The following is a 57,671-nucleotide window of genomic DNA, read 5'->3' on the forward strand; positions in this document are numbered from 1 at the left end:
CCGGTCGGACAGCGCCGCCACGGTGGCCACCCGGGCGAGCGTCACCAGGACCGCTCCGACGAGCAGGCCGAACGCGAGCCGATAGCGCCGGAGGGCCGCCGTGACACCGGCCGCGAGCCAGGAGGCGACACCCAGCAGCGCTACGGCGTAGTCGAAAAGGATCCAGTGGAGCGTACTCATGATACCGATCGCGCCGAGCCAGCAGCCGTGGTGGCGGGCGTCGTCGCCTTACGGCCTCCCACCTTCTGCAGGATCGTGTGGAGCACGGCCATCATGATCAGCCCGTTGACCGCGTGCAGGCCGAACACGAGCTGTCCGGCGGTCGTAGTGCTTCCCGAGTCCCCGAATGCCTTCGAGATGACCACGATCACGGGCTGCAGGATGGCGAGGCCGGCGACCAGGGCGGTGAGGCCGATGATCTGGCCGGGCATCCGTCCCACCGCGGCGACCACCGCCAACACCACGGCGAGGAAAACCGTGCCCATGCCCAGCAAGCGGTGGGGCCGGAATGCCTCGTCATTGGGCGCGCTGTTGAACGCACCGTTGCCGGCCAGGAAGAACAGCACGAAAATCGCGAACATTAACAACGCCGCCAGCCCGACGAACGCTTTACGCATGGGAGTCCCTTCAGGTGGGTTGAGCCGCAGGGGTGTTCGGGTCTGTGTTGCCGGTCAGGCGGTGCGGCGGGAGCGGGCGACAGCCGGCACGCCGACGACCAAACCGGCCAACCCCATCGAGGATCCCTTCGGCTGCCGAACAGAGGTACCTGCGTCAGCGTAGGCACCGAAGGGGTCACTGGTCGTCATGCGGAAGGAGCGAATTGATCTACTGCCGGGGCGGTACGCACCCGGCGCACTGCTGCATTCGCAGCAGCCACATACCACCGTCGCAGCATCGCGACCCGACTTGCATTCGGCCTCCCGACCGGTCAGCGGTGCAGGGGACTCACCAGGCCGGATTCGTAGGCGAAGACCACGAGCTGGGCGCGGTCGCGAGCCCGGAGCTTCGTCATGGCCCGATTGACATGGGTCTTCGCGGTCAGTGGGCTGATCACCATGTGGTCGGCGATCTCATCGTTGGACAGGCCCCGCGCCGCCAGGACGACGGCCTCGCGTTCGCGGTTGGTCAGCTCCTCCATCCCCGGGCTGACCTCCGCGCCGGGCGGCTGTGCGACGTACCGGCCGATCAGCATTCTGGTGATCGACGGTGCGAGCAGGGCGTCACCCCGCGCGGCGACGCGAACGGCGTGCAGGAGGTCGTCCGGCACGATGTCCTTGACCAGGAACCCGGCGGCACCGCTGCGCAGCGCATTGAAGACGTATTCATCCGAGCCGTAGTTGGTCAGAATGACCACTCGCACCCCGGCCAGGTCCGGGTCCGCGACGATCTGCTTGGTCGCCTCGATGCCGTCCATGACCGGCATCTGGATGTCGATCAGGGCGAGGTCGGGCAGGTACTCCCTGGCGAGGGCCAGCCCCTCCCTGCCGTTGGCGCCCTCGGCCACCACCTCGATGTCGTCTTCGGCGTCGAGAAGCGCGCGGAAGCCGCTGCGAAGGAGCGGCTGGTCGTCGACCAACAGGACACGGATCATGAAATTCGCGCCACCGGCAGTTCAGCCTGGACGGTGAATCCGCCCTCGGTACGCGGTTCCGCGCGCAGGCTGCCACCCAGGGCAGTGACGCGTTCGCGCATCCCCAGCAGCCCGACTCCGTGCACCGGGGCAGAGCTGGGCTTGGCCGTTCCGTCGTCATCGATCCGGATGGCGATGGCGTCTGGAAGGTAGTCGATCCGGATCGACGCGTTTGCAGCGGCGGCGTGGCGGGCGGTGTTGGTGAGCGACTCCTGGACGATCCGGTAGACGGTCCGGTCCACCGCGTCCGGCACGTCCTGCCGTTCTCCTTCGATCGTCAGCGTCGTGCTCAGGCCGATCCCATGGGCCCCCGCCAGCAGTTCCGGAAGGTGGTCGAGACCATGTGACGGCGACTTACTGACGTCGCGCAGCGTCTCCAGGGTCGCCCGCAGCTCCCGGGTAGCCTCACGGCCGGCCTCCTGGATGGCCAGCAGGGACTCCGATACCTGTTCGCCACGCTTGCGGGCCAGGTGGACCGCGACTTCGGCCTGCACCTTGATGATCGAGATCTGGTGGGTGAGCGAATCGTGCAGCTCCCGTGCGATGTGCAGCCGTTCCTGGGTCGCGCGCAGCCGCGCGGTTTCCTCGCGGGTGTGCTCGGCCTCGTCTGCCCGCCGCTCGGCCTGCCGCAGCGCCTCACCCGCGGCAGCCGCAGCGATCAGCCAGGCCAATTCGAGGACACCGCGGGCCTGTGCGATCGGTTCCTTCGCAGCACCCTCGGGGGAGGTCATGATCGCGAGCGGAAGAACGGTCATCACCACCACGCTCACCACCAGCGTGTCGATCCGGTGCCCAGACCGTACGGCGGCGTACACCGCGATCAGGTACGCGACGGCGGGCACCGCGAAACCGATTGCGTTGTAGCCCACCACGCACAGCCCCGTGAAAATCAGGACGGGAATCGGAGCCCGGTTGATGGCCGCCAGCGCCAGGCCGCTCGTCACCACGAGCGCGTAGCCGAGCAGTTTGAGGCCCGTGGTGGAGTGTTCCCCCGCCAACGCGGTGATCAGCAGCGCTGCCGCCACGCCAACCGCGATGATCCAACTCTTGATCCGGTTCCAGACATCGGAGAGTCCAGTCCTCATGAGCGCACTGTAGCCGAGCACGCCGGCTTCGCGTCGCCGCAAACCGCGCCGCTGCCGCCGGGCGGCAAGTGACGTGTCCATCGTGGACGGGCGCAGGCCTGTTGCCGCCGCCGACCGTCGCGTGTGGTTGTGGTCCGTACGACGATCAGCCGCCGCGTGACGACTGGCCGCACGGGTCGCGCCGCCCTACGGGGCATCGATCCCCTGGTCAGGTGGCGCCTCCGTCCGGGCCGGCACGCGCGATGACCCCGGTCCTCGCGGTCCACGGTCCTCCGGCGCCGCCGCGGGCACCCCGCTCATCCCGCTGTGGTGGCTTCGCGGGTCCACCACGAAGAGCGGGATCAGCTGGCACAGGACTCTCGACAATCCTATTTTCCCTGATCAGAACGCATTTCCTCGTTTCGGTCCACTCCTTGGACAGCCCCGTGACGAAGGGCCGAGACCAGACGGCGTGGACGACTCCGAAGTCGATGCCGCGGCCTTCCACGAAGCGGCGTTCGTGGACATCCGAGAGCAGAGTCCCGATGGGATGGTCCGTCTTCGGGTGAGGCCATTTGACAATGCAAGGCAAAGGGATCTCGGCCATCCGGAAGGGACCTGAATCCGCAGTCGAGCTATCCCCGGTGGCGTGACGCGATCACCCCCTTCATCCCAATCTCACACTAATTCCTTGAGAACGCGTCAGTTCAAGCGCGGAAACTCTGACCTATTCCGTTCCGGACGCGCGCATCGACCCGAAGGCAATGCGATTTCGCGACCAGCGCATCCGCGGTCTGCACGGCTCAACGTCGAGTCGGCATCGCCTGACAGTAATCTCGCCGCGTCGTCCTGCACACTACTCACGCGAGTAGTGCACGCTGATACACGTCTTTGCGCCGTCCCACCGCAAATCCCGTATAACTGGGTTAGCTCTTCCGACATCAGGTGCCTCGACTGTCCGGTCGGACAGTCGAGGCACCGCGATGACGGCCATGCCCCGGACACGCGTCGGACGATTCTCCAGAGAGACACGGAGCGGTAAGCATGAGTTCACTGGTAGGGCGTGAGCACGCACTGTCCTCGTTGGGTAGCCGTCTGGACGCCACCCTGCGGGGGTCGAGCAGTTGCGTCATCGTCGACGGGCCGTTCGGTGTCGGCAAGACCCACCTGCTGAAGGCCACGGCCCTGGAGGCGGCCGAGCGCGGCCTGACCGTGGTCGCCGGCCGAGTGAGCGTCACCGATCAGCCGATCCCCGTACATCTGCTCATCAACTTCCTGCGTCACGTGATACCGGGTGAAGTCGACTTCGATGAGCTGGCCCGCCCGGACCGGAACCCCTTCTGGTTGATGGATCGTGTCGGCGAACTGGTCAAGAGCGCCGCGCGCAGAAATCCCGTGGCAATCGTCCTGGACGATGCCCAGCGGCTCGACGACGTCAGCGCCCTGGCCCTGCGGGGGCTCGTGCAGTCGCTGGCCTCGTCACCGGTGCTGTGGCTGCTCGCACGCCGACCGGTTCCCATCCGGTCCCTCGCCCAGCACGCCGTCGATTGGCTGGTCGAGCACGTCGCGGTGCGGCTTCACCTGGGGCCGCTCGACGGCGCGGCGGTAACCGAGTTCTGCACCGGCATCCTCGGCGCCAAACCGGACGCATCCATGCTCAGCTGGGCGGCCCGCTGCGGAGGCAACCCGTGGCTGATGGAGAACGTCTTCAGCGCGCTCACCAAAGCGGGACAGATGATCATCGCGGACGGCGCGGCTTCGGTGGTGTCCGACCGTCTGCCCAGAGGCGTTTTCACCGCTGTCGCCAGCCTGCTGGACGAGATGTCGCCCGAGGTTCGGCGACTGCTGGTCAACGGCCGGAGGATCGGCCAGACGTTTACGGTCGAGGAGGTGGCGACCTTGCTCGGCGAGCCGGCTCACGAGCTGTCCTGCGGCGCCGACGAGGCCGTACAGGTCGGCCTGATGCGACGCGACGGCACAAAGCTGACGTTCGCGCAGCAGGTGATCGGAGAGGCGCTGCAGTACGCCCCGTTCCAGGAACGGGAGCCCGGCACCGTGTCCACTCCCGCGGCCACCCCTGCCCCACCCAACGTTGCGAAAGCCCGTTCCGTGTGGCTGGTGCCGCTCCCCCCGGTCGTGACGCCGTCCGCTCTTCCGCTGCCACGGGAGCGAGGACGTGGCGACGACATGGCGGCTCGGGCCATCGCCCAGTTGGAGCGAACGTTTGTCGAAGCGCCACGAACGCTGGCACGTGCCCTGCGCCTGCTTGCCACGGCGGGAGAGTGCGCCGAAGCCTGCCGTCTCGCGGACGTGGCCCTTCGCCCTGGTATCGAGGCGGCGACCGAAGCGCACCTCGTACTCGAGCTGGGGCAGGGACTGCGGGACGCCGCCAGCCACGGTATGACTGTCGAGCTTCTTCAGCGAACCCTGGCCCGACAGGACGTCTGTGAGCTGGATCGCGCCAAATTGAATCGGGCGCTCGAGGACACCACGAACCGCATGAGCGACGTGCCCGGCGGTGTCACAGCACCGTGGCGCACCCAGCCCCCGGCCCCGTACTCCCGCGAGACCACTGAGCGCCCGCTCTGGACGTGGCTGGTCCGGGCCCTCCTCGCGGCCGATCAGTTCGAAGAGGCGACATCCGTCCTCGCCACCGTCGAGCAGGACGCGGACAATCTCGGAGCGGCCTGGTCGGAGTCCCTGTGGCACGGCCACCGCGCCGAACTCCTGGTTGCGGCAGGTCGACTCGAGGAAGCGCGGCTCGAGGCCGAGGCCGCGCTTCGTCCGGCCGAGCGGTCGGCGTCGGCAGACTCCGTACCCGCGCGCCTCGTGCTGGCCCACATCAGCATGCATCAGGGTGATCTCGCCACCGCCAGTACCCAGCTGCGCATGACCGAACGGTTGATGACCGGTGACGCGACAGCCGACAAGGCTCGGCTGAACTGGGCGCTCGCGCAGTTCCACGCGGTCAGTGGGCGTCCAGCGATGACAGTTCAGATCCTGAGCAACAGCGAGGGGCACGTCGTACCCGACCCCCTGCTCTTCATCGAAGCTCCGACGGCTGCGGCGACGCTCGTCGTTCAGGCCAAGCGGGCGGGCCTCGGCTCGGAGGCCGAACGGGCGGCCGAGTTCGCCCGGCGGATCGCCCAGCGCAATCCGGTGGTGCAGTCGCTGGCGGGGGGCGCCGAGCACGCCGAGGGCGTCCTGCGCAACGACCCGGTCGCTCTGCACCGCGCCGCGGATATTCACCGATTAGCCGGACGTCCGCTGGCGGCGGCGACCGCGCTCGAGCACGCGGCGCGGGTGGAGCAGAGCCTGCGGAACAAGGCCCGAGCGGCCCGGCTACTCACCTCCGCCGTAGATCTCTATCTGGAATGCGGTGCGCAGGGTGACGTGGACCGGGTGCGGGAGAAACTGCGTCATCTCGACGCGCACAATGTCCGTCGGCTGGATGCCGAGCGGCCCAAGTCGGGCTGGGAAAGCCTGACGAGCGCAGAGCTTCGCGTCATCCGGGCGATCATCGACGGCCGGACCAACCGGGAGGCGGCGAGCGCACTGTTCCTGTCACCGCACACCGTCGACAGCCATCTCCGGCGGGTGTTCTCGAAGCTAAAGATCAACAGCCGCGTCGAACTGACCAGGCATTTCATCGCCCACGAGGCAGTCCCACCCAGGGTCTCGGCACAGCGATCAGGTGGTACCCGGTAGGGCCAGTCCGCCGGCTGATCAGATCAGCCGGCGGAGCCGACAAATGGTCCTCTGCGATTCTTCCGACTATCAGCCGGCCCGACCGTCGGCGCGGCCGGAGCCCCATTTCTCCTCGTCCATCGAATAGATTGCCGCTCTGCTCGAGTACATCGCGGCCGCGTTCGCCAACTCGACACGGGTGTTGATGTCCAACTTCTTGTAGACCTTGCGGAGGTGGTAGTTCACCGTGTGCGCCGACAGATGCACCTGTTTGGCGATCTGCCGATTCGTCAAGCCCACGCTCACCAGATAGGCGATGCGTTGCTCCATGTCGGAAAGAGCGGACCAGCGGGTGGCAAGCCGCGAAGTGCCCTCTTCGGAGTGGGTCGACGCGACCGCCCGTGCCCCCGCCGGCGCTTTGGCCGCATAGAGCTTGGCGAGTTCCTCGGTCGCCAGGGCCACTGAGATCGGATCCGGCGACTGCACGATGATGAGCGCGAGCGCGGCCGGGGCACTGTTCGCCAATGCGTTTGCATGCATGGCGGTCAATCCAATGATCGGGAAATCCGGATTGTCCTCGGCCAGACCGTCGACCGTCCGGAGAACGCTGTACTCAAGGTCGCTGTCGCCCACGTCTCGCGCGAGAAGCACCAGGAAGGCAGCGGCACTCGGAACCTCGATGTACAGGCTCCGCTGCGTCGGCAGATGGCTGTACTTGCCGGACAGTAGCTGGGCCCCCTCCCAGGGTCCTTCCTTCTTGACCGCGATGAGCATCTCGGCCCAGGCATACTGCACGGAGTCGAGCACCACCTGGTTCGCCGCGGCGGTATGCGCCCGCTGCAGGTACTCGATGGCTGCGGGCAGGTCCTCCATGTAGAACGAGGCGGTACTGAGCACCGAGTAGGCAAGGGGTCCGAGCATGGGAACGGCGTCCCGCTCCTCCGCGGCGATCGCCAGCGCCGCCTCCCGACGCGCGTCTCCGATACGCCCGGACTGGAGGAACAGCCGGGCCCGCATGGCCGCACACGCTGCCGTCCAGACCGGTACGGGCAGTCCGCGCAGCCCGGCCTCGGCGTCATCGATCAGCGTCTCGGCCGCGTCGAACTCGCGAAGGCTCACAAGTTTCCCGGCCAGAGCGAGTTGAGAATGAAGACACCAGACCGGATGAGCATGCTCGCTGAGGCGAACCGCGTTGCGACCAAGCTTGAGGCCCTCGGCCAACCGCCCCGTACGCCACAGCACATTGGATCGTGCCGTCAGCGCCATCGCCGCGGCGATATCGCCCGGCCCGGCCCCTCGCTCCCGCAGGATCCGCTCGGAGGCGATCTCGGCTTCTGCCCTGCCGAGCAGGTGGTAACCCAGAATAAGAGACGCCTCCGCGTCGAGCCGAGCGGCCAAAGAGATGCCCGGACTGGCGAGAACACGCTCCGCCGCACGGACTCCGGCTGCCGCGTCCCCGTTCATAATCAGGCTGTGCGCCCGGGAGCACGCCCCGCCGGCTTCGTCCTTGACCGTGCCGGACGATTCGCTCGGCCGCTCGGCCAGCCATAGCCGCTGACCGTACGCCGGGGTACGTCTCCTGGAAAGACTCATCGCCTCCCGCCGCAGGGCGTCACGTGCGGGGGCGGGGATGGACTCGATGATCGCCTGCAGAACAAAATCGCTCTGAAACGCAAGTTGGTGCTCGGCGGCGACGACGAATCCTGATGCCATTGCCTCATCCAAGGGAGAGAGCAATGTTCCTGAAGATCTGTCCAGCAATCCTGCCACATCCTCCAGCCTGAAGGATTTCCCCAATACCGCTGCCACCTTCAGGAACTGCTGACAGTTCGCACTCAGGTCATTCAGTCGGCACACCACAAATTCCAGGACGCGACGGGGAGTCCGCCGCGAAACCAGTTTCAACGTGCCATTAACTCCCCGACCGCCACTGACTTCCCGAACAAGCCCCTCCTCGGCAAGCCCGAGCGCCAGCTCGGCGAGTAGCTGGGGATTCCCTCCCGCACCGGCGGCGAAGTCGATCAACTCATGGTCCAAGGCGGCCCCGAGGATGTACCGCAAGACCCGCTCGTCGGCATCCTCGCCCGGCGGCCTCGGCACCAACCCGTTGGTGACACACACGGCGGCCAGAACCGCGTCTGACCTCTGGTTCTTTAGTTTCGGTCCCGTTGTCATAATCCCCCCGAGATTATGCGCACGCACCTGAATGAAGACCTTTAAATCGATAGGTCACGATCACGCTACCACAAACAATGGCGCTCATGGATCATGTTTGGGCCGCACCCCCGACCACCAGGCATCAGGGGTAAGTCGTGGCCATTCGGGCAGCCGCGACCAATATCGGACCAAACTGAGCAGTAACGTCAACGGCATTACTCCCCGCTACTCTTTCGCTCACCTTCAGCCGGGGCATCGCTCGCCCGTCCCGACCTGACTTACTACCCCTTGTCGTGCAGGTGATGGAGGCGTGTCGCCGAGTCGGGCGGAGCTGGTGGACCGCTGACAGGGACACGGCGACCCCCTCGCGGGTAGGTCTACGTTGCCGCCGGCACTCTGGCGCCGTAGATCAGCGGCGGGGCTGTCCACCGAGGTGTGCGGGCGACCAAGGCCGTTGCGGCTGCGCACCAGCGGGGGGTGCAGCCCGTCCCCGCCGGCCTCGCCTACCGCGCATCGCCCCAGGTGTTCCTGATCGAACGCACAGTCACCGTGGGCCGCCGCACCACACCTACCAGACGCAGCGCCCGTCGACCGGATCGAGCGACTGCCGGGTCGGAATGGTCACCATGGCTCGTCCAATCGAAGCACCCGACGCGCGGAATTCGTGCGCTACCGGAGGGTAGCGGTCGAGCATCGACACACCTCGTGCGTCGTACAAAATTGCGCGATCGCGCAAGCGCTGCGCCGTATGCCGCCTCAGGTCGCGGTGAATCGGCGCGAGATTGACGATCGCCCGAGCCGTCTACCAGGACACCTGAGCATCACGACATCGATGCGGAGACAACAGACACTCCGATCGCCGGACCGGTCCGGTATTTCCGAGCGGTCCGGCGCGTCAATATCCTGAAATTGCGGCTCAGTTAATACGCATTGACCGATTTTGACGACAGTTGCAGCCAGTTGAAAGCCCTCGCCGGATCACCACCAGCGGTAATGCTCAAAGCATCGAATGCGACATAGAGCCGCAAATGCGTCGACTGTCGGAATCTGTCCCCTCCCGACGACGGCGAATGCCGACGAGCTGTACTGCGGATGGAGTACCGCGCCCGTGGTAGCGCGGCCCGAAAAGTGCCTTCATCTGCATCTCGACGCGGGCACCCCCGAACACGAGTATTGCACTGCAAGCTAAATAACTATGAGGAGAAGCTGATGCCTACCGAGAGTCCACGTACTGATGGAGCTCTGGCGGGACTGGCCCGGTTCTGTTATCGGCGTCGTCGACTGGTGCTCCTGAGCTGGATCGTCGGCGTCGTCGCCGTGGCGTTCCTCGGCTTCAGCTACGGCGCTCCCTCCGACAATTCGTTCTCCGGCGGGGACTCCCACTCCGCCCAGGCCCAGGCCCTGATCGAGAAGCACTTCCCCGACCAGCAGGGCGACACGCTCACGCTCGCGATCAAGGCGGACAAGGGGATCGACGACCCCGCCGCTCGGCAGAAGATCGAGAAGGTCCTCGCCGACCTGGCCGCCTCGCCCATCACCGGGCCGGTGATCTCGCCGTACGAGGACCAGAACCTCGTGACGGCGGATCGTCGTATCGCCAGGACGACCATTCCGCTGACCAATGTGGACGTATCGATGTCCGAGGTCAAGCCTCTGGTGGACACCGTCAAGGACGCATCCGCCGACGGGGTGACGCTGGGGCTGGGCGGCGAGAAGGCCGAGGAGGCGGAGACGCCCCCGCAAGGCACGGCCGAAGCGGTGGGCATCCTGGCGGCAGCGGTGATCCTGTTCATCGCCTTCGGGTCGCTGGTGGCGATGGGCCTGCCCCTCATAACCGCACTGCTGGCGGTAATCGGCGGCATAGCCCTGATGCAGCTCGCGGGGCACCTGATCCCCTCGCCCGACTTCACGGTGATCGTGGCCGTCCTGATCGGACTCGGCGTCGGAATCGACTACGCACTGTTTATCCTGACCCGATACAAGGACAGCCTGCAGGAGGGCGACGATCCCGAGAGCGCCACGGTCAAGGCCATCACCACCGCGGGTCACGCGGTTCTTTTCGCCGGCACGACCGTGGTGATCGCGCTGCTGGGCCTGGTCGCCATGGGCCAGAAGATGATGATCGGCGTGGCGATCGGCGCGTCGACGACCGTGCTGGTGACGATGAGCGCCGCGGTCACCCTGCTGCCGGCGCTCCTGGGCTTCACCGGACTCAAGATCAACTCGCTGAGCCTCCCCCGTCGGACGGCCCGCCGGACGGCGGCAACCGGCATGCCGGCGCGGGAGCGCTCCACGCCCGCCGAGCGCTGGGCCGGCGTGGTGCAGCGCAAGCCACTCATCGCCGCGGTCCTGGCCACCGCGATCCTCCTGGTGCTGGCCGCACCCGCGCTGTCGATGCGGCTGAGCCTGCCCGACGCCAGCGTCCAGCCCCGTGACCGGAGCAGCTACACCTCGTACGAGATCCTCTCGGAGGGCTTCGGCCCCGGATACGGCGCACCCTTCATCTTCGCCGCTGCGGTCGACTCCCGCGACGCCGACCTGAGCCCCGTCGTCGAGGCGGTCCGGAACACCGACGGCATCGCCTACTCGACTCCACCACGGATCAGCGAGGACGGGCAGGCCGCCATCTTCATGGCGTTCCCCAAGACCGGGTACCAGGACGAGGCGACCGCGGACCTGGTGCACAAGCTGCGCGACGACGTGCTGCCCGCGACGCCAGGCGGCGAAGACGTCTACCTCGGCGGCCCGAACGCCGGCGCGATCGACTACGCGGAAGACACCAGCTCACGACTGCCCCTGATGATCGGGGTCGTCATCGTGCTGTCCCTGGTGCTGCTGCTCCTGCTGGTCCGGTCGGTCACGATCGCGCTGCAGGCCGCGGTGATGAACCTGCTGTCGATCGGCGCGGCCTATGGCGTGCTGGTCGCGGTCGTGCAGTGGGGATGGCTCGGCTCGGTCCTCGGGTTCCCCACCGAGATGCCGATCACGACTTGGGTGCCGATGATGATGTTCCCGCTCCTGTTCGGCCTGTCGATGGACTACGAGGTCTTCCTGATCTCGCGGATCCGGGAGGAGTACGAGGCCACCGGCGACACCCGCAGGGCCGTCACGCGCGGCTTGGCACGGACCGCCAAGGTCATCACCGCCGCCGCCGCCATCATGATCGCCGTCTTCACGACCGCCCTGCTCGGCCCCGACGTCTCGGTCAAGCAGATCGGTCTCGGCATGGCTGTCGCCGTGCTCGTCGACGCCACGATCATCCGGATGATCCTCGTCCCAGCGGTGATGGAACTGTGCGGCAACGCCAACTGGTGGATGCCCGGACGTCGGGCACCAAAGACCACCTCGGCACCCCCGGCCGAGGTTGAGGAAGCGGCCAGAGTCTGACCCTTCCTCGGGAGGAGTGCGGGGAACCCCTGAACACATTCCCCGCACTCCTTCCCCAAGCCCCCACCGCAATAGGGTCCGACATACGGCGACTCACTCGGCCCGATCGTGGTCGCGCCGATCGCCGGTCCTCCCGCCGGTCACAGCTCGCAGAGTTTTCGGTGGGAACTGATGTCGTCGAGTGTCTGGTGAAGTTCGGCAATACGTCTGTGGGCTTCGGCGGTCAGTTCCGTGTGGAGCCGCTTCCAGTCATCGATCGTCGGACTCGGGCCAAGGGTCCCCAGCAGGGTCGCGATCTCGTTGATGCTGAGCCCGATCCGCTGGGCGACCTGAGCAACTCTCACCCGGCAGGCGGCGTGGTCATCGAACCGGCGCTGGTTGCCGCTGGTACGGATGGCGGTGATCAGGCCACGAGCCTCGTAGAACCGGACCGCCGAACTGCTTACACCGCTGTCCCGGGCGACGTCTCCGACGGTGAACGATGCCATCAGTCCATCTCGCCTTCCGGTTGACTTCAACCAATGTTGAAGTTCTAACGTCGCCAACAGAAATTGTCAACGGCGGTCCGGCACCGGCGGGCCAGACGGATCAGGGGCAAACACATGCGTGCGATTCAGGTAACCAGGTACGGCGGTCCGGCGGTACTGGCGCCGGTAGACCTGCCCGACCCGCAAGCAGGGACCGGCGAGGTTGTCGTACGGGCCGAGGCTATCGACACCATCTATCTCGAAACCCAGATCCGGGGTGGTTGGGGCGAGGTGTTCGGTGTCACTCTGCCGTATGTACCCGGCGGCGCAGCAGCGGGAACGGTGGTCTCCACCGGTTCGGGCGTCCCCGAATCCTGGCTAGGCCGACGAGTCGTTGCCGGCCCCGGAACGCGGGGATCCTATGCCGAGCTGATCCGCACCGGCACGGACCGGCTGGTGCCGGTCCCCGACGGTCTGGACCTGCGGGCCGCGGCTGCTCTTGCGCACGACGGCGTCACCGCTACCGGCATCATCGACGGAGTTGGAGTCAAGCCGGGCGACCGGGTGCTGATCCTGGGAGCCGCGGGCGGCATGGGAACGCTGCTGGTCCAGCTTGTGCACCAGCTTGGTGCACAGGTCGTCGGGGCTGCCCGTGGCGCGGTCAAGCTCGCGCTGGTGCGGCGGCTCGGCGCCGACGCTGTCGTCGACTACACCGAGGACAACTGGACCGACGCGGTACGCGACGCGTTCGGCGGCCTACCGGTCGACGTGCTGCTGGACGGCGTCGGGGGCGCTCTAGGCACGCAGGCATTCCATCTGGTGGCCGACGGCGGACGCGTGTCGTCGCATGGGGCGGCGAGCGGTGACTTCGCCACAACGGACCAACAGAGCACCGGCTCCCGCGGCGTTGTGGTGCGTGGTATCGCGGACGTTCAGTTCGAGGCGCCGGACATGGTGCGGCTCGCAGGCAAGGCTCTGACCGACGCCGCGGCGGGACGGGTACGTCCGGTCATCGCACAGGAATATCCGCTGTCCATGGCAGCCGACGCTCACCGTGCGATGGAGGCTCGGTCGATCCCGGGTAAGGCGCTGCTCATTCCGTGATGGGCCGGTCGGCCACTCCCAATCGCCTGTGGTTTTCGGCGTTCATCAGCACCAGGTAGGTGCGCGTCCGGGTCTGGACGAGCCGTATGGCGGGCCCGACCAGCTCATCACCGTGCTCCGTTAGGGCCCGGCCGGTCGCCGAGCACCCCGTCCACCAAGTGGCCCGCCGCGCCGAGATACCGGGTCGGATCGCCGATCCGAGCCAGGTCTTCGGCGGTGTAACGGTCCCGCAGTTCCGGTGTTTCCGCCAGAACGTCGAACAGGCTACGCAGGGTGGCCTCCGCTTCCGCGGAGGCCCGGGTCAGCACCTCCTTGATCCGGTCCCGGCCGACCGTACGGGAGAGCTGGGCGGCAATCCGCTCGGAGGTGAGCTGGCCGCGAGTGATCGTGAGGTTGGCAGCCATCCGGTCCGGGTGGACGACCAGCCCTCGTGCCAGTGTCACGGCCGTCTCGGCGGCACCGCCGGTCAGCCGCAGGCACTCGCGCAGCAACAACCACTCGGCGTGCCACACCCCGGCGGACCGCTCGTCCTCACTGACCAGCGCCTGGGTGAGTCCGGCCGCCATCGGCGCCACCTGGAGAGCGGCGCTGCGGATCAGCGTGGCGAAGACCGGATTCCGCTTGTGCGGCATTGCCGAGGAGGCACCTCGACCGCTGGCCGCAGGCTCCGCCACCTCTCCCACCTCGCTGCGGGCGAGCGAGAGCACGTCGACCGCGATCTTGCCCAGAGCGCCGGCCACGAAGGCGAGCACCGCGGCGAGGTCCGCCAACGGAGTACGCAGCGTGTGCCACGGCAGCGCCGGCCGGCTCAGCCCAGTCTCCTCCGCGAACGCCACCACCAGGCCGTCCACGTACTCGGGACCGGGCTCGGTGACGCCGTCCAGCGCCGCGTACTCGAGATAGCCGGCCAAGGTACCGGCCGCCCCGCCCAGCGACACGGGCAGGCCCTCGTCACGTACCCGACGCAGGCGGACACGCGCGTCCACCAGCAACTGGTGCCAGCCCGCCGCCTTCAGCCCGAATGTCGTGGGCGCGGCGTGCAGGGCCAGCGTGCGCCCGGCCATCGGCACGTCGCGGTGAACGAGGGCCAGCTCGGCGAAGGCGTCGGCGGCCTCGCCGAGATGGCCGTCCACCACGCCCAGTGCGTGGTGTGCGACCATCATCGCCGCAGTGTCCAAGATGTCCTGGCTGGTGGAGCCCCGATGAACGTACTCGGCGGATGCGGGGTCGAGCTCCGCGACGGCTCGGGTGAGTCGGCTGACGAGGGCCACCACCGGATTCGCGGTGTCCCGGGCGGCCAGCGCGATCTCCCGGAGGTCAAAGAGCTCGGCCCGGGCAGTACGGGTGATCACCGCGGCGGCCTGCAGCGGCATGGTGCCCAACCGGGCCTGCGCCCGGGCCAGCGCCGCCTCGGCGTCCAGCATGGCCTGCAGCCAGGCCCGGTCCCCGACGACCTGCTCGACCCTCGTGCCGGCGCGCACCGGCGACAGCAGCCCGCTGTCTACTGCCACGTCCACGTTGCCCATCACACGATCACCCCGTGGATGCCGGCGACCCCCGAGGCGTCACGGTCGGTCACCGTGGGCCCCACTGGCGGCAGTGACCTGAGTTCCGACGCGATCGCGTCGGCATCGGCCAGGATCACCGAGTCGACGCCGGGCCGGACGCCGGCCGCGGTGACCCAGTGCACCGACTCGGTGGGCACACCGAACGCGAACCGGCGAGGGTGGGCCTGGTCCTGGGCGTCGATGACCCGGTAGGGACGTTCGGTCACGGCCAGTCCTCCTGTTTCATGTCTGCCTCCGTTGCCGTACGGGATCCGGTACGGCCGGCATTGCTCGGTGTCGAGCATGTGGCGCAGCAACGGCTCGGCGGTGCCGGACAGATCCGCCTCGGGTAGTCGCGCCTCGATGAGAACTCCGGCACGCACCGGCGGCCCGGGCACCACCCGCGACGTCGCGACGAACGCCGGCGTCTGCGTGTCGATGACGATCTGGGTACCGGGCCCGGTCAGCTCCAGGACACCCGCCTCGATCAGCGCGACCATCTCCTCGACGCGCCGAGCCGGTGGACCGATCGACAGGAACGCGTTGAGCGGCGTGTACCACCCGGTCAGCTCGTCGCGGTAGGAGTCGCCGTCGATGCCGCCGTGATCGACCGCCAGGCGGATTTCGTTGCGCAGATCACGAAGAACGTCCAGAGCGGCCTTCAGCGGCCCATGAACATTGCCCGCGTGCGCCTCGGCCACGTCGCGAGCCAGGTACTCGATGAGCCAGGCCCGGAAATCATCCCGATTGCCGAAGGTGCGATCACGGTACGGATGGGCCAGCCGATCCCAGTCCCAGCGGTCCACCGTCGGTACCTGGCACTCGTCGAGCAGAGCCGCGTGCCGCCCTCGCGGCGCGGCCAGGTAGCGCTCCACGAAGGAATCGGCCTGGTCGACCGACCCCGCCCGGCGCAGCCACGTCGCGTAGTAGACGCTCTCCACCTCAGTGGCGATCAGTGGCCACAGGTCCCGCCGGAACCGGATCGACTCGCCGCGCGCACGACGCGCTCGCAACTGCGCCACCGCCTCCGCGGTCAGCAGCCGGGGCAGGTACCGGCCGGACACCCCCTTCTGGTTGTCGCCGCGGGCGTGCGCCGGCACTCCGCGCCGCGAACTGGCGTACAGCATCGGCTCGGCCCCGCTCGGTCGGTACCGCAGGCGCCGGTCGGCCCGGTCGAACGTTCCCCCCCGACCCACCGTCAGCAGGATCATAAAATCGAAGAAGGTCAGCCCGAGCCCCCGCAACAGCACCGGCTCACCCGCGACGATGTGATCCAGATCGACGTCGGCCGGACTGGCTGGGGGCAGGTAGGTCAGCCCGTGGATCCGGGACAAGCTCGCGGCGCGGGCCTGCCGGGGATCCAGCCGGGAGGCCACGTGACCCAGGGTGAGCACGACGGCGTCCAGGTGGTGCAGCCGGGTGCCGTCGGCCATGCGTACGCCCTGCGGGCCGCCGGTGACGCCCGAGGTGTCGGCGATCGCCACCGCCCGGGAACGGTGAGAGCGAACCGACATGTGCGGCGGCGCGTTCGCGACGACCCGACGGAAACTGTCCCGCAGGTAATGGCCGTAGAACGCCCGGCTGGGATAGTCGTCGGGGCCGAGTTCCCGGGCCTCGTCGAGGATGGCCTGGTCGTGCCCGCCGAGCGGGCCGAGCAGCGCCACGCTCTTCGCCCACTCGTAGAGGCTGGGTCCAGGCTCGATCGGGCCGCCCAGCCGAGAACTCGGGTCGGTGTAGACGGTGATCTGCGAGGCGACCGTATTGGTGAGCAGCAGCCGTGACTGGTCCGTGCGCCACACCGCGCCGGAACCAGGGACGGCGGGATCCACCACGTGCACGGTGATGCTGGCGCAGGCCCGATCGTGGCGTTCCTGGGCACAGAGTCGTTCCAGGACGGACAGGCCGCGCGGTCCGGCGCCGACGACACAGATCTCCAGATGACCGGTACGGGTCATTGCATGGCTTCACTCGGTCGTCGGGCGGCTACCCGAGCCCCGTGCATCCAGGCCACCGTGTCGTGCAGCTGTTCCGGCGCCATGGCGGCGAGTGCGCGGTTGCGGGCCGACGCGGCGTCGCCGGCAGCGTGCCAGAGCCGGATGCTGTCGCGGGAGATGCCCTGTACCGCCGAGGTTCGCTCCCGTCGCGCAGCGGCGTACTGGAGGAGCACCCGGCTCACCGGCTCGACGCCGTGGCCGAGCAGGTCGCCGAGTACCACCGCGTCCTCCAGGGCCTGGCAGGCCCCCTGCGCGGCGTAGTGCAGCATGGGGTGCGCGGCGTCGCCGAGCAGGGCGACCCGGCCGTCGGTCCAGCCGTCGATCGGTGGCCGGTCGACCAGCACCCAGGCACGCCAGTCGTCGCTCAGGCTCAGCAGGTCGCGGACCGCAGGGAGCTGGGACATCGCGGCCCGCACCAGGGCGCCCTCGGTCGGACGGCCGGCGATCAGCGTCGACGCGCCGTTGAAGTGGCTGGCCGCCATGTTGAGGTAGGCGCCGCCGCTGATCGGGTAGTGCACGAAGTGGCAGTCCGGGCCGGCCCACCAGGTGACGGCGTCCCGGCGTACCCGGGCGGGAACCCGGTCCATGGGGACGATGGCGCGGTATGCGGTGATGCCGGAGTTACGCGGCTCGCCGTCGTCGATCATCTGACGGCGGATCCGGGAGTGGATGCCGTCGGCTCCGATGATCACGTCGGCCGGCAGCTGTTCGCGGGAATCCAGATGGACGGTGGCGCCGGCCGCGGACTGTGTGTACCTGGCGACCGACGCGTTGGGGCGCAGGGTTATCCGGGGCCGCCCTCGGCAGGCGTCGAGCAGCTGGCGGTGCAGCTCTGCGCGATGGACCACCACGTACGGGCTGCCGAATCGACGCTCGTACTCCTCGGTCAGCGGCATGCTGGTGACGTGCTCGCCACTCACTCCGTCCATGAACCGCAGCTCGGACATCGCGACGGCGCTCGCCCGGACCTGCGGGCCCAGGCCCAGCACGTCCAGCGCGTACAGGCCGTTGGGCGCCAGCTGGATACCCGCGCCCAGCTCGGTGAACTCCGGCTGGCGTTCCAGGACCGTCACGTGATGTCCGTGTGCCGCCACCGCGAGGGCGACGGCGAGCCCGCCGATGCCGCCTCCGGCGACCAGGACACGTACGGGCGCTCGCGTGCTCATTTCGCCGCGCTGCCCCGGTCGAGCAGCTGTCGGGCCAGCTCCAGCCGCTTGATCTTGGTGGTGGCGGTCTCCGGGAGGTCCTGCAGACGCCACTGCACGGGCGGTGCCATGGCAGGCAGGGTGGCGACCGCGGCGGCCCAGCGGGCGATGTCGAGCGGGCGGTCCCCGTCAGTGCAGATCACCGGGACCGGTGGCCCTTGCGGAGCCGGCAGGATGATCACTTCGACGAGTTCGTCGAGTTGGGTGAAGAGGGTGTCCTCGACCGCGAGCGTGCTGCCGAACCCGTCGATCTCGTCCACCTCACGGTCCAGCAGGTGCAGGCAACCCCACCGGGTCCGGTAGCCCAGGTCGCCCATCCGCCACCACGATCCGTGACGCTGACCCTCGTACCGCTCCTGCTCGCCGAGGTAGGTCACGATGCGCCCGTCGGTACGCACCTCGATGTAGCCGGGATTCTCGGAGGTGGGGCGGCGCCCGTCCCGGCTCACCACCCGCACGTCGGTCATGCCGGGGAACGGCATGCCGACGCAGCGCCCGTCGGCGCCCTCCGGCCGCTTGCGGGTGAAGGCGCGGGCAGCCACCGGACCGACCTCGCTTTGCCCGTACAACTGACCGAAGACCGGATTCGGATACGCGGACGCCGCGAGCATCCGCCGCACGGTCCGTGGATGGATGGCATCGAACGTGCTGCTGAAGTAGCGCACCGCGGCGAGCGGCCGACGAGGGTCGTCCGCCAACCGCTCCCAGCGCAGGAACGAGTTGGGATGGGTCTCCAGCACGCCCGGCCGGTGGGCCGCGAACAGATCCGCGGCGCGGTCCGGGTCGTTGTCGGCCAGCACGATCAGCGGAAACCCCCGCAACAGGGTGATCGCCAGCGCGGTGAACAGCCGGGAGTGCACGAAGGAGACGTGAATGGCCACCGGGCAGCGGCGCCGGACCAGCGCGGCGATCGACGCCTGCGGTCGGTAGCGCGCCTGGAGCGTCCGGCTGGTGTGGACGGCGAGCTTCGGTATGCCGGTGGTGCCCGAGGTGTGGGTGATCAGGGTGGGCTGGTCCGGCGCCATGATGATCGGAGCGACCTCCGGCACGCCGGTGAGCGCCCGCAGGGCGGTGGTACGGGGATGCTCGCCGGCTGCGAGCAGCACCCCGGCGGTCTCGGTGAAGACCGGCTCCGGCAGCTCGTGCTCGAGCTTGGCGCGGTCGGTCAGCAGGTATGGCCGGCCGGCGCGACGGATCAGCTGAAGGACCGTGGCGCCGTCGAGCTGGGGAGAGAGCAGCACCGGCACGGCGCCGATCCGGGCCAGCGCGCATGCGGTCAGCGTGATGTCGAAATTGTGAGACTTGTACACCACCACGCGGTCCGTGGGCCGCACCCCCGCGGCGTGCAGCCGGGAGGCGAGGTCGGCGATCAGGTCGGCGATGGCACCGACGGTGATCCGCCGCCCCAGCTCCGGCGCCACGTCGAGGTCGTGGTCGAGGGTGATGTCGGTGCCCGGGTGGGCGGCCGCGGCTCGCTCGAAGAGCGTGCCCAATTGGATGCCTCGGTTGGCGATTCTCTGTAGAAACATGTCAGGACTCCTACCGCTCGCTCTCGACGATCGCCCTGATGCGGCGCAGCGTCTCGTGCAGGTCGGCGCCGACCTTGGCGCCCCATTCGGTGATGAACCGCCGGCGCTCGTCGTCGCCCATGTCCTGGGTGATCTTCCGGATTCCCTCGGTGGGCGTATCCATCCGGAAGTGGTGCACGAGCCGGCAGCCGTTCGGCTCCCGGATCATCCGGAAGGCCCACACGCTCGTCTGGGCACGGCCCTGGCTGTCTCGCATCGCCCAGCTGAACTCCGTGCCGGGGACGGCCGTGTGGATCTCCGCCTCGGTGGTCCAGGTGCCGCGAACGACCGGCGCCCAGGAGACGACGTCCTCGCCGCGCAGGTTGTGCCCGCGGAACACCGCGCCGGGCGTACCGGGGGTGCCGCTGATCCACTCGCCTCCGGTGCACTCGGGACTCCACTCCCGGCTGCGGGGAAGGTCGCTGACGAGCGCGTACACCTCGGTCGGGGTGGCTTCGACGATGAGTTCCGCCTGTGCTTCGAACAGTGGCGTGGTGGTCTCGGTTTGGGCCATGGGGAGAATCGTCGGTAACGACTTCCGGGGGGGTCAAAGCGTTCGAAGCTGATCCATCAGGTCGCCACCGTCGCTCGCGCCGACCGGCGAATTACTTGATTCACGCCATATTCTTCGCGCCGTCCGACGCTCTAGCCTGGATCTCGGGTAGCGATCCAAGTGCGCGGCGTGACGATGGGTGATGTGACATGCACACCCGCTCGGCATCGTCGGGAGGTGCCGCGCGCCAACGCCCGGGACGCGACTATGGACACGGGGAGAGTCATGTCTACGAAGATCGACCAAGGCACCACCGTGCTTGCAGAACCGCTGCTGTCGGCCCACCCACGTTACGGATTCGTACACGTCGCTGAGCCGGACGGAGTTGCCGACCAGGTGCAGGGCCTCGTCCCACCGCAGGACGAGGGAACCCTGCTCCAGGACATCGCCCGTCAGGGGCGGCGGCTGCTCGACGCACCTGTCGCATTCGTCGCCGTCGTGTCCGAGGAGGGGCCCGCGATCACCGTACGCGCGGTGGACGGCTCCGGCATGGGCAGCGAACTGCGCCTGCCGGGGAACCACCCGTCCGCTGCGGCGCTGCTCGACGGCTTGTCTCTCTGGTGTCTCTCGGACGATGCCCGGGGGGCCGCCGGACAGCCCTTGGTCGGCCCGCGCGATCCCCGCGAGGAACCGTTGCACCCGGTGATCGCCGTACGACTCGGCCGCGTTCATGGATCCGCCCCCCGCCGTTCGGTCACCGCGCTGTACCTCAGCGACCGGCGGCCCCGGGCGATCATCGTCAGCGAGCGCATCCAGCTGACCTCGTTCGCCCGGCTGGCCGGCGCGGCGATGGAAAAGACGCAACTGCTCGACCTCGCGATCGCCCGGCTCTATGGGCTCGAGCAGCAGTCCGCCCGCGCGGCCGCCGACCTGGACCGGCTACAGGCTCTGCGCTCGGTGCACTACGGCTTCATCGACCTGGCCGTCGCTAGGGGTGACGCGCAGGCTTTCGTCGACGAGGCGGACCGGCGGATCGGCGGATCGGTGCGTCTGTGCACCGCCGACGGCCTCGTGGTTGCCGCGAGCCGCCCCACGGCGGGACGCGGCGACCGCACCGAGGCGCTCCCTGGTCCGGCCACCTCCGGCCGGGATCCGATCACCCACGACGTGCGTTCCTGGGTGGTCCCGGTACTGGCCGGTGACCGGCGAATGGGAAGCCTGCTCGTCGAGATCGACAAAGCGCCGGGCGAGCCCGATCACCAGCTACTGCTCCTGATCGGCCAGGCGGCGGCGGTCATCCTGCGGCAACTCGACGACAGCATGGAGAGTCAGGCCCGGCGGGCACTGCTCAATGAAATGATCACCTCGCCGAAGCCCGCCGACACACTCGTGGAACAGGCCCGCAGGCTCGACGTCCACCTGGACCGGCCGTACGTCGTGGTGGTCCTGCGTCCGGACGGCGTCAGCCCGCACTGGGCGTCGGTGTGGAGCGCGGCATTCGCCGCCCGTAGCGGTGGGCTGTCCGCCATGCACGACGGCGACATCGTGCTGCTCCTGCCGGGAGACACCGACCCGGCCGAGGTCGCCCGAACGGCCGCCGACGAGTCGCGATCGCTCTTCGGCCGGCCGGTGACGGCAGCCGCCTCCAACCCCAGTTCCGGCCCCGTAGGCGTGGCCGCACGGTACCGGCAGGCCCTGCGCTGCCTGGAAATCATGATCCTGATGGACCTGGGCGGCCGTGGCGTATCCGTGCAGGAGCTCGGTTTCCTGCCCATGCTGCTGGCCGGACGGGAGGGCATCGACCAGTTCATCGACACCACGCTCCAGCCGATCCTGGACTACGACCGGCACCGCAACGGCGACCTGGGCCGAACGCTCGACGCGTACTTCCAGTCCGGGCGCAGCCCGACCAACGCGGCGAAACTGCTGCACATGCACCCGAACACCGTCACCCGGCGGCTGGAGCGGGTGACACGGCTGCTCGGCTCGACCTGGCAGCGCCCCTCACGGGCACTGGAGATACAGCTCGCGCTCCGCCTCCACCGCCTGCTCACCGAGCTGTGACACCCGCCGGGTCAGCCGGGTACGACGAGTGCCCGGCGCCCGCGCATCTCTCCGTCCTCCACCATCTGGTGCACCTTCGCCATCTCGGACAACGGGAAGCGGACCACCTCCCGTGGGTTCAGCCGGCCCGCGGCCAGCAGCCGGTTGACGGCGCCGGCAGCCTCCGCGAGTTCGGCGGTCGTCGCGTGCGAGATGACGAAGCCGACGATCGACCGATCCATCATGTAAAGGTCACCGACGGGCAGTACCGGCCTGGTTCGGGCACCGGCGAGCAACACGATCCGGCCGCGGGCCGCGAGCCGCCCGACCACCAGATCCAGATCGTTGGTGCCGGAGGTGTCCAGGTAGATGCCGATGCCCTCCGGGCAGGCCGCCGACAACCGTTCCCCGAGATCGGGCGCCGCGTAGTCGATGACCTCCGCAGCGCCCGCGGACCGGCAGAACGTCTCGTCCCGGGGCGCGGCGGTCGCCACCACGCGACCTCCCAGGGCCACCGCCAGCGTGATCAACGCCGTGCCGACGTTGCCGCCGCCCCCGCCGACCACTACCGTCTCGCCGGGACGCAGGCGTCCGTGCACGGCCAACGCCAGGTACGCGGTCGCGGCCGGATGCAGCACGGTTACCGCCTCCGCCGACGCCTCCGCAGGCAGGTGATAGAGCCGGTCCGCGGGCACCACGACCCGCTGCGCCGCGGCGCCCTGGCGGCCTCCGTGGCCGAGGCTGTTGCACCAGACCCGGTCCCCGGCGTGGAACTCGGCGACACCATCACCGGAGCGTGCGACCACACCGACCAGGTCGCGGCCCACGACGAACGGCAGCGGGACGTGCGTCCGGAACGCGCCCGAGCGGACAAACGTGTCGACATGATTGACCGTCGTGGCCACGACGTCGACAAGCACGTCGGTCGGTCCGGGATGCGGCGTGGGTAGGTCGCCGTACCGGATCGCGGCGGCCGGCCCGAGCCGGTCGATGTACGCGGCACGCACGGTCGTCACCGCAGCACCAGGCTCTTAAGGCCGTCGTCACTCTGGAAGAAGGACATGCGCATGGAATCGTCGGCGTACGGACCCGGCGCCGGGGGCTCGTCCATGGTGATCCCGAACCAACGCTGGTACGCCTCGAGCACGGCGGCGTCGCCGACCAGGATCTCGGTGGTCTGCCGGCCGTCGGCGAGGACGGTCAGCTTGTTGCCCTGCAGGGTGACGCGGCCATTCTCCAGGGGCAGGGAGCAGAACATGTTCTGCAGGAACGGTGACGCCGGATGGGTGCGGTACCACCACAGGTTCTGCCGGAAGTCTGGCAACTCGGCCGGCTCGTCATAGAAGCGGTACTGCAGCAGATCGTTGCGGTACACGTCGGTGGTGTCCGGCTCCGGGCGTCGTGTGCTGAACCGGCCGTGCGGATCCACATGCGGCTCGGTCGTGCCGAGCCGCATCGGAAAACGACTGCTCTTGCCGAAGCCGACGTCGGACATCCAGCGTGAGCCGGTGTCCGGAAAGTGGACGGTCATCATCACGTGATTGTGCGGGGCGGTGAACCGCCCGGAGATCCAGACCCGGCACTGGTGCAGCGTCACCGGGAAGTTCAGTGCCTGCAACAGCAGGTAGAAAGCGGTGTTGATCTCGTAGCAGCCGCCGCCCCGCCGCCGGTACACCACCTTGTCCACGATCCGCTCGTCCATGTAGATCTCGTGACCGAGGTGATAGTCGATGCTCTCAAACGGCACCGTGAGGGTGTGCCGCTCCTGCAGGTCACGCAGTGCGGCGAGGTCCGGGCGCTCGGGCCGGTCGGCGCCGATCCGGACCAGGTAGTCCTGCACATGCTGCTCGGTCAGCACGGTTCAGTCCTGTTCGTACGACATACGCATTGACTTGTTGGCGTGCGGGCTCGGCACCGGCGGCTTGTCGAGCGTGATGCCGAAGTACTTGTCGTACGCCGCCAGCAGATCCTCGTCGTTGGTGATCCGTTCGATCCGCCGCTGATCCCCGTCGATCACCACGAGCTTGTTCTCGCGCAGGATGACCCGCCCGTTCTCCGTCGGCAGCGTGGTGGACAGGTTCTTCAGGAACGGCGAGTCGGGCGAGGTGCGGTACCACCACACGACCTGCATGCCGTCGCTGGCCACGATCGGCTCGTCGTAGAAGCGGAACTGCAACACGTCGGCCCGGTAGACGTCGGTGGCGTTGTCGGCGACCCGCTTGGTCGAGAAGGTGCCGTGCGGGTCGTCCTGCGGCTGCGGCGACTCCAGCAACAGCGGATAGCGACTACTGCGGCCCAGCCCCACATCGACCAGCCACCGATCGTCACCGAACCGCACGGTGCTCACGGAGTGGTTGTACGGGGGCGTGAATTCCTGCCCGAGCCAGACCCGGCCCTGGTGCATGGTGATGTCGAAGCCCAGCGATTCAAGCAGATAGTGGAACGAGGTGTTGATCTCCCCGCAGCCGCCGCCCCGGCGCTGGTACACGATCTTCTCGACCACGCGCTCGTCGACGAAGATCTCCTTGCCGAGGTGGTAGTCGATGGTCTCGAACGGCACCGTCAGCGAGTGTCGCGCGTGCAGCAGCCGCAGCGCGTCGGCGTCGAGACGCTCCGGCCGCGAGGTGCCGATCCGGTCCAGGTAAGCGGCGACCGTCGTGTCGTCGAGCATGTCTTCACCTCTCTGTGGATGGGAAGCTCTCCGTGGGGCGGAAGCGGGGAAAGAGCCTCTCCGCGTTGGCGCGATTGACCGCGGCCCATTCCGGCGGGTCGAACTGCGCGAGGCGAGCCACTCCCGCACCGTTCGAGGCGCCAAAGCTCTCCGGCATGAACGGGTAGTCGGAGCCGACCAAGATTCGTTCGACGTTGGCGAAGAGCCGGAGTGAGGCGAGCGAGTGCCGGCCACCACACATCGCCACGTCGAAATACAACCGTCGGAGCACGGCGATCGGATCGTCGGGGAGGCGGGCGGCGAGCTCGCCGTTGATGATCGAGCCATAGGTGAGCCGGTCGGCGTAGTAGCTGATCCCACCACCGCCATGCGGCAGGATCATCGGCAGGTCAGGGAATCTTTCCAGGGTGCCGTTGTAGAGAAGCTGGGCGGCCAGCCGCACCGACTCGAACGGGAACTCGTAGAGGGAGAGCGGCAGGCCGAAGGTGGGCTGGCCGACCGAGGGCGGAACTCCCGGGTGGATGAAGATCGGTGTACGCCGCCGCTCGGCCTCGGCCAGCAGCGGATCGAGCCGACGGTCCCCGACGTAGATCCCGTCGTAGTTGGTCAGCAGCCCGAGCCCGTCGAGGCCGAGCACGTCGATCGCGTACACGAACTCCTCGACGCAGTCGTCGAGGTGCGGGAACGGCAGGACCGCGAACGCGCCGAAACGGCCAGCGCCGTCGGCCACGAATTCGGCGAGATACTCGTTCAGTCGGCGCGCGAAAGCGCGGGATCGGGAACGCTCCAGCATCGGCACGCCCGGCCACAGGTTGACCACGGCCGCGCGTATTCCCTGCCGATCCATCATGGCGAGACTGCTGGCGACGCTCCAGGACGGCCGATCGACACCGGAAAGCACAGCGACGCCGCCCATATCGCGGACCGCTGCGCTGTAAAAGTCGGGAATGATGTGGTGGTGCACGTCGATGGCATCCATCCACGGCGATCCGGCCGGCTCGTTGTCGGGGTTGACGTCCACATTCGAATCCTTGCGATCGCACATGTCCCTGCCAAGGACGCCGGGGCTAATGTGTCATCTCTCTTTCGACTGTTGCTCGGGCGGTCCGGGTGCCATACATTAAGCGACAAAATCCGTGCCCGTCCGTATCGCTTTCGTCGACGGGCTCCGGCGAAGGAATGGATTTGGTGAATGCTCACATTTCCACGAGGCGAACGGCCGGTCGGCGTGCTCGGCACCGGCTCGTACCTGCCGGGCAGGGTGGTGACCAACGCCGAGGCGGCCGAGCACGCCGGCGTGACCGGCGACTGGGTGTTCGAGAAGACGGCGATCCGGGAACGGCGATGGGCCAAGGCCGACGAGGCGACCTCTGACCTCGCGATCAGCGCCGCGCGAATGGCCCTCGCGGATGCCGGCATCGACGCCGCGGACCTGGCGCTCGTCATCGTGGCCACCTCGACCCCGGATTCCCCGCAACCCCCCACCGCCAGCATCGTCGCGAGCGAGATCGGCGCTGGCCGCGGCGCGGTCGCGTTTGATGTCAACGCGGTGTGCAGCGGCTTCAGCTATGGCCTGGCCGTCGCCGAGCGGCTGGTGGCCGCGAATGGCGACCGCCCGGCGCTGGTGATCGGCGCCGACGTCTACTCGCGCATCCTGTCTCCGCGCGATCGCCGCACGACGGTCCTCTTCGGTGACGGGGCCGGAGCCGCGGTGATCGGCGTCGGCGCGACGCACAGCATCCTTGCCACCCGGCTGGTCAGCTTCAGCGAGGCGCACGGCCTGGTCGGGGTGGCGGCCGGCGGCAGCCGCTTGCCGGCCTCGGAGCAAACCATGCGTGACGGCTCGCACTACTTCACCATGGACGGGCGCGGTGTACGCGACTTCATCGACGACCACGTGACCCCCGGCATCGCCGGGTTCCTGTCCGAGCACGGGATACGGCCGCAGGAGATCAGCCACCTGGTGTCACACCAGGCCAACGGACGGATCCTCGCCACCATGGCGGATCGGCTCGGAGTGTCGTTCGAGCGGTTCGCCACCACGTTGGGCGTCTACGGCAACACCGGGGCGGCGTCGGTACCGATCACCTACGACCAGCTGCGCCGCTCGGGTGCGGTCCGCCCCGGTGACCTGCTACTCCTCGCCGCGTTTGGTGGCGGGATGACCATGGGGATAACTCTTCTGCAGGTGGCCCGGTAGAAGGAACTCGGGTACGGCGGGCGCCGCCGCGGTGAGCGCGGCGCCCGCCCACCGCTCAGGACGTACGCCGGAGGGCCGGTTCCGCGCAGTCCCGCGCCGCGAGGACGGTGTGCGCCGCCGAGGCCAGCGTGACGTGTCGATGCCAGCCCCGGTACGAGCGACCGGTGAAGGCGCGCAGACCCACCCGGTCACCGGTCATCTCCAGATCGTGTCCCACCCGTGGGACCAACGACGTCAGGCGGACCAGGTCAGCGAGGCCGACATCGCCGCGGCTGGTCAGCCACAACTGGCCGGGACCGGACCCGCCGGGCGCGCTGAGCTCGACCATGAGCAGTGGGTCGTGTGCCCGGGTGCTGGGCAACCGAACCGCGACGGTGCCGGCCAGCACCGGCGGATTCGCCGTCAGGCCAAAGACCGGCCGCCGGCTGTGCCGTGCCGCCGCCGCCAGGTCACCGGCGCACTCGGCGGCCGATCGCCCGGAGGCGACTAGGCGCAGACCGGCTGGGATGCGGATCAGCACCGGCGCGCCACTGGCGCGGAGCCGACGGACCACCATCCCGGCCTCCATCTCCCGTGCGTCGACCAGCACGAGGTCGTCCGCCGCAACCCCCAGTTCGAGATAGGTCTCCACGGTGCAGGCGCCCAGGGACTGCGCGACCATGTCGTCCGGGATGGCCGCGCGCCGCCGGCGGTGCTCGTCGGCCAGCCAGTCCTCGTTGAGGTGCAGACGCCAGTTGACCGGGGCGACGAAGTCGGGCGTGGCGGCCCAGAGGCCCACGGCGTGCTGCGCGTTGAGCGACTGTCCCAGGCCTGGCGAGTACTTCCGGCCTACCCCCACCGAGTGCGTCCCGGCCTTGCGGATCAACGTCGGGTGCAGCACCCAGGCCGACACGTTGGCAACCCGGGTGACATGGCGGGTGAGTGCCTGGCGGACCGGCATCCAGTCCCAGGTGGAATCGCTTACGAAATGGTGCAACGCCTGCTCTGCCGCGGGTTCTGCCGATATGGCGGCAATGTTGCGAATGGATTTGCGCCCACGGGTCAGGAGGAGCCCTCGGATGTATTCCATGCCACGCCTGCGTTGGTCACTTCGCGGTAGTCCGGCCAAGATGTCCGTACACAAGTCCGTGACGTCGTCGTGCAGACGCATCCTGCCTCCTCGGGGCATCCAGCGGCGAACACAATGAGCTTGTAATGCGCAGCGGGGATGGTCGAGGTGCTGACAGCACCGCCTTTGAGGCAGCGGTGGTTGCCGGAGGCGCATCTCACGCGATGACGCCGGAGAGAGCGACTCGGACGGCGCTGAACCTGACATAATCGATTGCCGGCAAATGTTGAGGCCCGCCGGGGTCGTCCACGACGGGCCTTGGTAGATCGGTCTCTCCTGGTGGAATCCACGTGATGCCCTGGTGACCGCAGCCGGCTGATCGTGCGGCGTCCACGCCGGTACAGGCGACCTGATGACCGCGGTCGACCTCCCCGCCCGGACCATCTCCCGGCTGATGGGCCTGGCTGGGCAGCCGACCGTCGCCCCGGCCGCTGCTGTCGCGGCAGCCGGGGCGATGCCGTTCACTTGCCGATGTGAAGCGCTTCCCGGACGAACATCTGGGCGAACGTCGGGGCGCCGGTGGTCGTGACCACGTCGATGAACTGACCGAGGTGATTGTCTCCGGTCGCCTCGCGAATCAGCAGGTCAGCAAGATCGATGCGGGACGTGAACCGGCCGGGCAGCCGGCGCGGCTCGGCGCGGTAGTCGGTGACGACGTCGCCGTCGAACAGACCGGCGGGACGGATCACCGTCCAGTCCAGGCCGCTCGCCTCGACCAGCTTCTCCATCCGGGCCATGTCGTCGTAGACGGTGCGGCCCATCCGGAGCAGGATCGGCGCGATGATCTTCTTGAAGGTGAACGTCTCACCCTCGGCGTGCTCGCCGGTGGTGCCGGTCGACGTCACGCAGACCAGTCGGCGCAGGCCGTGGTCCTTCATCGCGGCGATGATGTTGGCCGCCCCCTGCGAGTAGACCCGCACCGTCTCCTTCGTGTACGGGACGCCGAGACTGGAAATGACCGCCTGCTGCCCCGCGATCACGGCGTCCACCGCGGCCGCGTTCAGCACATCCGTGCCGACCACCCGCAGCCCCGCTCCACTGAGCGGGAAGGACTCCGGGCGGCGGGTCACCGCCGTGACGAGGTGTCCCCGAGCCAGTGCCATCTCCGTGGTCAGCCGGCCGGTCGGGCCGTTCGCGCCGAACACCACGAGTTTCATCGAACCTCACCTCTTCTTGACTACGTTCCTTGCGATCGATGGTCCGGCCGGCCGATCGTCCAGGCCACGACGGCCGCGCCGAGCACGACGCCGGCCGCGACGATCAGCGCCGTCGCGTAGCCGGTCACCGTCGCCTCATTCCGCGTCGGGGCGTCGGTGCCCGAGCCGATCAGCAGCCCCGCGGTGGTGCTCGTGGCGACGGTGTTGAACAGAGCGGTGCCCACCGCCGCCCCGACCTGCTGCACGGCGTTGTAGAGGCCCGACGCGACACCGCTGCCGGCGGAGTCGGTGCCTGCGGTCACCTCGCTGGTCAGCGGGGTGAGCACAGAGCCAAGCCCCATCCCGGCGAGGATCTGTGCCGGCAGCAGGTACAGCAGGAAGACATCGGGGGTGTCCGCCCGTGCCCGGGACAGGATCAGGATGCCGGCGCCGAGGGCCAGCAGACCCGGCACGGTGATCACCCGGGTCGACACCCGGCCGTGTAACAGTCCGGCGACCACCGCGCCGGCCACCGCGCCCACGCTCGTCACCACCAGGACCAGACCGGCCCGGACGGGGGAATACCCCAGCACCGTCTGGGTGAAGTAGGTCATGAACAGGTAGCAGCCGAACAGCGCCAGCTGTAGCAGGAAGACGGTGAGAAGGGCGCCGCCGCGCCGACGGTGAGCGACGATGCGCGGGGGCACCAGCGGGTCGCGGGACCGCCGTTCCACCACGACGAAGGCCGCGAGCAGTGCCCCGCCGGCCAGCAGCAGGATGAGCGTGTACGGGTCCGCCCAGCCGTGTGACGCCCCCGCGCTGAACCCGGCCACCACCGTGACCACCGACGCCACGCTCAGCAGGACCTCGGTGGCTGCTGGGAAACGGCCGCCGGTGAGGCGCTCGCCCCGCGGCAGCGCACGAGCGCCGAACAGGCCGATCGGCACGATCACCAGGTTGATGAACAGGCACCAGCGCCAGCCCGCGTACTCGGTGAGCAGGCCGCCCGCGATCAGGCCGATGGCCGAGCCGGCCGCGCTCACCGCCGCGAACGCGCCGAAGGCCCGACCCCGCTCCCGCCCCTCGGCGAATATCGTGGAGAGCAACGCGAGCGCGGCCGGCGCGAGCAGGGCCGCGCAGCATCCCTGTAGTGCCCGCCCGGCGATGAGCGCTGGCGCGTTCGGCGCGGAACCGGCCAGGGTCGAGGCCACGGCGAAGCCGGCCAGCCCCCAGACCAGTGCCCTGGGGTGCCCGACGATGCCGCTGATCCGACCGCCGGCCAGGAGCAGCGCGCCGAACGGCAGGGCGTAGGCCGTAATCACCCACTGCCGGGCCCCGTCCGACATCTGGAGAGCGTCCTGCACGGACGGCAACGCGATGCTCACGATGGTCGAATCGAGCACGATCATCAGTTGCGTCAGGCAGATCGTCGCCAGGATCCATCGCGAGCGGGTCGCAGCCGGTGCCGCCGTGGTCACGTCGTTCACCTTTGTCGCACTCGCCCCCCTGGCCGGGCTCGCGCACGAGCCAGTGGAACGCCGGTCGGGCACCAGAACGTTGTTCCGGTGCCCGACCAATGTACTACGCTCACCTTCACAACGACCAAACGAGGGCTCGGAAGGCAGGTGACGCCATGGCCGGTCAGGCACGTCCCGGCAAGGGTGTGTGGCTCAGGACCACCTCTCCACGTCACCACAACCCGCCACTGAGCCTCACGCGCATCGCGACCGCCGCCGTCGAGCTACTCGATCGGGACGGCGTCGGTCAGCTCACCATGCGCCGGCTCGCCGAGCATCTGGGCGTCGGCACGACGACCCTGTACTGGCACCTCGACACCAAGGACGACGTGCTCGACCTGGCGGTCGACACGGTGTTCGCCGAGTCGGCACCGGAGCAACACAGCGACGACTGGCGGGCGGACATCACCGCCCAGCTCACCGACTGGCGCGAGACACTGCTGCGACACCCCTGGTCGGCGGCGCTCCCCCTGCGGCAGCGTCCCGCCGTCGGCCCCGGCTTTTTGTCCTGGATGGAATTTCTCCAAGCCGCCCTGACCCGGGCCGGATTCAGCCACCGCGACGTCGCCGCGGCGAGCTGGGTCCTGTACAGCCATGTCCAGGGGTCCGCAGGCAGCCAGACCGCGCTGCGCTGGTCGGCCGAGGAACGTCAGGAGGGTCAGCGGTTACTGGACGACCAGCGTGACCTCTACCCGACCCTGGTCGCGCAACAGCACCTGCTCGACGACGACTGGGCCGGAAACTTCCAGCTCGGGCTGGCGTACGTGCTGGACGGCCTCGCCGCCCGCCTCCGCCCGCCCGGCAACCAGGCCCGATAAACGCCGGACCGGCCCGCACCATGTGCGGGCCGGTCCAGAACGGGAATCAGAGGAATCAGAGGTCGTACTTCTTCAGCACGTCGGGACCCACGTACTGGATCGCCGAGGTGGTCTGCTCCCGCCCGATCTTGAATGCGGTGGCCACCTCGACCAGACGCAGCGCCTGGTACTCGATCGCCGCGAGGTTGTCCTCGTGGACGTTGCTCGCCTCGTGCCGGGAAACGCTGCACGTGCCGTACGGGGCGCCGTTGTTCGGCAGCCCCAGCACCGCGACGCTGGAACCGTTGGGCACGATCAGCGAACCCCAGTGGCAGATGACGTTGTGCAGAGCCAGGATGGCCGTCTGCGCGCCAGCGTGCGGCATCGAGGCGGACGCGAAAACGCTCACCACCTTGTTGGCCAGGTCGCCCGGAATGGCAACCGGGCCGGAGTGGTCGATGAAGTCGATAATCTGCGGAGCCGGCAGGCCGAAGTGCACCGGCGTGCCAATCATGATGGCGTCAGCCGCCACCAGATCCGCCATGGTCGCCACCGGCACGTCCGCCGTCTCGGCGTTGAGCTCGGCGTACACCTTGCGGTCCAACACGATGGGATTGGGCAGGTCAGGAACCCTGTAGAGCTGCGCTTCGGCGCCAGCCTTCACCGCCGCGGCGGCCGCGGCCACGGCGAGCTGGTGGGTATTCCCGCTGCGGGAGTGGAAGAGGATTGCCACCTTGATCACAGAACGCTCCTCACGGGTCGATGCGCCTGGGCATCGCACGGACCATCTACGGGCATCCTGTCGACCGCGACCGCGCCGACAAACGGCACGAACCTTAGTTAGTCACCTCCGGGCCGTTTCCGCCACCGACCTGACACAACCGGGCCGCCACCGTTGACCGGCGCGTCCCGGTCCCGATGTGCTGCGACCCATGTCGAACGCACCCGAGAAGCCGCTCACCGCACCGGCCGATCCCGAGGAACTCGTGCCGCTGTTCGAGCACGCCTTCAACACCCGCAACCTCGACCTGCTCGAGGAACTCTTCGAGCCCGACGCGCTGCTGGTCCTGGCCCCCGGCGAGGTCCTGGCCGGCGACGAACGGCGCGCACGCAACCAGGAGAAGCTCCCGCACTTCCTGCCTATCAAGGTCGCCATCCGCCACCAGTACATCACCGGGGACATCGCCCTGCTGATCAACGACTACGTGCACGAGGGAACCACCCCGGATGGCAAGCACCTGCGCATCGAAGGCACCGCCGTCGATGTGCTCCGGCGCGGCGCCGATGGCGCCTGGCGCTGCCTTATCAGCAACCCGGCAGGCATCAAGACCGCGGGCGAACTCCCGCACTGACGACGCGGGTGGACCCTGCGGTGCCCAGCCCGGCCACCTGGCGGCGGCCTCTTACGCGGTCCTTCGCCGGCAACTGCGCCGGTCCCGCGCCGCGCCGGCCCGCTGTCTTCCGGTGAACGGGCCCGCATCCGCACCGGCGAGTAGATCCGCCCGGCGCGCGGTCCTCAGGCCGCCGCCGGGCCCTACGGATACGGAGAACAGGTATGACGAAGCTCCTGGTCGTCGTCGGCAGCATCCGCCCCGTCCGGGCTGCCGACCTGGTCCTGCCCTGGCTGGCGTCGCGGGTCAGCGCGCACGGTGGCTTCGAGGTCGAGATCGCCGATCTGCGGGACTGGGCGTTGCCGATGTTCGCCGAACACCTGGGTACGGTCGGCGACATCGACGACCCCACCTGCTCCGACCCGGTCCTGCGAGCCTGGAACACGAAGGTGCAGGAGGCCGACGCCTTCATCGTCATCACCCCGGAGTACCACCACAGTCTGCCCGGCAGCCTGAAGAACGCCATCGACAGCGTGTGGCCCGCATTCGGCTTCCGCAACAAGCCGGTGGCAGCCGTCGGCTACAGCGCTGGCATCGGGGGTGGCAGCCGGGCCGTCCAGCATCTGGCGCAGATCGTCATCGCGGCCGATGCCGTGCCGCTGCGCAGTACCGTCTTGCTGCCCTTCGTACAGACGGCCTTCACCGCAGCCGGGGAGCCGGTCGACCGCGCGACGGACGTCGGTCTGCGAATCATGCTCGACGACCTCGCCTGGTGGGCGACCGCGCTGAACAAGGCCCGCGCGGAAGGCGAACTCGCGCCTGGCCAGGCGCGCATGATGTCAGCGCTGACGTCGGCCTAGTGTCGTACGCTGGGGCGACTGCGGATTCGGCGGCTCCGTCTCGCATCCGCTGTCGGCGATGCGTGACGCTGTTCGCTCGGCTGTCCGGGACAGTCCCGGACCGGCTACGGCTGGTTCAGCGATACCATCAGCTCGGAACCCCCACTGGACATCACCTGGCACAACGGTGGTAGCGGCGGGTTCCGATCATTTGTGGGTTTCGATCGCACAGCTGGGCGCCGAGCCGTCGTCCTCGGCAACACCGACCGGTCGGTAACCGAATTGGGTTAAGGGCTGCTCGTGGGACGAGCCTTACCGGATCGGGGTCCTGCCGGGCCGGGTTCGCTGGCCATCGCGGTCACCGTACTCCTCAGCCTCGGCGGGGTCTGGTCCTTCTCCTCTCAACGGTGCGACACCCCGAACGGCTGAAGCTCGTCGTGAGCGGGATCTGGGCCGTGGCCGGACCCGCACTGGCGTACCCGGTCGGCGCCTGGCAGGTGGTGCCGGCGCTGGTGTGGGCCGTCGGTGCTGGCCTGTCGGCAGCGGCACTGATCCTCGCGGGCACACGCTGGAATTCGGCCCGGACATGCCATGGCCGCCGCTGGGCGTGGCCACGCCGACTGAGCGCCGGCCTGTGCGAGGTCTCCGTGCAGATGTTCTTCTTCGTCGACGAAACATCCACCGGAGACCTCGCTACATCCGGATCACCAGTACACCCTCAAAACACCAGCGCAGCGGCAACGATCAACGCCTCCGGTGTCACCGACTGTGGTCATAGTCAGCCGGTCCGCTCGATCGCCGCCGCGATCCGCGCGCGAAGTTCGGATGCCGGTATGACCGCATCGACCGAGCCGACCCGCACCGCGCGTTCGATGCTGTGCACCCGGTCGAATTCTGCAGCCAGGGCGGACAGGTGCTCAGCTCGCACAGCGGTGCGTAGGTCAGCGAGTTCAGTCACCAGGTCGGCGCGTTTCTCCGCAACATCAGTGGCGGCGATGCGCTGCTCGAGCCCGCGAATGCGTGGATCGTCGGTGGTGCGGGCGTCGACGGTACGGGCGAAAACGACCGCGGCGGCGGGGGCGCCGCCGATGACCGAGGCGAACGAGCCCTCGACGGCGAGCACGGTCATGTTCGGATTGAGCGCCTTGGAGAACACCACAAACGCACCGCCGTGGTAGCGGGAAATGACACAAAACACCACTTTGCCATCGAAGTTGACGATGGCGCGGCCGATCTCGGCGCCGTACTCAAGTTGCAGCCGCCGCAGAGACTCCGGTGATCCATCGAACCCGGACAGGTTCGCCAGCATTACCACCGGACGGTTGCCGCTGGCGGTGTTGATCGCTCGCGCCACCTTCTTCGACGACAACGGGAAGAGCGTTCCGGCGGTGAAGGATTCGGGTCCGTCCGCAGGCGGGAAGCCATGCCGTGCGACCGGCCCGGACTCGATGCCGATCAGGCATACCGGCCAACCGTCGATGCGGGCGTCGGCCACGACCGCGGTCTCAGCCTCGGCCATGTCTGCCCAGCGTTCCACCAATGGGTGGTCCTGGTCCGAGACCGCCTGCAGCACCGCGCGAATCGCGAACGGCTTCTTGCGGTCCGGATTCGCGGTCGCGGAAAAGATGTCGCCGACGGTGATGAAGTCACTGTCGGGGTGGTGGTGCGGGGACGCGGTGACGTCTCGGGTGACCGGGTCGATGGTCGACGCGCGGCGTGGTCCCCGCTCGCCCTGGGTCACGTACGTGTGCGCGTAGTGGCTCAGCAGAATTTCCTGCGCCGCAGCCAGGGTCGGGACGAAGTACTGGGCCTGCCCGTTGGGTCCCATCACCCGGGCGTAGCCGCCGATGCCGAAGTTGTCCTCCGCCGAGACACCGCCGGAGAAATCGAGCGACTGCTTGCCGGTCAGCACCATCGCACCGGCGGGCGTCATCACCAGAATTCCCTTGGTGTGCATCAGCATCGTCGCCTCGGCGTTCCAGTACGGCTGAGCGCCGACGTTGATTCCGGCGACCACGATGTTGATCTCGCCGCCGTCCTGGGTGAACTGCACTATCCGGCGCAGCGCCCGGGCCACCCAGTCCATGTTCTCGGTGCCGGAGTCCATCGAGATCCGTGCGCCCGCCGATATCGCATACCACTCCACCGGCATGCGTTCCCGCTCAGCGAGGTCCAGTGCCGCGACAATCCGGGCACACTCGGGTTCGGCCAGCGCGCCCAGCGCCCGGTGGGGATCCCCGAACAGCGCGACGCGGCGTACTCCCTCGGGATACAGCTCGGTTGGCGTGGACACCAACCCGACCACGATGCCCGCGCGGTTGCGCCCGCGCGGCCGGTCCACCTCGACGAGAGACTCCCCTTCGAGGTCGAATTCGGTGAACTCGCCTCCGGGGCCGCGCACAAGGTCGATCAGCTCGTAGGGATACACCGCACCGCGCCGGCGCACCCGCAGCACCTTCTGGTCGTAGTCGTTCAGTGGCGCGAGCGGTTCCGTCGGCGCGGACTCGACCGACACTTCGGTGCCACCGCTGAGGTCATAGCAGAACCGGGTGACCTGGAATTCGTACGAGTCGTTTGGCTGGCGCACCCGCCCGTGCACCACCACGTCCTGGATGCCGGCCCGCACGATCTGCGGCGCGGTGGCGTGTAGCCAGTCCGCCAACTGCGCCGTGTCGACGTCGATGAACGGGCGAATGTCGAGCCAGACGTGGTTCAGATCCAGCCGGCCCCCTGCCGGGTCCAACTCACGGCGCGCCTTGGCGACCGCCTCGGCGCAGACGCTGAGGACGGTCTCCGCACCACGTACGGCGATGATCGCCCCGTCGGAGTCGCGAACCGGTTCGAAGCGCCGCAACTGCGCCATGGCGACCAGTCGCTGATCGGTCGGATTGTCCTTGGCTACGGCGTGATACAGCAGCATGTCCGGCGGTGCGGGAAGCTGGGTCAGGTGGAAGTCGCGCAGCCGCCAGAGATGCAGCCGCCGCCCGATCAGCGGATGCACACCACGGATCACCGTGTCCTCCACCAGGCCCGCCGCGCGCCGCCGGAACGTGAAGTGTTCCAACGGCCCGCCGTCGGGAGGTGGCAACGCGACGCTGATACGGCGCGCATGCCCCGCCAGCCCGGTATGCCGCAGCGCGGCCAGCAGTTCGGCCGCCCGCTCCTCGACCGAGGCGGGCGCGTCCGGCCAGGCCAGCAGGAGGTCCGCCACCCGCACATGGTTGGCCGGTGCGGCGTCGAGCAGATCACGTAGCGTGCTCACCAATGTGCCGGACGCGCCGTCGCGCAGGTCCGTCATCCGGCCTACGGTCGCGGCGCAGATGGTAGGCACGACGTGGCGCGGGCGCAACTCAAGCCGGTAGTCGCAGACCACGAACGCCCGACCGGCCACAGTGAGGGTGCGTACCGCGCCCAGCCGTTGCTCGCCGTAACGGCGGCGGCACAGCACCTCCAGCAATGGATCCACCGGGGCATAGGTGTCCTGGAACAGCCTCGCTACCACGATGCGATCCAGTGATTCCGGAATATCGGCGATGGCCGCGATTCGCCGGGAGCGCTCGGGGGAATCCGGCATGTCGGCGAGCGCACGAAGCTCGTCGGGTACCCCGGCCAGCATCGCCGCCCGGGCGCCCTCCGCCTCCGGGTGCAGATACCAGCGGAACACCACGCTACGAGCCAGATCGGCCAGCAGGGGCGAGCGGCCGGCGACGACTCTGATCAGCCGATCCAACGCGGGGCGGATACCGTCCTCGACCGGGCGCGGCTCACCAAGCCACACCTTCAACAGCTCCTGCACTACCCGGGAGCTGTCATTGAAGCGCTTGCAGGCCAGCACGATGCGATACACCGCCTGCTCCAGCTCAGGCGCGCGATCGACTTCCGTGACTCCGTAGCGGGCCAGGATGCTGTCCAGCGTGTGCCGGAAGCCCGGTGACAGTGCGCCTCGGTTCACGTCCAGGCTTTGCAGGTAGGTGTGCAGCTGTTCGTGGCGGCTGCGGTGCGACGACTCCTCCGGCTCCGGGGTGGACAGTTCGACGATGTCGCAGAACGACTCGATCAGGGCGGCTTCGCCGGCCAAAGGCGCGCCGTATTCGGCCACCAGGCCACTACGGTCGCGCAGGTAGCGCGACAGCGCCGGATGCGGATCGTCCGCTCGATCGAAACCCAGCACCGCGCTGGACAGTTCATTCAGCGTCAGCTGCGCGCGAAGGGCCGCGGAGTCGTCGGCAGACAATAGCGGCAGCATCAGGTCGACCGGCTCGTGTCGCACCGGGTCGGCGTCTTCCCCTACTGGATCCAGTTGTGCCAGTAGCGTTCCCGTGTCTACCTGGCTGCCGACTGAAACCAGCAGCTTGCGCACCCGGGCGCCGAACGGCGCGGGTAGCACGGTCTCCATCTTCATGCTTTCCAGCACGAGCACCGGAGCCCCGGCGGCGATCTCGGCGCCTTCTGCAACCGGTGTGGCCACGACCAGCGCGGGTGCGGGTGCCCGCACCGCACCGCCCTCGTCCCGGCTGACCCGGTGCGCGACGCCATCGACCTCGACGACGTGCACGGTGCCGTGAGTCGCGGTGATGATCCGGTAGCTACGGTCGCCGACCGTCAGCCGGCTCGAGTACCGGTCTTGCCGTTCGATATCGGCGTCGAACGAGATGTCGTCGATGCCGATCCGGTAGCGGTGCGCACCGATGCGGGCAGCCGTCACCGGATAGCCGCGGCCTGCCAGTTTCACCTCGACGGCCCGGGCGGGTTCATCCAGAGTCTGCGGCCGTCCGCCGCGGCCGGTTTCCCATAGGCGGGTCCTGCGCGCGTGCTCCTCCTCGTCGTAGCTGGCGATGGCGGCGGCGGCCAGGGCGATGCCGATCTGCTGGATGGCAGCCAGTCCGCCCGCTGCCCGGACTCGATCCACCCAGCGGGTGTCGGCGGTGGCGTCGATGACCTCGGGGGCGTCCAGCAGCGACATCAGCAAGCTCTTGTTGGTGGCGCCGCCCTCGATGACGACGGTGGTCTCGGCGACCGCGCGGCGTAGCCGGGCCAGTGCCTCGTCACGATCGCGACCGTAGGCAATGATCTTCGCGATCATCGAGTCGAAATCCGATGGTATCTCGTCGCCTTCGACGATACCGGTGTCGATGCGCACGCCTGGTCCCCCAGGCCAGCGCAGCAGCTCGATACGGCCCGGCGCGGGCGCGAAGTCGCGGTCGGCGTCCTCGGCGTTGAGCCGCGCCTCGACGGCGTGCCCACGTTCGACCGGACGATCGCCGCGCAACGGCAGCCCGGCTGCCACCTCGATCTGTGCCTTGACCAGATCGATGCCGGTGGTCAGTTCGGTGACCGGGTGCTCGACCTGCAGTCGGGTGTTCACCTCGAGGAAGGCGAAGAGTTGCTCCTGCGGCTGGTACAGGAATTCGACCGTGCACGCGCCGCGGTAGCCGACGGCCAGAGCGAGCCGTTCGGCCGAATCCTTCACCGTCGCGATTTGGTCCCGGTTCAGCAGCGGTGAGGCTGATTCCTCGATGATCTTCTGGTTGCGCCGCTGCACGGTGCAGTCACGCACCCCCAGGGCCCAGGCGGTGCCGTGCGCGTCGGCAATCACCTGCACCTCGACGTGGCGGGCACCGGTGACCAGCCGCTCGAGGAACACCACCCCGTTGCCAAAGGCTCGCGTCGCCTCCTCGCTGGTGCGGGCGTAGGCATCGCGCAGTTCGTCGGGCGATCCGACGATGCGGATGCCACGGCCACCGCCACCGGCGGTTGCCTTGAGCATCATCGGATATCCGATCTCGGCCGCCTGCGCCAGGGCGGCGTCAAGCGACTGGACGGGTCCCCGGCTCCACGCCGCGACCGGGATGCCGACCTGCTCGGCCAGCAGCTTGGCACCGATCTTGTCGCCCAGTGCCCGCATCGCTTCCGCACTCGGGCCGATGAAGGTAACCCCGAGCCGGTCGCACAGTTCCACAAATGCGGGATCCTCGGCGACAAACCCCCAACCAGCCCAGGCGGCGTCGGCCCCGGTATCGGTCAGCGCCCGCTCCAGCACCGCCAGGTCCAGGTACGGACGTGCCGAGGCGGGACCAAGGCAGTATCGCTGGTCGGCCTCGCGCACGAAACCGGCGTGCCGTTCACCATCGGTGTACAGCGCAATGGTCTGGATCGGTTCGCGGTCGCGGTGTTCGGCATTGCACTCGCGGACCGCGTGGATCAGGCGGCGAGCCGCCTCACCACGGTTGACGATGGCGATACGGGTGAACACGCCAGTCACTCCTCAGCGGAAATCTTCGACAAGACGGGTTCGATCCGGCTATCGACGCAGCAGAGCCGCGCCGAGACTTACCAACCCGACGGTCAGCGTGGAAATCATGATCAACGACAGCAGTCCGGCGACGCGACGGGTCGACTAGGACAATGCCGGCGCCTGTACGAACGGGGGCCTGGTTGCAGTCTCGACGGAGATGAGGCTGCGTCTTTCTACGGATGGGCAATGAGATCGGTGCGAGCTTTGGAGCGGGACCGCTGAATGGCGTAGACGGCGCGCAGCGCGACCTTGTCGCGCACCACCCGCAGCGGAGCGGCCTCGAGCAAGCTCATCCGACTCACCATCCGCGAGATTTTGACGAACTCGTTGGCGCGGCCCGTGCGGCGCTGCTCGTACTCGCGAAGCGCCGCGACGGGATCGGCCGCCGCCTTGAGGACGCGGGCCAGACAGACCGCGTCCTCGACAGCCTGCCCCGCGCCCTGCGCCATGTCGGGCGTCATCGGGTGCGCGGCGTCACCGAGCAGACTGGCGCGTTCGAATCCCCAGTGCCGCAGGGGATCCCGGTCGACGACGTCGCTGCGCAGGATGGCATCGGGCTCGGTGGCGGCGATCATCCGCTGGATGTGGGCGGGCCAGCCGCGGTACGTCTTCAGTACCGCGGCCTGGCGTCCGGCTGGCGGCTCGGGCGCGCTGGGCGGCGATTTCAGCATCGCGAGCCAGTACAGGCGTTGACCGGTCACGTGATAGTGCAGGATCCGCGCACCCGGACCCCAATAGATCCGCATCTCGCCGACGGGGATCTGCGGATCGGTGTAGTCGGTGATGCCGTGCCAGGCCGCCATTCCGGAATACCGGGGCCGAGTCGGGCCGTGCAACTGCCGGCGGACCATCGATGCGATGCCGTCGGCACCGATCAGCAGATCACCGCGCTCCACGCTGCCGTCGGCGAGGCGGACCACCACACGCTTGGTGTTCTGCTCGAAGCCGATCAGCTCCGAGTTCAGCCTCAGCACATCCGGACCGAGGGTCTGCAGCAGCAGGCGGTGTAGATCAGGGTGGCTCATTCCCACCGACGGCGCGCCGAACTCGTCACTCAGCGCTGCCAGGTCGAACGAACCCAGCGGACGTCCCCGCCAGTCGAGGTTGCGGTGCGCGGTGACCTTTGTGCCGATCTCAGCCACCTGATCGGCGAGGTCGATGTGCTGCAGGGCGCGCATGGCGTTGCTCCACAGGTGGACTCCCACGCCCTTGGCGAGCTCGTCGGCACCTGCCCTCTCGATGACGACGACATCGATTCCGATGCGGCGCAGGGCGATAGCGGCGGTCAGTCCGCCGATACCGGCGCCGACGATGACGACCCTGCGAGTGCTCATTGCGCCGCATCCAATTCCACGCCGCCGCGCAGGCGGTGCAGTGGTGAGCGGATGATCATCGAGGGAAACAGGTTACTCGTGCGGTCTGCGAGGGCGGGCATGATCAGCTCCTGATCGACTGGTTGGGCCGATGGAATTCACGGAAAGTGTCGGCGACTCGGGCAGAGTCCTCGATGTGCAGGCCGTGCCCGACGCCGTCGAGGCGGATGTGGCGGACGTCGGCGAGCAGCTTGGTCGCCCGCCGGACGTCGTTGTCGGACATGAACCCGCCACAAGCGGGATCGGCCTGTATCAGCAGGGTCGGGCAGCGTACCCGCGCCAGCAGTTCGTCCGGGTGGTAGTCGCGGGTCATCCGCCTGTCGTGATACTGGTTGAGCACCTCGGTATCGAACTGGTGCAACGATGTCGCCAGCGATCGCAAGGCCAGCGGCAGCCCGGCCAGCCAGGCCGTCCTCACCTCATGCGGGATGTCGTCCGGATAGATGCCGGAGTCAGCGATGACCAGCGACCGCACCAGGTCCGCTCGGCGGGCGGCGACGGTCAGCGCGATCCAGCCGCCCAGCGAATGCCCGAACAGGTGCACCGGTGCGCCGACCACTTTGTCGGCGAAGTCGATGATGTCGGAGGCGAAGCCGTCGATGCCGTAGTCGGGTGCCCGGTCCGAAACGCCGTGGCCGCGCAAGTCGGGGGCGTACTGGTGGTAGCCGGCCTGCAGTGCGAGCATCAGCGGTCGGTACACCTGCCAGCGGGCCGCGGCACCGTGCACCAGTAGCAGTGGCGGACCGCTACCCGGCAGGATGCCGTAACCCAGTCGCCGGCCACCGATTTCGACCTCGCGGGTAAGCGGTCGCGCCTTACCGGTCAACGCACCGGCCCAAGGACAAGACCGATGTGAGTGCCACCTAGCGAGCTGCTCACAACCAGTGCCGGACCATCCATCTCACCGGCGGTCGCCACGGCCAACGCCAGCGGGGCGCCGGCACCGATCGGCTCGCCGAACAACCGTTTCGGCGCGATCCTCGGCGGTGCGGCAGAACCCTCGAAGAGCCGCGCCAAGGCCAGGTTCTCGGGATCGTCTACGTCCGGCAAACCGATCGTGTTGGTCCACACGGCGGTGACGTCTGACGGTCGCAGCCCGGCCCGCTCCAACGCATCCCGCAGCGCTCGCTCGATGCCGTGCCCGTCGCGATCCCAGCGGCCGACCCCCCTACCGTCCGACGCGATTCCGTAGCCCAGCAGTTCGGCTCGCGGACTCGCGCCACGGGCGGCTGCCGCACTCGCCCGCTCGAGCAGCACGGCGATACCGGCCTCGGCCAGGCCGAATCCGTCGGTGGTGAGTGGCCCGATCTCGCCGTAGGCGTCGATCACGGTGTCGGTGAGGGTATCCGCGGCGATCGCCAGCATGCCGTCAGCCTCGTCGCGGGACAGGATGTCGAAGGCATAGGCCAACGCGCCCGCACCGGCCGCGTGCCCGGCGGTGACTGTGGTGGTCGGGCCGACCGCGCCGACGTGCATGCTCACCTGCCCGGTCGCGGCGTTGTAGACAGTGTTCGGGAACAGGGCGGGGTTGGCCGCGCGGGGGCCGCTCTCGAACAACGGGCGTGCGAATGCCTCGATGGTTTCCATCGGGCCGATTCCGGTGCCCAGGACGGTGCCGACGCGGGTCCGGTTGCCGTCATCCAGGGTGAGGCCCGCGTCCTGTAGGGCCAACCGAGAGGCGACGACGCTGAAGATGCCGAGCCGGTCCATCCGACGACGCGCCTTGGTCGTCAGGTACTCGCCGACGTCGAGCGGGACACGACCGACTCGGGCGCCGGACTCGTCGGTGGTGCATCGGCGGTCGTTCGCGAAGGCTTCGCGCAGCACCTCGGTACCCACTCCAGCCGAGGAGAGGACGCCGACGCCGGTGATCACGATGCGGTCGGCGGTCGGGGTAGCGGGCGGGGACGCGTCGCGGGTCAGCACCAGGGAGGCGTTGGCACCACCAAAGGCGAAGTTGTTCGACATGGCGACGCCGATGTCGAGACGGCGGGCGACATTCGGCGTGTAGTCCAGATCGCAGTCCGGATCACCGGCGGTGAAGCTCGCGGTGGGTGGGGCCAGTTGTTCCTCGATCGCCTTCACGGTCACGATCGCCTCGACTGCCCCTGCCGCGCCCAGCAGGTGACCGATCATCGATTTGGTGCTGCTGACCGCTACCGACCGGCTGGCATCGCCGAGACCGACCTTCATCGCCATGGTTTCGGCCGGGTCGTTCTTGGCGGTGCCGGTGCCATGGCTGTTGACGTAGACCACGTCCTCGGCCGCGCGGCCCGAAGACCGTAGCGCGGCCTGGATGGCCCGCGCGGCGCCGGTGCCGTCCGGACGCGGCGCGGTGGCGTGATAGCCGTCGGCCGAGAGCCCGAGCCCGGCCACCTCGGCCAGGATCGGACGGCCCAGTTCGCGGGCCAGGTCGGCGCGCACCAGCACCAGCATGCCGCTGCCCTCACCTAGCGACAGCCCTTGCCGGTCTTTGGAGTACGGCGCCGCGGGCACGGGGGACAGCGACTCCAGCGAGTTGAATCCGGCGACCAGCACATCCGACAGCGCGTCGGTGCCGCCGGCGAGCACGGCGTCGGCGCGGCCGGAGCGGATCAGATCGGCGGCGTAGCCGATGGCGTTCGCGCCCGCCGCGCAGGCGGTGTTCACCGACAGCACAGGACCGCGCACGCCGAACGCGCCGGCCAGTGCCTCCGCGATGGCCTGCGGTGGGGTGAACAGCAGCACCCGCGGATCGACGGGCTCGCCGCGCTCGCGTGCCAAGTACCAGTGCCGGGCGCTGAGCAGTCCGGCGTTGCAGGTGCCGAGCACCACGCCCCAGCGCTCGGCCGGGACGGCGTCGTTGCCCAGTCCTACCGACCCCATCGCCTCCTCGGCCGCGATGAGTGCGAAATCAAGTGCGCGGTCGGTGAATTCGGTCGGATAGCCCACGTCGTGCTTAGGGGAGTGGCCGGCCACGACCTCACCGGCCAAGCGGGTGCGGTACCCGTCCATCGACATGTGCTCGACCGGGCGGATCGCGACCTGGCCCTGGCTGGCGCCGAGCCACAGATCCTCGGCGGTCGGTCCTTGGGAGGTGATGGCGCCGACGCCGACGACGACGACGCGGCCCTGGCTGGGGGTGTTCATCACTGCGGTGTCCTTCCTGTGTATGTCCGGAGGACGAGTGCGACATGCTGGCCGGCGAACCCGCGGGTCAGTGCAAGGGCGTAGCCCACTGACTGCTCGCGGGCTACATCGACGACCCAGTTCGGTCCTGCGCACGCGGGGTCCGGGTCGGTCATGTTGAGCAATGGCGGTACCACGCCGTGCCGAGTGGCCAATGCGGCGACCGCGATGTTGAGCGCGCCCGCGCCAGCGACCAGATACCCGGTCGCCGCCGTGACCGCGGTCGCCGACAGTCGCGGCAACGCGTCGCCGAGGACCGAACGCAGCGCCGCGATTTCGGCAATATCACCTGACGGTGAGGCGGCGCCCTCGGTGACGACCAAGCTGAGTGCGTCCGGCTCGATACCGGCTTCGGCGAGCGCCGACTCGATAGCCCCGACCACTCCCGCTGCGCCCTCCGGATCGAAACCGCGCCCAAACCCGGCGATCTCGGCGTACACCGAGGCACCACGGTTGGCGGCGGATTCGGCGTCCTCGAGTACCAAGAATGCGGCGCCCTCACCCGGTACGAATCCGTCTCGGTTGCGGTCGTAGGGCCGTATCGCTCCTGCACCCAGATCGTTTCGGGTGGTGAGCACACCCATCGGGTCCAGTTTCGTCATGCTCCACCAGGAGGTGGGATCGTCGAAGCCGCCTGCGACGGCCACGGCCGCTTCACCGCGCAGCACGGCCCGGTAGGCCCGACCGATCGCGGTGGCGCCGGCCTCGCCGGTGCCAGCGAAATACGTGTTGGTACCGCGCAATCCGTGCGCCTGCGAGATATAGAACAGCGCCGCCGCCTGCAGGCCCTCGACGTAGAACAGTGGATAGAACCGTGCCGCGCCCTCGGTGCCCATCCGCGCCAGGTCGGCGGTGCCGTCCGGGTTGCGAGCCAGCAGCACCGCGTCGAGCACCTTGGCCGGTTCGGAGATCTCCTTGTTGCCACCGAGGAACAACCCTGTGCGATCCGGATCGTCGATAGTCACCCCGGCGTCGGCGAGCGCCAAAGCCGCACCCGCAACGCCGAATTGGTCGTTGCGTGTCATGTTCCGCAGCACCCGCCGGTTCACCGCGAACGGTGCCGGATCGAAGTCGATGACCTCGGCCCCGAGTCGCGACTGTAGCGAGCTCGCGTCAAACCCGCGCAGGGCCCCGACCGCACTCTTACCGTCCAGCAACGCATGCCACGTCTGTGCTGTGCCGACACCGAGCCCGGTGACCAGTCCGACGCCGGTCACGACCACCCGCTTCATCGCGCACCGCCGACATCGCTCTGCGAAAGAACAAGACGAGCAACGGTTGTCACCCGCTTGCCGTCCACCAGCACGCGTGCCGAGCAGGCGCCGAGTTCGATCAGATCGACCCTCAATTCCATGCGGTCGCCCGGCCGTACGAAGTGGCGATAGCGCACGTTGTGGGCTGCGGCCAACTGCCAGGTGCCATCGAAGGTCTCGGTCATCAGCAACCCCGCCAGCTCGGCCAGGGACCCGAGGATCAGCACGCCCGGTAGTACCGGAAAAAGCGGGAAGTGGCTGTCGAAGATGTCGAGGGTGCTGGGCACATTACGCACCGCTGTCGCGGCACGGCTCGGCTCGAGGGTGACGATCCGGTCCAACCCGACCAGCGTCGGAGCTGGTGCCGTGGTGGCGATCATGGGGTCTCCCTCCGCAGGATCAGGCAGGCGTTGGTGCCGCCGAACGCGAATGCGTTGACCATGACGGCATCGGTTTCCACCGGTTTGGCGACGCCGGCGACATAGTCGAGGTTCAGCGCGGGATCCGGGCGGTCGAGGTTGATGGTCGGCGGCGCGTATCCGGTGCGCAGCACGCCCAACGCCCCCAGCAGGCCCGCGGCGGCGGCTGCCGCGGTGATGTGGCCGATCATGGATTTCACCGAGCTGATGGCGACCCGGTCGGCGTGCTCGCCGAACACGTCCTTGATTGCCCTCGTCTCGCAGATGTCGTTGCCGGGTGTCGAAGTGCCGTGCGCGGCGATGTATCCGATGTCGGACGGTTGCAGCCCTGCGTCGTCCAGCGCGTGTGCCATCGCAAGGCTGACGCCGCCGCCGTCCGGTGGTGGATCGGTCATCCGGTAGGCGTTCATCGTGGCCGCGTATCCGACGATCTCGGCGTGTATGTGGGCACCGCGTTGCCGCGCGGATTCCAGATCCTCGAGCACGAACATCACCGCGCCCTCGCCGAGCACGAAGCCCGACCGATCGGCGCTGAACGGTCGCGACGCCCGCTCGGGCTCGTCGGCGTGCTCGGTGGTGAGCGCACCGAGCAGCGAGAAACCGAGCACATCCAGCCAGGAGATGAGCGAGTCGTATCCCCCAGCCACCATCATCCGGGCCTCCCCCTCCTGGATCAGCCGGTACGCCTCGCCGAGGGCGTGACCGGAGGCGGTACAGGCGGTCGAGACTCCGACCATGGGTCCGGCACACCCACCGGCCCGGGCAATGGCGGCGGCCGGGGTGTTCTGATCGCGTTCGAGCACATGCTCGACCGGCTGCTGGTACAGCGGCAGCGACTCCCGTAGTCGGTGAAAGATCTCCGCCATCTCGGCCAGCGACGGCCGTCCGGCGGTGGCGCCGACGCTCACGCCGCGCTCGCCCGGCCGGTAATCGCCTCCGCCCGACAGTCCTGCATCGGCGAGGGCTTCCAGGGCGGCGGCGACTCCGAAGGCGCCCGGGCGCGACAGGTTGCGCCGTAGCGCGGCATCCGGGATGGCGACTTCCGCATCGAAGTTCTTCACCATGCCGGCGATCCGGACGGCGAAGGTCGACACGTCGAAGGAGGTGATGGGACCGACGCCAGATCGCCCGGCCCGCAGGGCACTCCAGGTGGCGTCGGCGTCGTTACCGACTGGCGTCACCGCACCAATACCGGTAATGGCTACGCGTCTCATGCCCGCACCAGCCCTTCGAGCAGACGGCCGCTGTGCGCGTCGTCCTGCAGATCGCCCGCGTCGATGAGGGCACACATGATGTCGGTGGCGCGCATCAACACGCTGCCGTCGACCTGCGCCGTGCCCGAGAACACGGCCATCTCGTCCGACATCGTCTCCACGGTGCCCTCGAGAACCACCACGTCCCCCGGCCGGGCGACGCCGGTGAACTCGACGCCGCCGATCTGCAGCAGCGCGGCTCGTTTACGACGCTCGGTGGACAGCATGATCAGCCATGTGCCGGCCTGACACAGCGCCTCGAGTACGAGCGCGGATTCGAGGACCGGACCGTCCGCGGACTCGCGCAGGCCCGACTCCGCGGCCGAGACGAGTTTGCGGCCGCGAACACGGCTGCGGGGCTCGTACTCGTCGATCCGGTCGATCAGGTGGAATCGCACGGCACTCAGGCGGTTACGGCCGCGCGGGACTCGACCAGCGTGACCAAGCCGAGCTCGTCGGGCAGGGCCGCCGCGTCCTCGGCGACGGCGGTACGGACCTGGGGGAACAGGGTGTCGTTCATTACGACGTTCCTTCTCTCCAATTGGGCGATCAGAATCGGTGGCGGGCCTTACCACTCGGGACGGCCGAGGCCGAGCTGAGCGCTGGCACCGCCGTCTACGGCGATCGTGGCGCCGGTGGTGTAGGCCGAATCGGGGCTGGCCAGGTGGACGACCATGGCGGCGATGTGCTCAAGCCGGGCGAAGTCGCGCATCGGGATCTGCTTCTTGATGCCCTTGCCGCCCTTGTCGACCAGTTCCGCCACGAGATCGGTCGGGGTAAAGCCGGGCAGCACCGCGTTGACGCGGATGCCGAAGCGGGCCAGTTCGACTGCGGCGCATCGGGTGAACGCGTTGACCGCACCCTTGGACGCGGAGTAGTTGGCCTGCCCGGTCCAGCCGCGCTCGCCCATCACCGAGGAGATGTTGACGATCGCGCCCTCCCGCTGAACCATGAAGTGGTCCAGCACCGCCTTGGTGCCGTTGAAGACGCCGCCAAAGTTGACGTCCATCACCGATCGCCAGTCGTCGGCCGTCATGTGGTAAATGAGCTTGTCGTGGGCTATGCCGGCGTTGTTCACCAATATGTGCAGGCCGCCCAGTTCCGAAACCGCCTGTGTGGCCATCGCTTTGGCTGCGTTCGGGTCCGCGACGTCGCCGCCGATGGCGATCGCTCGGCGCCCGCTCGACTCGATCTCGGCGACGAGATCCTTGGCCGCGGCTTCACTCGAGCGGTAGTTCACGGCCACGTCGGCCCCCTCGGCGGCCAAGGCGAGCGAAATCGCGCGGCCGATACCGCGGGCACCGCCGGTGACGAGCGCCACCTTGCCGCTCAGGTTCATCGCGTGCGCACCATGCGGTCACGGGTACGGATGCCGAAGGCGAGGAGGCTCCCGACCGGCCGCGGCAGTTCGGATTTCGGGACCATGCCCAGTTCGCGGCCCACACCGAGCTGGTCGGCCTCCTGCCAGCCTTCGATGATCTTGCCGTCCTTCATCCGCACCATGCTCATGGCGTGCAGGGTCACGACGCGGTTCGTGGCGGGCAGGCCGTTGAAGATCCCCGCGTGGGTTCCGGTGGCACTCCACACGACCGCCACCAGGTCGTGCTCGGCCACGAGGTGCTGCAGGTCCATCACGAAGTCGGGTATGCCGGTACGGATGTCATTCATCGCCGCACGCAGGCCCTCGCGGCCCTTCGGGTACTTGCCGTCGCGGACCATGTCGTGGAAGACCACGTTCTCGTCGACGACTTCCTCAGCCACGCTCCAGTCGCCCTCGTTCCATGCCTTCTGGAGGTAGTGCTTAATGATTGCCTTGTTCTTTTCCGCTTCATCTGACGGCATGCGACAACTCCATATCGAGTGCGGAATGACTGCGGGCGTCCAGTGCGAGCAAAGTGGGGGTGATCCGGGCACCGATCGTGCGCAGGATCAGGTGGTTCATTTGCGGGCCGAACGGTCCGCGCCACCCGGTTGCCTCGCCGATGCGCCGCGAGGCGAGCGCCAGCGGCACAGTCACCGCACGGCGGGCCCGCTCGTAGTCGCGCAGCGCGGCGATGGGGGCGCCGCGCCGGGACAGATGGTGAGCCAGCGTGACCCCGTCGGTGAGCGAGGTGCCGGCGCCCTGACCCAGATCGAAGGTCATGGCGTGGGCGGCGTCGCCGAGCAGGGTAATCCGGCCGCGGCCCCACCGCCTCAAGGGTGGGCGGTCGACGGTGTCACGGCGGTGCACGGACTCCGGCGCAGTCGCTGCGAGCAGGTCGCCGACGATCGGATGCCAACCACGGTAGGCCGTTTCGAGCGCGCGAAGCTCTCCGAGGTGGTCGCCGTCCGAGCCTGCGGGAGCGTTGCGGGTGCACCACCAGTTGACCCGTCCGTCACCGAGATGAAAGAACGCGAACCGGGCCGCGTTGCCGTGCATAATCCGGAAAACGTGTTGGGGCGCGCCGCAATCGGTCTCGGCGATCCCGGACCAGTGCGCGTAGCCAGGGTGCCGGGCCGGGCTCAGGCCGTGCAGGTGCGCGCGGACCCTCGAATGCAGCCCGTCGGCGCCGATCAGCACCTGGCCGGTTTCGACCCGGCCGTTGGTGAAGATCGCGTCGACACCGGCAGCGGTCTCGCGGAACTCCCGCAGCGTCGAGTTCAACTGCAAGGCTTCGGATCCGAGTTCGGCATGCAGGATGTCGACCACGTCGGCCCGGCGGATCGCCAGCGGGCGAAGGCCCGGCTCGACGGAGCGCGAGTCCATGTCGACGCGGTACAGCAGGCGGCCGCGTTCGTCGCACATCTCGAACCGGTCCACCCGATGGCCCGCCGCGCGCACCTTGTCGGCCACGCCGAGTCGCCGCAGTGACTGCATGCCCGCGTACCAAAGCACATAGCAGCCGCCGTAGCGGGTGCCGCGTTGACTGCGTGCCTCGTAGACGACGGCGTCGAGGCCGGCCTGCCGCAGCGCGAGTGCGGCTGCGGCGCCGCCGATACCGCCACCGATAATGAGAATGGGTCTTTTGGACGTGAGCATGTGCCCCCCGGAGAATTCACCGGGCCATCGGAATCGCATGGCACGGCAGAAATGTTGGCGCCTGCTGCGCCGTTCACCTTGCCCGCAGTGAGTATCGCAGCGAGTTCAGGTTTCTGCACTTGTTGGTCGAGTTCACCGCGACCCCACGAACACGACCCAGCTTGGCAAGAAAGGACGCACAGTTGACTGGATAGGCCGTGGGTTGGCGCGGTATCTGTTGTGGAGGTTTGTCAGTTGACGGATCGTGCTTGCCTAGTCGTCGCCGATGCCCCTCGTTTGAGGAGTTGGTGGCGCGTGCACCCCACGTCGCCGGGATCGGGGTGCATCTCAGGAGCACCTGCTTCGATCGGCCCTCATGCTCGGCGCGACAGTCGCCGTCTAGCGGACAGGCGAACCGCAACGCAGGCACCACGCCTTGCTCGTATGGCTGCGGGCCCGCCGAGACGACCACCTACGCGTCGCCAGCGGCGCCGCGGTGTCCCTCGACGACGGTCGTCGCCGGGCAGGGCAGGTGCCTGCCGACGTGCCCATGTACCAGGGAGGCGGCGTCTGTCCGGTCAGGGCACGCACAATGGAATAGCCGCAGCCCGTCGGGGCTGCGGCAGTATTCCGTTCAGGCTACCGGCCGCCCCTGTTCGGTCAGTCGTTCTGCGGCGGTCCCTCGGGCTCCAGCTCCGCCCCGTCACCGACCACATCCGACAGGTCCGGGCACCTCGCTTCGGACACCACCTTCCACGCAAGCAGGCGGATGCGAATTCAATTGGTGTTGGCCTGGCGTAGATCATGGCTCGCTCGTCGCCGGCGCCCGATCTCGTCGTACTCCTCCTCGGGTTCGCGGGATGCCAGAATCCGCTGCCGCAGGGTTACCGGTTGCACGTTCCACCTTGGGGCCGATCGCTCGGGTGGTGGCGCGGGCCGAGGGAGAGTTGTCCAGACTCGGTTGCACGACCGGTCCGCCTTCGGATTTCGGCCGGGCTATCGCTGGGACCCGGGCCTCACCGCCTCAGGCCCGGCATGAGCAGCGCGACCACCCCTGCCGCAGCGGCGGTCGCGATCGCCGCCGCCAGTGAACCGGCGTGCAACGCCGACATGAACGCGTCCCGGGTCGTCTGCAGCGCCTGTTCCGCCACCTGGGGGGGCAGTTGCTGAACCACTCCCACCGCCGCCACCAGCGACTCCGATGCCGGTTCCGACGGCAACCCAAGTGTGGCGAATCCACTGGTAATCCGGTCACCGTAGACCTGGTTCATCACCGAGCCGATCACCGCGATGCCCAGCGCCGCGCCGATCTGGCGGGTGGTGTCGTTGACCGCGGACCCGGCGCCGAGGCGGTTCGCCGACAGCACGCTCATGATCGTGTCCGTGGCGGGAGCAGTCCCCCAGGCGAGCCCAGCGGCCATCAGCACCATCGAACCGACCACCGGCCCCCAGTAGTTGGACTCGGCGGTGAGCTGCATGGCCACCACGAAACCCGCGCTCAGCGACAGCATGCCGAGCGAGATCACGAGCCGGGGTCCGATCCGGACGGTCAGCGCCATACTCAATGGCGCCATTACGCCCATGACCGCCGCGAACGGCAGGATGGCCAGGCCGGCCTTCAAGGTGTCGTAGCCGCGGATCACCTGGAAGTACTGGGTGATCAGGAAGACGAAACCGAGCAGCCCGAGGAAGGCCATCATGATCGCGACGCACGCCGCCGTCACCCGCCGGTCGCGGAACATACTCACATCGAGCAGCGGTTCGACAGTGCGCGCTTCCCACCAGGCGAACAGCGCGAGAAGCACGGCAGCACCGGCGAATCCGCCCAACGTCACCGCCGACAGCCAGCCGTCACTCGGGCCTTCGATCACCGTACGCACCAGCAGCCCGACACCGGCCATGGACAGCAAAGCGCCGAGTACGTCGAACCGACCGGTCGACTCGGCACGCGACCTGGGCAGCAGCAGGAGCCCGCCGACCAGCGCCACTGCGATCAGCGGCAGGTTCACCAGGAACACCGACTGCCATGAGAAGTGCCGAAGCAGCAGACCACCCGCGACCGGGCCGACGGCGGCCCCCAGGCCGGAGACCGCCGACCAGATGCCAATGGCGATGGCTCGCTCCTTGCGATCGGTAAAGATCGCCGACAGCAGCGCCAGCGTTGCCGGATAGACGAATGCGGCCGCCACGCCCATCGCTGCCTGGGCGGCGATCAGCTGGCCGGTGCTGGTGGCGTTCGCCGCCGCCAGGGAGGAGGCCGCGAAGAGCACCAGGCCAACGTGCAGCGTGCGTTTGCGGCCGAATCGGTCGCCGAGACCGCCGCCGGTGAGCAGCATGACCGCGAACACCAGGGTGTAGGCGTTGACGATCCACTGCATTGAGGTGGTGGAAGCACCCAGGTCCCGCCCCAGCGTTGGCAGGGCGACGTTGACCACGGTGCTGTTGATCACCGCCAGCATCACGCTCACACACACGACCGCCAGCGCCAGCCAGCGGCGTGCGCCGGTGGGTGTGGCCGGGTCGGGAGTACCCAGAGTCTGCTCAGAGGTATCAGCCCGCTCGAAAGTGGGTGTGGACACGGCATGCCTCCTGTGGAACAGACTGCGGTATCTGTGTAACGTTGTTCTACAGCATCGTCATCGGGCCGTCAACCAGGTCCAAGCGGCTAAGGTGACAGTCCGGCAGCGCGAACCGAGGAGACCGAAACAGATGGCTGGTCGCACCCGCACGCCGAGCAAGGACGTCGAGCGTGCCCTCGTCGACGCCGCCGAGGCGGTCCTGATCCGCGACGGCTTGGCCGGGGTCACTGTGCGGGCGGTCGCCGCCGAGGCAGGGGTGGCGCTGATGGGCGTCTACAACCGGTTCGGCGGCAAGGACGGCCTGGAGTCGGAACTGCTGATCCGTGGCTTCGAACGGCTGCGGGCCGAGGTCGCCGCTCCGGCCGACGCCGACCCGATCGTCCGGTTGCGAGCGGCCTCCGCAGGTTACCGCGCGTTCGCTACCAAGCACCCGCAGCACTACCTGATCATGTTCCACGCCTCGGCTGGCAGGCACTTCACCAATAAAGCGGTGCAGGAAAGCGCCAGCCGGGCGTTCGGGGAGCTGGTCTCGCACATCCGTTACGCCATGGCCCGCGGCGCGATCACCGAGAGCGATACCGTCGAGCTCGCCCAGCAGGTCTGGGCGGCGCTACACGGCGCGGTCTCGCTGGAACTCAACGGCGCCCTGCGCTCCCCCGACCTGGCGAGCAGCTACACCAGGCTGGTGGACCTGATCATCCGCGGACTGCAGGCACACCGCTAGTTCCGTCTCAGCTTTGATTAGACGCTGTGGAACACGCCCCGGCGGACCATCTTGTCGGTCAGAGCGGCGAACCAACGACCATGAGACAGAACACTAGTCGGCAACGACATGCGGCGATCCAGCGAAACCCGGTGCAGCCGCGTGATATCCGGGCCCGGTGATCCGAAGGACCGCCGCATCGGCTCGACGACCAACGTCGCTGTCTCAGCCCATCGGCGTGATCGCTCCTACAGCTACTGGCGCGCCCCAGTCAGTAGCTCGTTGACGAACGACGGGCCGCCGAAATCCGGTATCGCCGTGGGGTGTTCGAGGTCGGCAGCCACCATGGCCGCCGTGGCTCGACCCGAGGTGAGGGTCCGCAGCGAGGAGGTGCCCTCCTCGGCCCATTGGCCGGACAGATACAGGCCCGGCAGCGAGGTGCGGTGCGGCAGCCGTTTGCTGGCGGTCTGCGCGGGGGTGTTCTCCCAGCCGTAGGCGGTTCCGCCAGCGCTGCGGCTGTAGCGGAAGAGCGTGTCGGGGGTGGCCATGTCGACGATCTCGAAGGCGTCGCGCCAGCCGGGCACACCCGCCTCGACCGTGGACAGCAGGGCGTCGGCGTGCGCGTCCCGGATCGCGCGCCAGCTACCGTCGGCGCCGGCTCGGACCAGGCTGGTGACCACACCCAGGTGCCCGCCTCCTGGTGCCAGTTCCGGGTCGGCCAGGGTCGGCACGGTCACCCAAATGCCACCGGGCCGGGCCGCCTGCACGTCAGCCCAGATGGCGTCATGGTCCCATGATCCGAACACGAAGTTCTCGTGTGCCAGGCCCAGTTCCGCCGGATCGGCGTGCAGCACGCCGTAGAGCACGAATGCCGAGGGCGCCAGGCGATACCGGTCAACTCTGCGCCGCAGCGCGGTCGGTAGGAGGTCCCAGCCGACCAGTTCGCCGAACGTCTGCCGCGCGTCGGCGTTCGAGACCACCGCGCGAGCGTGCAGCACGGTCCCGCCCGCCGTCTCGACGCCTACGGCGCGACCGTCCTCGACCAGGATGCGCCGCACCTCGTCGCCCAGCAGCAGCTCGCCGCCGTTGTCGCGGACCGCGGCGGCCAGGGCGTCGACCAGGGTCCCGAAACCTCCGCGCGGGTAGAAGGTTCCGTGATGCAGGGTCTCCAGCATCTGGTTGAACAGTGGGAACGACATCCGCGACGGCGGCGAGCCGATGTAGGGCCAGATGCTGCCTATCGCCGCCGCACACTGCGGGTCGTCCAGAAACTCGTCCAGCACCTCGGTCAAGGTCGACAGCCGATAGCGGAAGACCAGGGGTGCCGCCGCCATTGCGGCATCGAGTCCACCTGGGCCGACATGCTGCGGCAGCGCAGCGAACTGGGTGAACATCTCGCGGCGCAGTTCGAACAGCCGCGCCAATCCGTCGGCCTGTCGCGGGAACAACCGTTGATGCAGCTCGAGGAACGCCAGCCGGCCAGGCGGCGCATCGACAGTCAGGCTCGGGAACCGCGCCTGATACGTCTGCGGTAACTCGCGGAACTCGACGCGATCAGCGACATTCAGGTGGTCCAGCACCCCGGGAATGAACCCGGCGGGACCGGCATCCAGGGTGAAGTGAATGGCCGGGTCGAACAAGTGGGGACCTCGGCGGAAGGGCTGCGCATAGCCACCGGGCGCCGCGTTGCGCTCGACCACCGCGACTCGCAGACCGGCGCGCGCCAGCAGCGCCCCGGCCGACAGCCCGCCCAGGCCGCTGCCGATGACGACAACATCAAACATCAGACGGACTCGTTGCTCTGCGTAGCGGGGGTGGGGGTGGGGGCGGTCCAGTCGCACACGATCCCCCCGTACATCCATTTCGTCGCTTCGACGCCGATGATGGCGACGCGCTGCCCCGGCTGGATCATGCCGTTGCGCCACGCGTTGTCGAGGAACAGCGGCACCGCCGCGCAGCCGCAGGCGCCGGTCATCGCCAAATTGTCGAAGATGCGGCCCTCCAGGGCCTCCCAGTCCGCGGTCTTTACACCGGCGTCGCGCATCGAATCGAGCATCCAGCCGGCATTGCCCTCGGGGATCAGGCACCAGTCGGCGTCGGCCGCGGCCAGTTGGCCGGCCTCGAGCGTGTGCGACAGCGCCTCGGACACCATCACCGGCGTGAAGTCCCCGGCGCCGACCACATCGACCCTGAGGTCCACCAGCTTCTTCGACCGCTGCTGCTGCAGCAGCGGCGCATGGGTGCCACCACCGATGGCCCAGATGCCCGGCTTGCGCAGGCCACCGATGGCCCTGGTGGCACCACGGCGCAGTCCGCCGTGCTCTCCCGCGCGCACCACGATCGCCCCTGCCCCATCACCGAACATGTAGAGCGGGATTCGGTCGCGCATCCGGATTCTGTCCGGCTCGGTCTCCAGGAATACCGGCGCGATGGCGGGCGAGATGGCCTCCACCCCGATGACCAACGCGGTGGTGGCATTTCCCTGTTCGATCCAGAGCCGCGCGATGTCCAATGCCTGCGCGGCACCCGCGCCACCGGAGCGGATCTCCAGTGTGGCACAGGACTCAAGACCGAGCTTTTCCTGCACGAGGTTGACCGACGGCGGCAGCGTGTAGTCCGGGGTCCCGGTCGCCAGGATCATCAGATCCACCTCGGCCGGCTCGACCTCGGCGGCGGCCAACGCCGCCACCGCAGCCTTGTACGCCATCCCGGAGTTGCTGTCGAGGTGCTCGCCGGTCCGAGGATCGATCATCCAGAAGCGCTGCTCGATGGTCAGCCCGTTCAGCACGTCGTCCGGCAGCGGGCCAACGAGCTTTTCGATGGTGGCGTTGTCGATCGGGTCACCGGGCTGGTATCCGCCGGTGCCGATGATCTGGGCGGTGCGCATGGGAGTCCTTTCAGACGGTGCGAGGCAGAACGCTGGCGTCGAGCAGAGCGGCAATGCGGCGCGCATCGGAGGCGGAATGGCAGTCCAGGTCGGGGTACGTGCGCCGGCAGATGCCCGTCAGCACCCGGCCGGGCCCGACCTCGGCGAACGTGGTGACGCCGGAATCGACGAGAGTGGTCAGGCTGTCCGTCCAGCGGACCGGCCCGGCCAACTGCCGGCGCAGCGAGTCACGCGCCTCGGTGCCGGTGGTGACGAATCCGCCGGTGGCGTTGGCCACCACCGGAATACGAGGATCGCGGAAGTCGACGGTGGCCAGCTCGGTGGCGAACTTCTCCTCCACCGGTGCCATCAGTGAGCAATGGAACGGCGCACCGACCCCGATCTTCATGATCTTTCCGTCGGGGGGAAGCTCGGCCGTGGCCCGGCGCAGAAATTCCGCGACCGCCTCGGTCCTTCCAGACACGACGGTCTGCGTCGGCTCGTTGTAGTTGGCCACCTCGACCACCACACCGGAGGCTGCGGAGGCTTCCGCGCACAACCGCTCGACCACCGATGCGGTCAATCCCAGCGCGACCGCCATCGTGCCTGGGGTGGTCTCGTTGACCGCGGCCATGAGCTCGCCGCGGTGGCGGACCAGTCGCAGCGCGTCGGTCCACTCCAGTACACCAGCCGCGACCAACGCGGTGTACTCCCCCAGGCTGTGTCCGGCGACGGCCACCGGTTCGGGCATTCGCTCGGTGAGCACACGATATGCCGCGTAACTCGCCACGAATATCGCAGGCTGCGTGATCTCGGTAC

At 68.5% G+C, this 57,671-nt stretch carries 43 protein-coding genes (2 of these 43 cut by a window edge); 9 read left to right on the plus strand and 34 right to left on the minus strand.

All coding sequences use genetic code 11. The annotated features are described in order from the left end of the window. From AB0C01_RS14020 to AB0C01_RS14035, 4 genes are all read right to left on the minus strand, one after another. A protein-coding gene (locus AB0C01_RS14020) for a multicopper oxidase domain-containing protein (protein WP_357571291.1) crosses the window boundary here: on the minus strand, nucleotides 1–180 show its 5' end (the start). 1,806 nt of this gene lie to the left of the window's left edge; 180 of the gene's 1,986 nt are visible here — the first part of the coding sequence; it begins with the start codon at nucleotides 178–180; the stop codon falls past the left edge of the window. Further along, nucleotides 177–617 carry a DUF6220 domain-containing protein gene (locus tag AB0C01_RS14025; RefSeq protein ID WP_357252369.1) on the minus strand — a complete coding sequence of 147 codons (441 nt, stop codon included), beginning with the start codon at nucleotides 615–617 and terminating at the stop codon, nucleotides 177–179. Before AB0C01_RS14025 ends, AB0C01_RS14020 begins: the two co-directional genes overlap by 4 nt. 311 nt (nucleotides 618–928) lie before the next feature. Then, nucleotides 929–1,591, minus strand: coding sequence for a response regulator transcription factor (locus AB0C01_RS14030; protein WP_357252372.1), 663 nt, complete (start codon nucleotides 1,589–1,591; stop codon nucleotides 929–931). Then, nucleotides 1,588–2,736, minus strand: a complete 1,149-nt coding sequence (locus tag AB0C01_RS14035; RefSeq protein ID WP_357571292.1) for a histidine kinase — start codon at nucleotides 2,734–2,736, stop codon at nucleotides 1,588–1,590. Before AB0C01_RS14035 ends, AB0C01_RS14030 begins: the two co-directional genes overlap by 4 nt. A 1,002-nt stretch (nucleotides 2,737–3,738) precedes the next feature. On the opposite strand from AB0C01_RS14035, the gene AB0C01_RS14040 reads away from it, so the two are divergent. Then, entirely contained in the window at nucleotides 3,739–6,402 is a 2,664-nt protein-coding gene (locus AB0C01_RS14040; RefSeq protein ID WP_357571293.1) for a BREX system ATP-binding domain-containing protein, read from the plus strand. A gap of 69 nt (nucleotides 6,403–6,471) precedes the next feature. Here AB0C01_RS14040 and AB0C01_RS14045 read toward each other — a convergent pair whose 3' ends face one another. Further along, nucleotides 6,472–8,442, minus strand: coding sequence for a LuxR C-terminal-related transcriptional regulator (locus AB0C01_RS14045; protein ID WP_357571294.1), 1,971 nt, complete (start codon nucleotides 8,440–8,442; stop codon nucleotides 6,472–6,474). A 1,188-nt stretch (nucleotides 8,443–9,630) separates the two neighbouring features. Between AB0C01_RS14045 and AB0C01_RS14050 the strand changes: the two genes are divergently transcribed. Next, on the plus strand, nucleotides 9,631–11,925 hold the full coding sequence (locus tag AB0C01_RS14050; protein WP_357571295.1) for an MMPL family transporter: 2,295 nt from the start codon (nucleotides 9,631–9,633) through the stop codon (nucleotides 11,923–11,925). A 140-nt stretch (nucleotides 11,926–12,065) separates the two neighbouring features. Here the strand turns inward: AB0C01_RS14050 and AB0C01_RS14055 are convergent, their stop codons facing one another. After that, the gene (locus AB0C01_RS14055; protein WP_357252386.1) at nucleotides 12,066–12,413 is read right to left on the minus strand and encodes a MerR family DNA-binding transcriptional regulator; all 348 of its coding nucleotides are present in this window, start codon (nucleotides 12,411–12,413) and stop codon (nucleotides 12,066–12,068) included. A 114-nt stretch (nucleotides 12,414–12,527) separates the two neighbouring features. Between AB0C01_RS14055 and AB0C01_RS14060 the strand changes: the two genes are divergently transcribed. Next, nucleotides 12,528–13,496 carry a zinc-binding dehydrogenase gene (locus AB0C01_RS14060; protein WP_357571296.1) on the plus strand — a complete coding sequence of 323 codons (969 nt, stop codon included), beginning with the start codon at nucleotides 12,528–12,530 and terminating at the stop codon, nucleotides 13,494–13,496. Nucleotides 13,497–13,603: 107 nt separating this feature from the next. Here the strand turns inward: AB0C01_RS14060 and AB0C01_RS14065 are convergent, their stop codons facing one another. Genes AB0C01_RS14065 through AB0C01_RS14085 form a run of 5 tightly spaced genes read right to left on the minus strand, consistent with a single transcriptional unit; the run spans nucleotide 13,604 to nucleotide 20,324 of the window. After that, complete coding sequence (locus AB0C01_RS14065; protein ID WP_357252392.1) at nucleotides 13,604–15,022, minus strand: adenylosuccinate lyase family protein; 1,419 nt, start codon at nucleotides 15,020–15,022, stop codon at nucleotides 13,604–13,606. Further along, on the minus strand, nucleotides 15,022–16,998 hold the full coding sequence (locus AB0C01_RS14070; protein ID WP_357571297.1) for an FAD/NAD(P)-binding protein: 1,977 nt from the start codon (nucleotides 16,996–16,998) through the stop codon (nucleotides 15,022–15,024). The genes AB0C01_RS14065 and AB0C01_RS14070 overlap by 1 nt, the downstream gene beginning before the upstream one ends. Next, complete coding sequence (locus AB0C01_RS14075) at nucleotides 16,995–18,203, minus strand: FAD-dependent monooxygenase (protein ID WP_357571298.1); 1,209 nt, start codon at nucleotides 18,201–18,203, stop codon at nucleotides 16,995–16,997. The genes AB0C01_RS14070 and AB0C01_RS14075 overlap by 4 nt, the downstream gene beginning before the upstream one ends. After that, nucleotides 18,200–19,771, minus strand: coding sequence for an AMP-binding protein (locus tag AB0C01_RS14080; RefSeq protein WP_357252401.1), 1,572 nt, complete (start codon nucleotides 19,769–19,771; stop codon nucleotides 18,200–18,202). Before AB0C01_RS14080 ends, AB0C01_RS14075 begins: the two co-directional genes overlap by 4 nt. A gap of 10 nt (nucleotides 19,772–19,781) precedes the next feature. After that, nucleotides 19,782–20,324: an SRPBCC family protein gene (locus AB0C01_RS14085; RefSeq protein ID WP_357252404.1), complete on the minus strand. Its 543-nt coding sequence runs from the start codon at nucleotides 20,322–20,324 to the stop codon at nucleotides 19,782–19,784. A gap of 264 nt (nucleotides 20,325–20,588) precedes the next feature. On the opposite strand from AB0C01_RS14085, the gene AB0C01_RS14090 reads away from it, so the two are divergent. Next, complete coding sequence (locus tag AB0C01_RS14090; protein WP_357571299.1) at nucleotides 20,589–22,367, plus strand: helix-turn-helix domain-containing protein; 1,779 nt, start codon at nucleotides 20,589–20,591, stop codon at nucleotides 22,365–22,367. Between the two features lie 11 nt (nucleotides 22,368–22,378). Here the strand turns inward: AB0C01_RS14090 and AB0C01_RS14095 are convergent, their stop codons facing one another. The 4 genes from AB0C01_RS14095 to AB0C01_RS14110 are packed head-to-tail and all read right to left on the minus strand — an operon-like array spanning nucleotide 22,379 to nucleotide 26,038. Further along, complete coding sequence (locus AB0C01_RS14095; protein WP_357252410.1) at nucleotides 22,379–23,362, minus strand: NADPH:quinone reductase; 984 nt, start codon at nucleotides 23,360–23,362, stop codon at nucleotides 22,379–22,381. Further along, nucleotides 23,359–24,204, minus strand: coding sequence for an arylamine N-acetyltransferase (locus AB0C01_RS14100; RefSeq protein ID WP_357252413.1), 846 nt, complete (start codon nucleotides 24,202–24,204; stop codon nucleotides 23,359–23,361). Before AB0C01_RS14100 ends, AB0C01_RS14095 begins: the two co-directional genes overlap by 4 nt. Nucleotides 24,205–24,207: 3 nt before the next feature. Beyond that, nucleotides 24,208–25,017 carry an arylamine N-acetyltransferase gene (locus AB0C01_RS14105; RefSeq protein WP_357252416.1) on the minus strand — a complete coding sequence of 270 codons (810 nt, stop codon included), beginning with the start codon at nucleotides 25,015–25,017 and terminating at the stop codon, nucleotides 24,208–24,210. Between the two features lie 4 nt (nucleotides 25,018–25,021). Beyond that, nucleotides 25,022–26,038: an amidohydrolase family protein gene (locus AB0C01_RS14110; protein ID WP_357571300.1), complete on the minus strand. Its 1,017-nt coding sequence runs from the start codon at nucleotides 26,036–26,038 to the stop codon at nucleotides 25,022–25,024. A 171-nt stretch (nucleotides 26,039–26,209) separates the two neighbouring features. On the opposite strand from AB0C01_RS14110, the gene AB0C01_RS14115 reads away from it, so the two are divergent. Then, nucleotides 26,210–27,217 carry a ketoacyl-ACP synthase III gene (locus AB0C01_RS14115; protein WP_357571301.1) on the plus strand — a complete coding sequence of 336 codons (1,008 nt, stop codon included), beginning with the start codon at nucleotides 26,210–26,212 and terminating at the stop codon, nucleotides 27,215–27,217. A gap of 55 nt (nucleotides 27,218–27,272) precedes the next feature. Here the strand turns inward: AB0C01_RS14115 and AB0C01_RS14120 are convergent, their stop codons facing one another. The 3 genes from AB0C01_RS14120 to AB0C01_RS14130 all read right to left on the minus strand — a co-directional run bounded on the left by AB0C01_RS14120 (nucleotide 27,273) and on the right by AB0C01_RS14130 (nucleotide 30,939). After that, nucleotides 27,273–28,709 carry a transposase gene (locus AB0C01_RS14120; protein WP_357571337.1) on the minus strand — a complete coding sequence of 479 codons (1,437 nt, stop codon included), beginning with the start codon at nucleotides 28,707–28,709 and terminating at the stop codon, nucleotides 27,273–27,275. A 77-nt stretch (nucleotides 28,710–28,786) separates the two neighbouring features. Further along, on the minus strand, nucleotides 28,787–29,482 hold the full coding sequence (locus AB0C01_RS14125) for an SDR family oxidoreductase (RefSeq protein ID WP_357571302.1): 696 nt from the start codon (nucleotides 29,480–29,482) through the stop codon (nucleotides 28,787–28,789). Between the two features lie 20 nt (nucleotides 29,483–29,502). Continuing rightward, a complete protein-coding gene (locus AB0C01_RS14130) occupies nucleotides 29,503–30,939 on the minus strand; it encodes an MFS transporter (RefSeq protein ID WP_357571303.1) in 1,437 nt (478 codons plus the stop codon). 155 nt (nucleotides 30,940–31,094) lie between these two features. On the opposite strand from AB0C01_RS14130, the gene AB0C01_RS14135 reads away from it, so the two are divergent. Continuing rightward, nucleotides 31,095–31,796 carry a TetR/AcrR family transcriptional regulator gene (locus AB0C01_RS14135; RefSeq protein ID WP_357571304.1) on the plus strand — a complete coding sequence of 234 codons (702 nt, stop codon included), beginning with the start codon at nucleotides 31,095–31,097 and terminating at the stop codon, nucleotides 31,794–31,796. Nucleotides 31,797–31,851: 55 nt separating this feature from the next. Here the strand turns inward: AB0C01_RS14135 and AB0C01_RS14140 are convergent, their stop codons facing one another. Beyond that, nucleotides 31,852–32,556 (minus strand): NAD(P)H-dependent oxidoreductase, encoded by a 705-nt coding sequence (locus AB0C01_RS14140; RefSeq protein WP_357252432.1) that lies wholly within the window; start codon nucleotides 32,554–32,556, stop codon nucleotides 31,852–31,854. Between the two features lie 151 nt (nucleotides 32,557–32,707). Here AB0C01_RS14140 and AB0C01_RS14145 point away from each other — a divergent pair, with 151 nt between their 5' ends. After that, nucleotides 32,708–33,127: a nuclear transport factor 2 family protein gene (locus AB0C01_RS14145; RefSeq protein ID WP_357252435.1), complete on the plus strand. Its 420-nt coding sequence runs from the start codon at nucleotides 32,708–32,710 to the stop codon at nucleotides 33,125–33,127. A gap of 203 nt (nucleotides 33,128–33,330) precedes the next feature. Then, nucleotides 33,331–33,966, plus strand: coding sequence for an NAD(P)H-dependent oxidoreductase (locus tag AB0C01_RS14150; protein ID WP_357252438.1), 636 nt, complete (start codon nucleotides 33,331–33,333; stop codon nucleotides 33,964–33,966). 757 nt (nucleotides 33,967–34,723) lie between these two features. Here the strand turns inward: AB0C01_RS14150 and AB0C01_RS14155 are convergent. The 12 genes from AB0C01_RS14155 to AB0C01_RS14210 all read right to left on the minus strand — a co-directional run bounded on the left by AB0C01_RS14155 (nucleotide 34,724) and on the right by AB0C01_RS14210 (nucleotide 53,283). After that, entirely contained in the window at nucleotides 34,724–40,198 is a 5,475-nt protein-coding gene (locus AB0C01_RS14155; RefSeq protein WP_357571305.1) for a biotin carboxylase N-terminal domain-containing protein, read from the minus strand. Nucleotides 40,199–40,413: 215 nt separating this feature from the next. After that, nucleotides 40,414–41,574, minus strand: coding sequence for an FAD-dependent monooxygenase (locus tag AB0C01_RS14160; RefSeq protein ID WP_357571306.1), 1,161 nt, complete (start codon nucleotides 41,572–41,574; stop codon nucleotides 40,414–40,416). Between the two features lie 103 nt (nucleotides 41,575–41,677). After that, nucleotides 41,678–42,439, minus strand: a complete 762-nt coding sequence (locus tag AB0C01_RS14165; RefSeq protein ID WP_357571307.1) for an alpha/beta fold hydrolase — start codon at nucleotides 42,437–42,439, stop codon at nucleotides 41,678–41,680. Then, entirely contained in the window at nucleotides 42,436–44,742 is a 2,307-nt protein-coding gene (locus tag AB0C01_RS14170) for a beta-ketoacyl-[acyl-carrier-protein] synthase family protein (protein WP_357571338.1), read from the minus strand. Before AB0C01_RS14170 ends, AB0C01_RS14165 begins: the two co-directional genes overlap by 4 nt. Then, complete coding sequence (locus AB0C01_RS14175; protein WP_357252449.1) at nucleotides 44,742–46,013, minus strand: beta-ketoacyl synthase N-terminal-like domain-containing protein; 1,272 nt, start codon at nucleotides 46,011–46,013, stop codon at nucleotides 44,742–44,744. The genes AB0C01_RS14170 and AB0C01_RS14175 overlap by 1 nt, the downstream gene beginning before the upstream one ends. Further along, entirely contained in the window at nucleotides 46,010–46,414 is a 405-nt protein-coding gene (locus AB0C01_RS14180; RefSeq protein WP_357571308.1) for a hypothetical protein, read from the minus strand. Before AB0C01_RS14180 ends, AB0C01_RS14175 begins: the two co-directional genes overlap by 4 nt. After that, the gene (locus AB0C01_RS14185) at nucleotides 46,411–47,667 is read right to left on the minus strand and encodes a beta-ketoacyl-[acyl-carrier-protein] synthase family protein (RefSeq protein ID WP_357252547.1); all 1,257 of its coding nucleotides are present in this window, start codon (nucleotides 47,665–47,667) and stop codon (nucleotides 46,411–46,413) included. The genes AB0C01_RS14180 and AB0C01_RS14185 overlap by 4 nt, the downstream gene beginning before the upstream one ends. Continuing rightward, nucleotides 47,664–48,104, minus strand: coding sequence for a hypothetical protein (locus AB0C01_RS14190; protein WP_357252455.1), 441 nt, complete (start codon nucleotides 48,102–48,104; stop codon nucleotides 47,664–47,666). The genes AB0C01_RS14185 and AB0C01_RS14190 overlap by 4 nt, the downstream gene beginning before the upstream one ends. Before the next feature lie 170 nt (nucleotides 48,105–48,274). Then, entirely contained in the window at nucleotides 48,275–49,045 is a 771-nt protein-coding gene (locus tag AB0C01_RS14195; RefSeq protein ID WP_357252457.1) for a 3-oxoacyl-ACP reductase family protein, read from the minus strand. Then, the gene (locus AB0C01_RS14200; RefSeq protein ID WP_357252461.1) at nucleotides 49,042–49,548 is read right to left on the minus strand and encodes an ester cyclase; all 507 of its coding nucleotides are present in this window, start codon (nucleotides 49,546–49,548) and stop codon (nucleotides 49,042–49,044) included. The genes AB0C01_RS14195 and AB0C01_RS14200 overlap by 4 nt, the downstream gene beginning before the upstream one ends. Further along, nucleotides 49,535–50,725, minus strand: a complete 1,191-nt coding sequence (locus AB0C01_RS14205) for an FAD-dependent monooxygenase (RefSeq protein WP_357252464.1) — start codon at nucleotides 50,723–50,725, stop codon at nucleotides 49,535–49,537. Before AB0C01_RS14205 ends, AB0C01_RS14200 begins: the two co-directional genes overlap by 14 nt. A 995-nt stretch (nucleotides 50,726–51,720) precedes the next feature. Further along, the gene (locus tag AB0C01_RS14210) at nucleotides 51,721–53,283 is read right to left on the minus strand and encodes a DHA2 family efflux MFS transporter permease subunit (RefSeq protein WP_357252467.1); all 1,563 of its coding nucleotides are present in this window, start codon (nucleotides 53,281–53,283) and stop codon (nucleotides 51,721–51,723) included. A 130-nt stretch (nucleotides 53,284–53,413) separates the two neighbouring features. Between AB0C01_RS14210 and AB0C01_RS14215 the strand changes: the two genes are divergently transcribed. Then, nucleotides 53,414–54,007 carry a TetR/AcrR family transcriptional regulator gene (locus tag AB0C01_RS14215; protein WP_357252470.1) on the plus strand — a complete coding sequence of 198 codons (594 nt, stop codon included), beginning with the start codon at nucleotides 53,414–53,416 and terminating at the stop codon, nucleotides 54,005–54,007. A gap of 233 nt (nucleotides 54,008–54,240) precedes the next feature. On the opposite strand, the gene AB0C01_RS14220 is transcribed toward AB0C01_RS14215, so the two are convergent. The 3 genes in view from AB0C01_RS14220 to fabD are tightly spaced (at most 10 nt apart) and all read right to left on the minus strand, a layout consistent with a single transcriptional unit that may run on beyond the window. Then, complete coding sequence (locus AB0C01_RS14220) at nucleotides 54,241–55,827, minus strand: NAD(P)/FAD-dependent oxidoreductase (RefSeq protein ID WP_357571309.1); 1,587 nt, start codon at nucleotides 55,825–55,827, stop codon at nucleotides 54,241–54,243. Then, entirely contained in the window at nucleotides 55,770–56,873 is a 1,104-nt protein-coding gene (locus AB0C01_RS14225; protein WP_357252473.1) for a hypothetical protein, read from the minus strand. Before AB0C01_RS14225 ends, AB0C01_RS14220 begins: the two co-directional genes overlap by 58 nt. A 10-nt stretch (nucleotides 56,874–56,883) precedes the next feature. After that, nucleotides 56,884–57,671 carry the 3' portion of an ACP S-malonyltransferase gene (fabD, locus tag AB0C01_RS14230; RefSeq protein WP_357252475.1) on the minus strand. It continues 190 nt past the right edge of the window, so only the last 788 of its 978 coding nucleotides appear in the window; its start codon lies off the right edge, out of view; it ends in the stop codon at nucleotides 56,884–56,886.

It is taken from the genome of Micromonospora sp. NPDC048905 (assembly GCF_040649655.1).
Lineage (GTDB): Bacteria > Actinomycetota > Actinomycetes > Mycobacteriales > Micromonosporaceae > Micromonospora.

Coding starts and splice junctions, on each gene's coding strand:
- AB0C01_RS14150 (WP_357252438.1), top strand. CDS start 33,331: ATGACGAAGCTCCTGGTCGTCGTCGGCAGCATCCGCCCCGTCCGGGCT.
- AB0C01_RS14070 (WP_357571297.1), bottom strand. CDS start 16,998: ATGACCCGTACCGGTCATCTGGAGATCTGTGTCGTCGGCGCCGGACCG.
- AB0C01_RS14075 (WP_357571298.1), bottom strand. CDS start 18,203: ATGAGCACGCGAGCGCCCGTACGTGTCCTGGTCGCCGGAGGCGGCATC.
- AB0C01_RS14050 (WP_357571295.1), top strand. CDS start 9,631: ATGGAGTACCGCGCCCGTGGTAGCGCGGCCCGAAAAGTGCCTTCATCT.
- AB0C01_RS14225 (WP_357252473.1), bottom strand. CDS start 56,873: ATGCGCACCGCCCAGATCATCGGCACCGGCGGATACCAGCCCGGTGAC.
- AB0C01_RS14135 (WP_357571304.1), top strand. CDS start 31,095: ATGGCCGGTCAGGCACGTCCCGGCAAGGGTGTGTGGCTCAGGACCACC.
- AB0C01_RS14030 (WP_357252372.1), bottom strand. CDS start 1,591: ATGATCCGTGTCCTGTTGGTCGACGACCAGCCGCTCCTTCGCAGCGGC.
- AB0C01_RS14115 (WP_357571301.1), top strand. CDS start 26,210: ATGCTCACATTTCCACGAGGCGAACGGCCGGTCGGCGTGCTCGGCACC.
- AB0C01_RS14200 (WP_357252461.1), bottom strand. CDS start 49,548: ATGCCGTCAGATGAAGCGGAAAAGAACAAGGCAATCATTAAGCACTAC.
- AB0C01_RS14205 (WP_357252464.1), bottom strand. CDS start 50,725: ATGCTCACGTCCAAAAGACCCATTCTCATTATCGGTGGCGGTATCGGC.
- AB0C01_RS14170 (WP_357571338.1), bottom strand. CDS start 44,742: ATGAACACCCCCAGCCAGGGCCGCGTCGTCGTCGTCGGCGTCGGCGCC.
- AB0C01_RS14145 (WP_357252435.1), top strand. CDS start 32,708: ATGTCGAACGCACCCGAGAAGCCGCTCACCGCACCGGCCGATCCCGAG.
- AB0C01_RS14175 (WP_357252449.1), bottom strand. CDS start 46,013: ATGAAGCGGGTGGTCGTGACCGGCGTCGGACTGGTCACCGGGCTCGGT.
- AB0C01_RS14060 (WP_357571296.1), top strand. CDS start 12,528: ATGCGTGCGATTCAGGTAACCAGGTACGGCGGTCCGGCGGTACTGGCG.
- AB0C01_RS14065 (WP_357252392.1), bottom strand. CDS start 15,022: ATGGGCAACGTGGACGTGGCAGTAGACAGCGGGCTGCTGTCGCCGGTG.
- AB0C01_RS14080 (WP_357252401.1), bottom strand. CDS start 19,771: ATGTTTCTACAGAGAATCGCCAACCGAGGCATCCAATTGGGCACGCTC.
- AB0C01_RS14185 (WP_357252547.1), bottom strand. CDS start 47,667: ATGAGACGCGTAGCCATTACCGGTATTGGTGCGGTGACGCCAGTCGGT.
- AB0C01_RS14180 (WP_357571308.1), bottom strand. CDS start 46,414: ATGATCGCCACCACGGCACCAGCTCCGACGCTGGTCGGGTTGGACCGG.
- AB0C01_RS14105 (WP_357252416.1), bottom strand. CDS start 25,017: ATGCTCGACGACACGACGGTCGCCGCTTACCTGGACCGGATCGGCACC.
- AB0C01_RS14160 (WP_357571306.1), bottom strand. CDS start 41,574: ATGAGCACTCGCAGGGTCGTCATCGTCGGCGCCGGTATCGGCGGACTG.
- AB0C01_RS14055 (WP_357252386.1), bottom strand. CDS start 12,413: ATGGCATCGTTCACCGTCGGAGACGTCGCCCGGGACAGCGGTGTAAGC.
- AB0C01_RS14090 (WP_357571299.1), top strand. CDS start 20,589: ATGTCTACGAAGATCGACCAAGGCACCACCGTGCTTGCAGAACCGCTG.
- AB0C01_RS14085 (WP_357252404.1), bottom strand. CDS start 20,324: ATGGCCCAAACCGAGACCACCACGCCACTGTTCGAAGCACAGGCGGAA.
- AB0C01_RS14215 (WP_357252470.1), top strand. CDS start 53,414: ATGGCTGGTCGCACCCGCACGCCGAGCAAGGACGTCGAGCGTGCCCTC.
- AB0C01_RS14195 (WP_357252457.1), bottom strand. CDS start 49,045: ATGAACCTGAGCGGCAAGGTGGCGCTCGTCACCGGCGGTGCCCGCGGT.
- AB0C01_RS14125 (WP_357571302.1), bottom strand. CDS start 29,482: ATGAAACTCGTGGTGTTCGGCGCGAACGGCCCGACCGGCCGGCTGACC.
- AB0C01_RS14120 (WP_357571337.1), bottom strand. CDS start 28,709: ATGGTCCGGGCGGGGAGGTCGACCGCGGTCATCAGGTCGCCTGTACCG.
- AB0C01_RS14025 (WP_357252369.1), bottom strand. CDS start 617: ATGCGTAAAGCGTTCGTCGGGCTGGCGGCGTTGTTAATGTTCGCGATT.
- AB0C01_RS14040 (WP_357571293.1), top strand. CDS start 3,739: ATGAGTTCACTGGTAGGGCGTGAGCACGCACTGTCCTCGTTGGGTAGC.